60 protein-coding genes (2 of these 60 only partly in view) are annotated in these 53,911 nt (G+C 67.0%); 32 read left to right on the top strand and 28 right to left on the bottom strand.

All coding sequences use genetic code 11. From position 1 onward, the window contains the following. Positions 1–690 carry the 3' portion of an iron-containing alcohol dehydrogenase gene (locus tag EYB42_RS07555; RefSeq protein WP_135449275.1) on the top strand. It extends 438 nt beyond the left edge of the window, so only the last 690 of its 1,128 coding nucleotides appear in the window; its start codon lies off the left edge, out of view; its stop codon occupies positions 688–690. A 115-nt stretch (positions 691–805) separates the two neighbouring features. Continuing rightward, complete coding sequence (locus EYB42_RS17330) at positions 806–982, top strand: hypothetical protein (RefSeq protein ID WP_167850959.1); 177 nt, start codon at positions 806–808, stop codon at positions 980–982. Between the two features lie 158 nt (positions 983–1,140). On the opposite strand, the gene EYB42_RS07560 is transcribed toward EYB42_RS17330, so the two are convergent. Beyond that, complete coding sequence (locus EYB42_RS07560) at positions 1,141–1,911, bottom strand: alpha/beta fold hydrolase (protein WP_135449277.1); 771 nt, start codon at positions 1,909–1,911, stop codon at positions 1,141–1,143. A 95-nt stretch (positions 1,912–2,006) separates the two neighbouring features. On the opposite strand from EYB42_RS07560, the gene EYB42_RS07565 reads away from it, so the two are divergent. The 3 genes from EYB42_RS07565 to rpmB all read left to right on the top strand — a co-directional run bounded on the left by EYB42_RS07565 (position 2,007) and on the right by rpmB (position 3,912). Further along, complete coding sequence (locus tag EYB42_RS07565) at positions 2,007–2,378, top strand: hypothetical protein (RefSeq protein WP_135449279.1); 372 nt, start codon at positions 2,007–2,009, stop codon at positions 2,376–2,378. 138 nt (positions 2,379–2,516) lie between these two features. After that, on the top strand, positions 2,517–3,491 hold the full coding sequence (gene meaB / locus EYB42_RS07570) for a methylmalonyl Co-A mutase-associated GTPase MeaB (protein WP_135449281.1): 975 nt from the start codon (positions 2,517–2,519) through the stop codon (positions 3,489–3,491). Between the two features lie 133 nt (positions 3,492–3,624). Continuing rightward, entirely contained in the window at positions 3,625–3,912 is a 288-nt protein-coding gene (gene rpmB / locus EYB42_RS07575) for a 50S ribosomal protein L28 (protein WP_135449282.1), read from the top strand. 417 nt (positions 3,913–4,329) lie between these two features. Here rpmB and EYB42_RS07580 read toward each other — a convergent pair whose 3' ends face one another. Further along, positions 4,330–4,638, bottom strand: a complete 309-nt coding sequence (locus EYB42_RS07580) for a hypothetical protein (protein ID WP_135449284.1) — start codon at positions 4,636–4,638, stop codon at positions 4,330–4,332. Positions 4,639–4,993: 355 nt separating this feature from the next. Here EYB42_RS07580 and lepA point away from each other — a divergent pair, with 355 nt between their 5' ends. Further along, positions 4,994–6,793 carry a translation elongation factor 4 gene (lepA, locus tag EYB42_RS07585; protein WP_135449286.1) on the top strand — a complete coding sequence of 600 codons (1,800 nt, stop codon included), beginning with the start codon at positions 4,994–4,996 and terminating at the stop codon, positions 6,791–6,793. Positions 6,794–7,115: 322 nt separating this feature from the next. On the opposite strand, the gene EYB42_RS17815 is transcribed toward lepA, so the two are convergent. After that, positions 7,116–7,631 carry a BrnA antitoxin family protein gene (locus EYB42_RS17815; protein WP_135449288.1) on the bottom strand — a complete coding sequence of 172 codons (516 nt, stop codon included), beginning with the start codon at positions 7,629–7,631 and terminating at the stop codon, positions 7,116–7,118. Positions 7,632–7,761: 130 nt separating this feature from the next. Beyond that, entirely contained in the window at positions 7,762–9,753 is a 1,992-nt protein-coding gene (locus EYB42_RS07595) for an AsmA family protein (protein ID WP_135449290.1), read from the bottom strand. 164 nt (positions 9,754–9,917) lie between these two features. Here EYB42_RS07595 and rimO point away from each other — a divergent pair, with 164 nt between their 5' ends. The 3 genes from rimO to EYB42_RS07610 all read left to right on the top strand — a co-directional run bounded on the left by rimO (position 9,918) and on the right by EYB42_RS07610 (position 12,069). Next, on the top strand, positions 9,918–11,312 hold the full coding sequence (rimO, locus tag EYB42_RS07600; protein WP_135449292.1) for a 30S ribosomal protein S12 methylthiotransferase RimO: 1,395 nt from the start codon (positions 9,918–9,920) through the stop codon (positions 11,310–11,312). 64 nt (positions 11,313–11,376) lie between these two features. Beyond that, on the top strand, positions 11,377–11,619 hold the full coding sequence (locus EYB42_RS07605; RefSeq protein WP_135449294.1) for a CDGSH iron-sulfur domain-containing protein: 243 nt from the start codon (positions 11,377–11,379) through the stop codon (positions 11,617–11,619). Between the two features lie 84 nt (positions 11,620–11,703). Further along, positions 11,704–12,069 (top strand): thiol-disulfide oxidoreductase DCC family protein, encoded by a 366-nt coding sequence (locus tag EYB42_RS07610; protein WP_240784024.1) that lies wholly within the window; start codon positions 11,704–11,706, stop codon positions 12,067–12,069. Here EYB42_RS07610 and EYB42_RS07615 read toward each other — a convergent pair. The 6 genes from EYB42_RS07615 to EYB42_RS07640 all read right to left on the bottom strand — a co-directional run bounded on the left by EYB42_RS07615 (position 12,066) and on the right by EYB42_RS07640 (position 17,933). After that, a complete protein-coding gene (locus EYB42_RS07615) occupies positions 12,066–12,428 on the bottom strand; it encodes a diacylglycerol kinase (RefSeq protein WP_135449297.1) in 363 nt (120 codons plus the stop codon). The genes EYB42_RS07610 and EYB42_RS07615 overlap by 4 nt on opposite strands. A 59-nt stretch (positions 12,429–12,487) precedes the next feature. Next, positions 12,488–12,961 carry a DUF1993 family protein gene (locus EYB42_RS07620; protein ID WP_135449299.1) on the bottom strand — a complete coding sequence of 158 codons (474 nt, stop codon included), beginning with the start codon at positions 12,959–12,961 and terminating at the stop codon, positions 12,488–12,490. After that, positions 12,961–14,757, bottom strand: coding sequence for an aspartate--tRNA ligase (aspS, locus tag EYB42_RS07625; protein WP_135449420.1), 1,797 nt, complete (start codon positions 14,755–14,757; stop codon positions 12,961–12,963). Before aspS ends, EYB42_RS07620 begins: the two co-directional genes overlap by 1 nt. 148 nt (positions 14,758–14,905) lie before the next feature. Then, on the bottom strand, positions 14,906–15,514 hold the full coding sequence (locus EYB42_RS07630; RefSeq protein ID WP_394346487.1) for an aminotransferase class IV family protein: 609 nt from the start codon (positions 15,512–15,514) through the stop codon (positions 14,906–14,908). After that, the gene (locus EYB42_RS07635) at positions 15,472–16,608 is read right to left on the bottom strand and encodes an aminodeoxychorismate synthase component I (protein ID WP_135449303.1); all 1,137 of its coding nucleotides are present in this window, start codon (positions 16,606–16,608) and stop codon (positions 15,472–15,474) included. Before EYB42_RS07635 ends, EYB42_RS07630 begins: the two co-directional genes overlap by 43 nt. A gap of 95 nt (positions 16,609–16,703) precedes the next feature. Beyond that, positions 16,704–17,933 carry a urate hydroxylase PuuD gene (locus tag EYB42_RS07640; RefSeq protein ID WP_135449305.1) on the bottom strand — a complete coding sequence of 410 codons (1,230 nt, stop codon included), beginning with the start codon at positions 17,931–17,933 and terminating at the stop codon, positions 16,704–16,706. Between the two features lie 95 nt (positions 17,934–18,028). Here EYB42_RS07640 and EYB42_RS07645 point away from each other — a divergent pair, with 95 nt between their 5' ends. After that, positions 18,029–18,949: a LysR family transcriptional regulator gene (locus tag EYB42_RS07645; RefSeq protein WP_135449307.1), complete on the top strand. Its 921-nt coding sequence runs from the start codon at positions 18,029–18,031 to the stop codon at positions 18,947–18,949. Positions 18,950–18,952: 3 nt separating this feature from the next. Here EYB42_RS07645 and EYB42_RS07650 read toward each other — a convergent pair whose 3' ends face one another. From EYB42_RS07650 to uraH, 3 genes are all read right to left on the bottom strand, one after another. Continuing rightward, the gene (locus tag EYB42_RS07650; protein WP_167850960.1) at positions 18,953–19,945 is read right to left on the bottom strand and encodes a phosphatase PAP2 family protein; all 993 of its coding nucleotides are present in this window, start codon (positions 19,943–19,945) and stop codon (positions 18,953–18,955) included. A gap of 67 nt (positions 19,946–20,012) precedes the next feature. Continuing rightward, on the bottom strand, positions 20,013–21,395 hold the full coding sequence (locus EYB42_RS07655; protein ID WP_167850961.1) for a DUF2125 domain-containing protein: 1,383 nt from the start codon (positions 21,393–21,395) through the stop codon (positions 20,013–20,015). Positions 21,396–21,619: 224 nt separating this feature from the next. Next, on the bottom strand, positions 21,620–21,973 hold the full coding sequence (gene uraH, locus EYB42_RS07660) for a hydroxyisourate hydrolase (RefSeq protein ID WP_135449313.1): 354 nt from the start codon (positions 21,971–21,973) through the stop codon (positions 21,620–21,622). 138 nt (positions 21,974–22,111) lie between these two features. Here uraH and puuE point away from each other — a divergent pair, with 138 nt between their 5' ends. The 4 genes from puuE (at position 22,112) to EYB42_RS07680 (ending at position 26,355) form a co-directional block, all read left to right on the top strand. Beyond that, entirely contained in the window at positions 22,112–23,527 is a 1,416-nt protein-coding gene (puuE, locus tag EYB42_RS07665; RefSeq protein ID WP_135449315.1) for an allantoinase PuuE, read from the top strand. Beyond that, entirely contained in the window at positions 23,524–24,366 is an 843-nt protein-coding gene (locus EYB42_RS07670; protein WP_135449318.1) for a bifunctional allantoicase/(S)-ureidoglycine aminohydrolase, read from the top strand. Before puuE ends, EYB42_RS07670 begins: the two co-directional genes overlap by 4 nt. An 88-nt stretch (positions 24,367–24,454) precedes the next feature. Then, complete coding sequence (locus EYB42_RS07675) at positions 24,455–24,931, top strand: ureidoglycolate lyase (RefSeq protein WP_135449319.1); 477 nt, start codon at positions 24,455–24,457, stop codon at positions 24,929–24,931. Between the two features lie 83 nt (positions 24,932–25,014). Continuing rightward, a complete protein-coding gene (locus EYB42_RS07680; protein ID WP_394346488.1) occupies positions 25,015–26,355 on the top strand; it encodes a uracil-xanthine permease family protein in 1,341 nt (446 codons plus the stop codon). Between the two features lie 138 nt (positions 26,356–26,493). On the opposite strand, the gene EYB42_RS07685 is transcribed toward EYB42_RS07680, so the two are convergent. After that, positions 26,494–26,847: a cupin domain-containing protein gene (locus tag EYB42_RS07685; RefSeq protein WP_135449321.1), complete on the bottom strand. Its 354-nt coding sequence runs from the start codon at positions 26,845–26,847 to the stop codon at positions 26,494–26,496. Positions 26,848–26,993: 146 nt separating this feature from the next. Here EYB42_RS07685 and EYB42_RS07690 point away from each other — a divergent pair, with 146 nt between their 5' ends. Beyond that, entirely contained in the window at positions 26,994–27,566 is a 573-nt protein-coding gene (locus EYB42_RS07690; RefSeq protein ID WP_167850962.1) for a GNAT family N-acetyltransferase, read from the top strand. Between the two features lie 80 nt (positions 27,567–27,646). Here the strand turns inward: EYB42_RS07690 and EYB42_RS07695 are convergent, their stop codons facing one another. Beyond that, positions 27,647–28,501: an SH3 domain-containing protein gene (locus EYB42_RS07695; protein WP_135449325.1), complete on the bottom strand. Its 855-nt coding sequence runs from the start codon at positions 28,499–28,501 to the stop codon at positions 27,647–27,649. A 139-nt stretch (positions 28,502–28,640) separates the two neighbouring features. Here EYB42_RS07695 and EYB42_RS07700 point away from each other — a divergent pair, with 139 nt between their 5' ends. From EYB42_RS07700 to EYB42_RS07715, 4 genes are all read left to right on the top strand, one after another. Beyond that, positions 28,641–29,102, top strand: a complete 462-nt coding sequence (locus EYB42_RS07700; RefSeq protein ID WP_135449327.1) for a RidA family protein — start codon at positions 28,641–28,643, stop codon at positions 29,100–29,102. Continuing rightward, a complete protein-coding gene (locus EYB42_RS07705; protein ID WP_135449329.1) occupies positions 29,099–29,872 on the top strand; it encodes a glycerophosphodiester phosphodiesterase family protein in 774 nt (257 codons plus the stop codon). Before EYB42_RS07700 ends, EYB42_RS07705 begins: the two co-directional genes overlap by 4 nt. A 95-nt stretch (positions 29,873–29,967) precedes the next feature. After that, a complete protein-coding gene (locus tag EYB42_RS07710) occupies positions 29,968–31,125 on the top strand; it encodes a GNAT family N-acetyltransferase (RefSeq protein ID WP_135449331.1) in 1,158 nt (385 codons plus the stop codon). 76 nt (positions 31,126–31,201) lie between these two features. Continuing rightward, positions 31,202–31,567 (top strand): 4a-hydroxytetrahydrobiopterin dehydratase, encoded by a 366-nt coding sequence (locus tag EYB42_RS07715; protein WP_135449333.1) that lies wholly within the window; start codon positions 31,202–31,204, stop codon positions 31,565–31,567. A gap of 93 nt (positions 31,568–31,660) precedes the next feature. Here the strand turns inward: EYB42_RS07715 and EYB42_RS07720 are convergent, their stop codons facing one another. Then, complete coding sequence (locus tag EYB42_RS07720; protein WP_135449334.1) at positions 31,661–32,146, bottom strand: peroxiredoxin; 486 nt, start codon at positions 32,144–32,146, stop codon at positions 31,661–31,663. 88 nt (positions 32,147–32,234) lie between these two features. Here EYB42_RS07720 and EYB42_RS07725 point away from each other — a divergent pair, with 88 nt between their 5' ends. From EYB42_RS07725 to EYB42_RS07745, 5 genes are all read left to right on the top strand, one after another. After that, positions 32,235–33,437, top strand: a complete 1,203-nt coding sequence (locus tag EYB42_RS07725) for an NAD(P)/FAD-dependent oxidoreductase (protein WP_135449337.1) — start codon at positions 32,235–32,237, stop codon at positions 33,435–33,437. Next, positions 33,434–33,994 carry a 16S rRNA (guanine(966)-N(2))-methyltransferase RsmD gene (gene rsmD, locus EYB42_RS07730; protein ID WP_135449339.1) on the top strand — a complete coding sequence of 187 codons (561 nt, stop codon included), beginning with the start codon at positions 33,434–33,436 and terminating at the stop codon, positions 33,992–33,994. The genes EYB42_RS07725 and rsmD overlap by 4 nt, the downstream gene beginning before the upstream one ends. Next, entirely contained in the window at positions 33,991–34,647 is a 657-nt protein-coding gene (locus tag EYB42_RS07735) for an HAD family hydrolase (RefSeq protein ID WP_135449341.1), read from the top strand. The genes rsmD and EYB42_RS07735 overlap by 4 nt, the downstream gene beginning before the upstream one ends. 196 nt (positions 34,648–34,843) lie before the next feature. Next, the gene (locus EYB42_RS07740; protein ID WP_135449343.1) at positions 34,844–36,868 is read left to right on the top strand and encodes an NADPH-dependent 2,4-dienoyl-CoA reductase; all 2,025 of its coding nucleotides are present in this window, start codon (positions 34,844–34,846) and stop codon (positions 36,866–36,868) included. Positions 36,869–37,134: 266 nt separating this feature from the next. Continuing rightward, positions 37,135–38,040, top strand: coding sequence for a LysR family transcriptional regulator (locus EYB42_RS07745; RefSeq protein ID WP_135449345.1), 906 nt, complete (start codon positions 37,135–37,137; stop codon positions 38,038–38,040). 19 nt (positions 38,041–38,059) lie between these two features. Here EYB42_RS07745 and EYB42_RS07750 read toward each other — a convergent pair whose 3' ends face one another. The 3 genes from EYB42_RS07750 to EYB42_RS07760 all read right to left on the bottom strand — a co-directional run bounded on the left by EYB42_RS07750 (position 38,060) and on the right by EYB42_RS07760 (position 40,440). Next, the gene (locus tag EYB42_RS07750) at positions 38,060–38,941 is read right to left on the bottom strand and encodes an OmpA family protein (protein ID WP_240784026.1); all 882 of its coding nucleotides are present in this window, start codon (positions 38,939–38,941) and stop codon (positions 38,060–38,062) included. Between the two features lie 90 nt (positions 38,942–39,031). Further along, entirely contained in the window at positions 39,032–39,724 is a 693-nt protein-coding gene (locus tag EYB42_RS07755; RefSeq protein ID WP_135449349.1) for a GNAT family N-acetyltransferase, read from the bottom strand. Further along, a complete protein-coding gene (locus EYB42_RS07760; protein WP_135449351.1) occupies positions 39,721–40,440 on the bottom strand; it encodes a competence/damage-inducible protein A in 720 nt (239 codons plus the stop codon). The genes EYB42_RS07755 and EYB42_RS07760 overlap by 4 nt, the downstream gene beginning before the upstream one ends. A 114-nt stretch (positions 40,441–40,554) precedes the next feature. Here EYB42_RS07760 and map point away from each other — a divergent pair, with 114 nt between their 5' ends. Continuing rightward, the gene (map, locus tag EYB42_RS07765; RefSeq protein WP_135449352.1) at positions 40,555–41,364 is read left to right on the top strand and encodes a type I methionyl aminopeptidase; all 810 of its coding nucleotides are present in this window, start codon (positions 40,555–40,557) and stop codon (positions 41,362–41,364) included. Positions 41,365–41,450: 86 nt separating this feature from the next. On the opposite strand, the gene EYB42_RS07770 is transcribed toward map, so the two are convergent. From EYB42_RS07770 to EYB42_RS07785, 4 genes are all read right to left on the bottom strand, one after another. Next, positions 41,451–41,837 carry a hypothetical protein gene (locus tag EYB42_RS07770; RefSeq protein WP_135449354.1) on the bottom strand — a complete coding sequence of 129 codons (387 nt, stop codon included), beginning with the start codon at positions 41,835–41,837 and terminating at the stop codon, positions 41,451–41,453. Between the two features lie 8 nt (positions 41,838–41,845). Further along, complete coding sequence (locus EYB42_RS07775; protein WP_135449356.1) at positions 41,846–42,619, bottom strand: DUF6478 family protein; 774 nt, start codon at positions 42,617–42,619, stop codon at positions 41,846–41,848. A gap of 5 nt (positions 42,620–42,624) precedes the next feature. After that, positions 42,625–44,358: a dihydroxy-acid dehydratase gene (ilvD, locus tag EYB42_RS07780; RefSeq protein ID WP_135449358.1), complete on the bottom strand. Its 1,734-nt coding sequence runs from the start codon at positions 44,356–44,358 to the stop codon at positions 42,625–42,627. Positions 44,359–44,435: 77 nt separating this feature from the next. Further along, the gene (locus tag EYB42_RS07785) at positions 44,436–45,287 is read right to left on the bottom strand and encodes a zinc-ribbon domain-containing protein (protein WP_135449360.1); all 852 of its coding nucleotides are present in this window, start codon (positions 45,285–45,287) and stop codon (positions 44,436–44,438) included. A 188-nt stretch (positions 45,288–45,475) separates the two neighbouring features. Between EYB42_RS07785 and EYB42_RS07790 the strand changes: the two genes are divergently transcribed. The 3 genes from EYB42_RS07790 to EYB42_RS07800 are packed head-to-tail and all read left to right on the top strand — an operon-like array spanning position 45,476 to position 47,762. Then, positions 45,476–46,147 (top strand): cell division ATP-binding protein FtsE, encoded by a 672-nt coding sequence (locus EYB42_RS07790; protein ID WP_135449362.1) that lies wholly within the window; start codon positions 45,476–45,478, stop codon positions 46,145–46,147. Next, complete coding sequence (locus EYB42_RS07795; protein ID WP_135449364.1) at positions 46,144–47,040, top strand: cell division protein FtsX; 897 nt, start codon at positions 46,144–46,146, stop codon at positions 47,038–47,040. Before EYB42_RS07790 ends, EYB42_RS07795 begins: the two co-directional genes overlap by 4 nt. Then, on the top strand, positions 47,037–47,762 hold the full coding sequence (locus EYB42_RS07800; RefSeq protein WP_135449366.1) for a lysophospholipid acyltransferase family protein: 726 nt from the start codon (positions 47,037–47,039) through the stop codon (positions 47,760–47,762). The genes EYB42_RS07795 and EYB42_RS07800 overlap by 4 nt, the downstream gene beginning before the upstream one ends. A gap of 108 nt (positions 47,763–47,870) precedes the next feature. Here the strand turns inward: EYB42_RS07800 and EYB42_RS07805 are convergent, their stop codons facing one another. The 4 genes from EYB42_RS07805 to EYB42_RS07820 form a co-directional block, all read right to left on the bottom strand. After that, positions 47,871–48,356, bottom strand: a complete 486-nt coding sequence (locus tag EYB42_RS07805; protein WP_135449368.1) for a hypothetical protein — start codon at positions 48,354–48,356, stop codon at positions 47,871–47,873. Continuing rightward, the gene (locus EYB42_RS07810; protein WP_135449370.1) at positions 48,353–48,667 is read right to left on the bottom strand and encodes a DMT family transporter; all 315 of its coding nucleotides are present in this window, start codon (positions 48,665–48,667) and stop codon (positions 48,353–48,355) included. The genes EYB42_RS07805 and EYB42_RS07810 overlap by 4 nt, the downstream gene beginning before the upstream one ends. Continuing rightward, entirely contained in the window at positions 48,664–49,623 is a 960-nt protein-coding gene (locus EYB42_RS07815; RefSeq protein ID WP_135449372.1) for an acetyl-CoA carboxylase carboxyltransferase subunit alpha, read from the bottom strand. The genes EYB42_RS07810 and EYB42_RS07815 overlap by 4 nt, the downstream gene beginning before the upstream one ends. A 263-nt stretch (positions 49,624–49,886) precedes the next feature. Continuing rightward, a complete protein-coding gene (locus EYB42_RS07820; RefSeq protein ID WP_135449374.1) occupies positions 49,887–50,849 on the bottom strand; it encodes an L-malyl-CoA/beta-methylmalyl-CoA lyase in 963 nt (320 codons plus the stop codon). 185 nt (positions 50,850–51,034) lie between these two features. Here EYB42_RS07820 and dgcA point away from each other — a divergent pair, with 185 nt between their 5' ends. From dgcA to EYB42_RS07840, 4 genes are read left to right on the top strand one after another with little or no spacing between them, the layout of a single operon-like run. Then, positions 51,035–51,997, top strand: a complete 963-nt coding sequence (dgcA, locus tag EYB42_RS07825; RefSeq protein ID WP_135449422.1) for an N-acetyl-D-Glu racemase DgcA — start codon at positions 51,035–51,037, stop codon at positions 51,995–51,997. A 3-nt stretch (positions 51,998–52,000) separates the two neighbouring features. Continuing rightward, positions 52,001–52,864 (top strand): D-amino-acid transaminase, encoded by an 864-nt coding sequence (locus EYB42_RS07830; RefSeq protein WP_135449376.1) that lies wholly within the window; start codon positions 52,001–52,003, stop codon positions 52,862–52,864. A 45-nt stretch (positions 52,865–52,909) separates the two neighbouring features. Then, positions 52,910–53,566 (top strand): AzlC family ABC transporter permease, encoded by a 657-nt coding sequence (locus EYB42_RS07835; RefSeq protein WP_167850963.1) that lies wholly within the window; start codon positions 52,910–52,912, stop codon positions 53,564–53,566. After that, the gene (locus EYB42_RS07840; RefSeq protein WP_135449380.1) at positions 53,563–53,862 is read left to right on the top strand and encodes an AzlD domain-containing protein; all 300 of its coding nucleotides are present in this window, start codon (positions 53,563–53,565) and stop codon (positions 53,860–53,862) included. Before EYB42_RS07835 ends, EYB42_RS07840 begins: the two co-directional genes overlap by 4 nt. On the opposite strand, the gene trhA is transcribed toward EYB42_RS07840, so the two are convergent. Next, on the bottom strand, positions 53,859–53,911 hold the end of the coding sequence (gene trhA, locus EYB42_RS07845) for a PAQR family membrane homeostasis protein TrhA (RefSeq protein ID WP_240784028.1). The gene runs 619 nt beyond the window's last position; the window shows 53 of its 672 coding nt (coding positions 620–672); the start codon falls outside the window, past its right edge; the stop codon is at positions 53,859–53,861. The genes EYB42_RS07840 and trhA overlap by 4 nt on opposite strands.

Below are 53,911 nucleotides of genomic sequence, written 5' to 3' on the forward strand. Positions count from 1 at the left end.
GTCATCGGCTTGCCTGATCTGGGCCGCAAGGTCAGCCTCCGCGACGACCGGATGGTGGCGCGGCTGGCCATCGTCGATCCGGCGCTGACGGACGGTTGCCCGCGGACGGTGACTCTGGCCTCGGGCCTCGACGCCGTGACGCAGGTTATCGAGCCCTATGTCTCGCTCAAGGCCACACCCTACACCGATGCGTTGGCGCGGCCCGCCATCGCCACCGGGATGCAGGCGCTGATGCGCCTGATGCGGGGCGAAGAGGCCGAGGCGCGGGATCGCATGGCTTGGGTCAGCTTGTGCGGCGGGCTGGCGCTGGCCAATGCAGGGCTGGGCGCGGTGCACGGGCTGGCGGGCGTGATCGGCGGGATGACCGGCGCAGCCCATGGCGTGATCTGCGGCGCGCTGCTTGGCCCGGTCCTGGCCGCGAACCGGGCAGCGGCAACGGGCGCGGCCCGGGCGCGGCTGGACGAGGTCTGTTCCATCATTGCCACGCAACTTGGCTGCTCGGTCGAGGCCGCGCCCCTTGCGCTTCAGTCCTGGGCGCGGGGAGCCGGCTTGCCCGGCCTTGCCGAGCTGGGCCTCGCCGCAAGCGACCATGCCCGGGTTGCCGAGGCGGCCTGCTCGGCCTCGTCGATGAAGGGAAACCCAGTCCCGCTGTCGCCAGAGGCACTGTGCATGGTGCTGGCGACCGCCTGACGGCGATGTGCCGCACGAGGGGGCACCTCCTCGCGGAAACTTGATCGGGATCAAGGCATGCCTGACCGGGCCCCGCCAGTTTCGGCACAGGCATCAATCGCAGAAGGGTTCCGCAATGCGCCTGATGATGATCCTGTTTTCCATGATTGGCGTGGCGATGGCCGGGTCAGGGGTCATACTGGTCCTGTCCCTTGGCTACGTCACGCTATGGCCAATCGTCGGGGCAGCGGCGGCGGGGGCGATCCTCGCCTTGCCGGTCAGCTGGTTCGTCGCCCGGCTGATCCAGACCTGAGCCGGCCCTAGGCAAGGCGTAGCAGCGGCCAAAAGGTGCATTCCCCACTCCGTCAGGAACGGAGAGAGGGGGCAGCGGCCCGTCTCATTCTGCCCTGCTGCCCGCATCACGCGAGCTGGCGGGCGCCTGCTACGCTATGCAGGCGGTTCGGCGCAGTTCTAGGTGTCCAGGAAGACCCTGACGGTTTCCTCGAATTCACGCGGCTTCTCGGCGTGCAGCCAGTGCCCTGCGCCGGGGATCCTTGCAAAACGCGCCTTTGGGAACAGGGCCCGGATCGTCTCGCGGTGCTCGGGGCGGACATAGGGGCTTTCCGCCCCGGTCAGGAACAGCACGGGTCCGTCGAAGCGCCCCTGTGTGCCGGGCCAGCCGACGATCTTCGGCATCTCGGCTTCCAGAACTTCCAGGTTCAGCTTCCAGCGCGGCGGGTGCTGGCGCAGATCCAGCGATTGCAGGAAGAAGGCCCGCAGCGCCGGATCCCCCACCCCCGCCGCGGCAAGTGCGGCATCGGCCTCGGCGCGCGAGGTGATGCGTGTCAGATCCAGAGAGGCCATGGCGCGGGCATGGCGCGTCTGGTCATGTTCGTAGGCCACCGGGGCGATATCGGCGACGATCAGCCGCCGGATCAGCCCCGGCTGCGTCAGCGCCAGCTGCATTGCCGCTTTCCCCCCCATCGAATGCCCCAGCAGATCGACAGGTGCGCCAATGGCCCTTATGACTTCTGCCAGGTCGGCTGCCATCTCGGGATAGCCATGCACCGGAAAGCGCGGGCTGTCGCCGTGGTTGCGCATGTCCACTGCCACGACATCCCGGCGGTCGGCCAGCCGGCGCGCGATCACCCCCCAGTTCCGCCCCGAACCGTACAGGCCATGGGCAATCACCAGGGTCGGGGCAAGGGACGCAGCGGCCGGATGGCGGATCGTGGCAAGCATGGCGACTGTCTAGCCCTGTTGGTGCGGCGTGACCAGACCGGTTGAATAGCGCCTGCCTTGGCCTTAGCTTCACAACCGAACCAGGAGGGTCAGGCATGAGCGCGGTTGCGATCCAGCAGATGGCCGATCGGGTGGCGCAGCTTCTTGAAGAGCGCCTGGCCGTGAGCGGGCGCGATCTGGCGGCGAAACTGCGCCGCGGCGGGCGGCTGCTGCCCAGGCGAGTGCGCGAGGGGGCCGAACTTCTGGCTGTTTCGGCCGAACGGGCGCAGAACCCAAAGCTTCTGGGCCAGATCGACATGGGCGCGGTAGCTGAAGCCTATGACGCTTGCGTGCGCCACCTGACCGCCATCGACCCCGCCAGTCGCCGGAAGGAAACGATTGCCGGCATGGTGGGCTTTGTCGGCTACGGCATCCTGTTCCTGATCGTCGCGGTCATCGCCGTGCTGGTCTGGCGCGGATTTCTGTAGCCCCGCCGCTGAGGGTGGCAGAGCGGGCCCACCGGCGCATCCTGCGGCAAGGCAAGACCCTGTTGCCACAGCCATTCGACGCAAAAAAACTTCTGGCCGCCCCTCGCCAAGTCTGGTCCGATCCGGCACAAAGCCGGCATGGACACCGCAGACTGCGCCCGACTGATCCGTAACGGCGACCGCCGGGCGCTTGCCCGTGCGATCACGCTGGTCGAAAGCGCCCGCCCCGACCACAGGGCACAGGCGCTGGCGCTGCTGGGCGCGCTGCGCGAACCGAGGCGCGAGGCGCTGCGCATCGGGCTGTCCGGCACGCCGGGCGTCGGCAAGTCCACCTTCATCGAAACCTTCGGCCTGATGCTGACCGGGCAGGGCCTCAAGGTCGCCGTGCTGGCGGTCGATCCCTCCTCGGCGCGCTCCGGCGGCTCGATCCTCGGCGACAAGACGCGAATGGAACGGCTCTCGCGCGACCCGCGCGCCTTCATCCGCCCCTCGCCCAGCCAAAGCCAACTCGGCGGCGTCGCACGCCGCACGCGCGAGGCGGTGGCCTTGTGCGAGGCCGCGGGCTTCGACGTGGTGCTGATCGAGACGGTGGGCGTCGGCCAGTCGGAAACCGTGGTGGCGGAACTCTCCGACCTCTTCCTCCTCCTCCTCGCCCCGGCGGGCGGGGACGAGTTGCAGGGCGTGAAACGCGGGATCATGGAGATGGCCGACCTGATCCTGGTGAACAAGGCCGACGGCGACCTGAAACCCGCCGCGCTGCGCACCGTAGCGGACTATGCCGGGGCGCTGCAACTCCTGCGCCGCCGCCCGCAGGATCCACCGGGCTTCCCCAAGGCGCTGCCGGTCTCGGCTCTGGCCGACGACGGGCTGGACGCCGCCTGGGAGGCGATGCAGACGCTGGTGGCCTGGCGCAAGGAACACGGCCACTGGGACCGCACCCGCGCCGCCCAGGCCCGCCACTGGTTCGAGGAAGAGGTGCGCCAGGGCCTTCTGGCCGCGCTTTCGCGCGAGCCGCAAAAGGGTCTGATGGCCAGCCTCGGCGATCGGGTGGCCGAGGGCGCGCTTACCCCCGAGGTCGCGGCGGCAGAGATGCTTCGGCTGCTTGGGCGCTAAGCTCAGGACCGGCCGGATCGCGCGCCTTCCCGCTTGACCTTGGCGCGCGTTCCCCGTAAACGCCCCCAATCGCATTCGAGGGCCGGGGATTCCCCGCCTTCCCCCGCTTTTGACGAATCGAAGGAACACCGCAATGTCGCGCGTCTGCGAACTCACCGGCAAGGGACCGATGACGGGCAACACCGTCTCCCACGCCAACAACAAGTCCCGCCGCCGGTTCCTGCCGAACCTGAACGAGGTTACGCTGATCTCGGACGTGCTGGGGCAGTCGTTCAAGCTGCGTGTTTCGGCAGCCGGCCTGCGCTCGGTCGATCACCGGGGCGGTCTTGACGCTTATCTGGCCAAGGCCAGGGACGAGGATCTTTCGCCCGCCGCGCTGAAGATCAAGAAAGAGATCGCCAAGGCCCAGGCTGGCGCCTGAGCCATCGCAATCACGTAATAGGGCCCCGTCTTCCGGTCGAAGGCGGGGCCCTTTCGCATGGGCGGCTTCGCGCCCTCCGGAGACCAAAGGCGCACTTCCCGGTTGACTGTGCGGGAATCACGGCCGCCCCTTCCCGTCATGTCGCCTTGATAAGGAAGCAAGCAGCGTCCTTGTCCCGTCGGTGATCTTTGGTACACACCTGACCCGTGCCCAGAGGTGCAACCCGAACCATGCCGGCATCTGCGTTCCGGAAGCCCCTGACGCCGATTGCGCCGAAGGATCGGGAACGGCCCGATCCATGTCACGGACCCGATCCATGCGATCGGCACCGATATCCATGAACTGGGCACTCACGGCGATCGGCTTGCCTGCAAGCCGAAGAAGTGGCGCGCGCGGTCTTCCCGCCTGCCAGCGGGTTCAGCGGCCGCAATAGGCCTCGGCTGTCTGGCCGAAGGTCTTGTAACGCTCCCAGAAGGCATCGTCCGCCTTGGTCTGCGACACCCAAGTCGCATGGGCAAGATCGGGATCGCGGAAGAACTTCGCCGCCCGCCGTTGATCGGCACCCGACAATGTCATGTCCGCCGCCTGCTGGATGCAGCTGCAAAGGGCCCTGTTGCCGCCGCGGTCTGATGCCATGCAGGCCCGCTGGATCGGACCGGCCCATACGGCGGCGGACATCATCGAGACGCTGGTCGCCACCGCGACTGCAAGGATATGGATCTTCATATGCTCTGCCTCTGTTGCCGAGCCGAAAGACGGGCAAGCCCCCCTCCGCTCCGGTCGTTTTCCTATGGAAACTATGACCGCACCAAGACTTTTTTTCAACCTTGCCATGGGCTTGGCGAAAACCGGCCGATCGGCGCAATTCCTCGCGGACCCGAGCGGCCCCTGCCACAACATCCGGTGCCCCGGGGGCCGGAAGCATCCTGGCCCACACGAAAACGTGAGACACTCTGCCGCATCGGTCGGCATTTCCCCTTCCTGCCGGCACCTCAGCCGGCGCGCCCGCTGGGACGACAAGCCGAAACCGCATGAGGAGCCCCCCCTTTCGCGGCACCTCGGCTCAGGCTATACGCGCCCCATGATCGAGCTCGACCGCATCCGCAACTTCTCCATCGTGGCGCATATCGACCACGGCAAATCCACGCTGGCCGACCGCCTGATCCAGATGACGGGCACGGTGGCCGAACGCGACATGAAGGCCCAGCTGCTGGACTCGATGGACATCGAGCGCGAACGCGGCATCACGATCAAGGCCAACACCGTCCGCATCGAATACCCGGCCAAGGACGGCAAGACCTATATCCTGAACCTGATCGACACCCCCGGCCATGTGGATTTTGCCTACGAGGTCTCCCGCTCCATGCGCGCAGTCGAGGGATCGCTGCTGGTCGTGGACGCCTCCCAGGGCGTCGAGGCACAGACGCTGGCCAACGTCTATCAGGCGCTGGACGCGGGGCACGAGATCGTCCCCGTCCTGAACAAGATCGACCTGCCGGCGGCCGAACCCGAGCGGGTCAAACAGAACATCGAGGACGTGATCGGCCTCGACGCCAGTGACGCGATCCCGATCTCGGCCAAGACCGGTCTCGGCATCCCCGACGTGCTGGAAGCCATCGTCCACCGCCTGCCGCCGCCGAAGGGTGATGCCAACGCGCCCCTCAAGGCCATGCTGGTGGACAGCTGGTATGACGCCTACCTCGGCGTCGTCGTGATGATCCGCGTGGTGGACGGCGTGATCCGCAAGGGCGACCGCATCAAGATGATGCAGACCGGCGCGGTCTATGGCATCGACAAGCTGGCCGTGCTGAAACCACAGATGGTGGACATCGAGGAGCTTGGCCCCGGCGAAATCGGCGTCTTCACCGCCTCGATCAAGCAGGTCCGCGACACGCGCGTGGGCGACACGATCACGCACGAGAAGCGGCCCTGCGACGCGCCGCTTCCCGGCTTCAAACCCTCGGTCCCGGTCGTCTTCTGCGGTCTCTTTCCGGTGGACGCCAACGACTTCGAGGCGCTGCGCGACGCCATCGAGAAGCTGGCGCTGAACGACGCCTCCTTCACCTACGAGATGGAGACTTCGGCCGCCCTGGGCTTCGGCTTCCGCATGGGCTTCCTCGGCCTTCTCCACCTCGAGGTCGTCCGCGACCGGCTGGAACGCGAATACGACCTTGACCTCATCACCACCGCGCCTTCGGTGGTCTTCAAGCTGCACATGAAGGACGGCGAGGTCCGCGACCTCCACAACCCCGCCGACATGCCCGACCTGACCTACGTGGACCATATCGAGGAGCCGCGGATCAAGGCCACGATCATGGTGCCAGACGAATATCTGGGCGACATCCTGAAGCTTTGTCAGGACCGCCGCGGCATCCAGCTGAACCTGACCTATGCGGGCAACCGGGCGATGGTGGAATACGACCTGCCGCTCGCCGAAGTGGTCTTCGACTTCTACGACCGGCTGAAATCGGTAACCAAGGGCTACGCGAGCTTCGACTACCAGATCAGCGGCTACCGCGAGGACAATCTGGTGAAGATGTCGATCCTGGTGAACGACGAACCCGTGGATGCGCTGGCGATGATGGTCCACCGCGACCGGGCCGAAGCCCGCGGCCGGTCGATGGTCGAGAAGCTGAAGGACCTGATCCCGCGCCATATGTTCAAAATCCCGATCCAGGCGGCCATCGGCGGACGGGTGATCGCGCGCGAGACCATTTCAGCGATGCGCAAGGACGTGACGGCGAAGTGCTATGGCGGTGATGCGACCCGGAAGAAGAAGCTTCTGGAGAAGCAGAAGGCCGGCAAGAAGAAGATGCGCCAGTTCGGGAAGGTGGAGATCCCGCAGGAGGCGTTCATCTCGGCTTTGAAGATGGATGGGTGAGGCGCGGCCCCGGCTTCCGCCGGGGAGAAAACGCTCCAGTGGAGCGTTTCTGCGCCGAACGCCCGCGAACGCTTTCGCGGGCGGACCTCTTCAGGCTCCCAACCAGATTGAACGCTTGCTTTGCTTTCCATGGCCTGAAAACTTTTCCAAGCGTTTGGTGAAAATCCGCGCCAAGAACTCTGATTTCATCGCACATTCCCGCCTGAGCCTCCTTCGCCTCTACGCTGATCGCCTACCCGACGTTTTTCCCACGTCCTGGCCGGCGCCGTTCATGGTCTCGCGGGCGGTCTGGCCCAGATCGTAGGGTGCGATGTAGCGCACCCTACGACGTTCCTCCCCGACCGCGCCGCATCCGCCCCCCTCCGCTCATATTCCCGTAGATCGGGTTTAAGACCGCCAACCCCTCACCGCACCCAAGGCCGCAACGCCTCCGGCAGCGCCAGCCGATCCGCCTCGCCCCCCTTCCCCTCCTCCCCCTCGAACCCCGGCTTCGGCCCCTCATGGGCCCCCCGATTCTGATAGTGTGATATCGTCTCCGCCCCCCCCGGATCACCCCCGCCAGCCGGGCGTGCATGTAGCTGCGCAGGACATCATTGATCCGCGGCCCATAGTCCGGCCCCATCGACCGGAAGAACTTCAGCACATCCGCCTCCAGCCGCAGCGTCACCTTCTCCTTCCCGCTTGTCGGCCGCTTCTGCGCGATCTCGTGCCACTCCGCCGGGATGCGGCCCGTCATCTCGATGGAGTTGTGCAGGTCCCATTTCGGGTGCCGCATCACGTCCATCATGTAGGTCATCTGGGCGGCCTGGCGCGGGGTCAGTTTCCGAAGGTCGGGCATGGGCGGTCTCCTGTGCGGCCGCCATCCTGCGACGAAAAGGTTAACGCCCGCGAAAGCCAGCTACCTGCCAGACAGATGCCAGACGGAAGCTGGCAGGGGGGGCGAGCCGTTCGTTAACGCCCAAGGGCGTTCAGTTCCCGTTCAGGATCTCTTCCAGCGCGCGGCGTGCCTCGTCTTCCAGGGCTTCCTGCGCGCGGCGGATGGCGGCGTCTGCGGCCGATTCGCCCGGGGCGATCTCGACGCCCAGCTCCTGTTTCAGGCGGGCTTCCAGTTCGGCACGGGCGCGTTCTTCCGCGGCCTTTGCTGCCGCCCTGGCACGTTCCTCTGCCGCCTTTGCCTCGGCCTCCATCCGCTCGCGCGCGATGCTTTCCAGATCAAGCCGATAGCTCGGGTCGGACCAGGGCCCGGTGATCAAGAGGGGCACCATCACTCCGCCCGTCCCGTCCTCGGCTGCCAAGGCCGTGGGCCGGATGCGATAATCCAGCTCACGCGCGCCCAGCCCGATCTTGCCCGCGCCCGATGCGGTAAGGTAGGGCGCCACCAGCTTCAGGTCGCTGTTCGACAGGACACCGCCCTCGATGGTGAAGGTGCCGGCCAGAGCATCGAAGATCGTCCGCTGGCCTTCGCCCACATACCCCGCGTCCAGCGTCCGCAGCATCCCCGCAATATCAAGGCCCCGGAGTTCACCCTTGCCCAGTTCCAGCGCCCCCTCGCCCTTGAGCCCTGCCATGATCTCGGCGACAGAGTTGCCGACGCCCAGGAATTGCAGCTGCACATCCCCGGTCGCGATCAGCCGGTCCCACCCGGCAAGATCGGACAGAAGCGGCTGGATCTGCATCCCGGCAAGCGAGAGCCGGCCGCCGACCGACAATCCGCCGCGCCCGTTCACCACGAAATCGCCGGTCACCTGACCGCCGTACGCTACCATCTGCCGGATCTCGAACACGGCGCGGGACCGATCCACGGTGACGCGGCCGCGGGTCTCGCCCAGATTCAGGGCACCCAGATCCAGAGATGGTGCCGAAAACGCGACATCGGCATCCAGCAGGCCAAGGGCGCTGACATCGATCCTGTCCTCGGGCCAACCCGGCGTCTGCGCCCCCTCCGGCGCTGCGTCCCTGACGGCGCCGATCATGATCGGCCCGGCAGTCAGCGTGCCCGAGAGCTTTGGCCGTGCCTCGCCAGGCCGCAGGTCAAGGTCACCGGTGATACGGTTCCGGTCTGCCACGATCTCGGCCTCGCGCAGGAAGGCCGCGCCGGTGCCGTCCAGCGTCAGCTGGCCCGTGACCGTCAGCCGGTCCTGTCCCAGCCCCGGCCCGGGGCGCGACAGGTCGCTGCCGATCAGCTGCCCCAGGGCAGGAAGGTCTGCCAGGTTCGCCGTCAGCGCTCCATCTGCGGCCAGTGGGGCAAGACCGGCACGCCCCTCGAAACCGATCCTGGTGCTTCCTGCGGTCAGGCCCAGCGTGACCGGCACCACCCGCCCTGCGGCGAAGGCCGAGAAGACCCCGCCCTTCAGGTCCAGCCCCACCGCCTGACCGCCCGACAGTGCGCTGAGGGTCAATGTGAAGGGGCCGGCATAATCGGGGACGTTCAGCACCGCATCGACATCATCCAGTGCCACCAACCGGCCCGACTGCCGGTCGGCAAACCGCAGGCTGCCGTTGCGAACCGTGCCACGATCCAGGGTGAAGCCCGTCGCCGGGGCAGGCACCGCGCCGGCCCCGGCAGCCTCGCCGCCACCGAAGACCCAGTTCTCACGCCCGTCAGGCGCGCGCTCCAGGTTGATCTCGGGCCGCTCGGCCACCAGTCCGGTGATCCGAACCTCCCCCCCCAGCAGCGCCGAAAGGTTCACCTCGACCGCCAGGCTTTCAGCACGGAAAAGCGGCGCCGCGCCTTCGGCCCAGTCGGCATTGGCAATGCTGACCGGGCCGGTCGTCACCCCCAGCACCGGCCAGAGGCGCGGGCGGATCTCGCCCTCCAGCACCAGCTTGCGGCCCGTCATGCCCTCGAATTGCGCCGACAGCGCGGCGGCGACCCGTTCCGAAGGCACCATGGCCATGAGACCCAGCGCCAGCAGGACCAGAACCGCCAGCCCGGCTCCTATGCGGATGATCCAGCGCATGCCCGCCTCCTGGATTTTATGGTTTTGCTTCAAAGTTTATGCCCCACCGCACCCTGCTGCCAAGCCGGACCTCACCCCACGGCATCAAATGGCCGAGAGCCGTTCGCCCCCCCTGGCGCTCTGGCACCTTTCCACGGTAGCGCCTGCACCGTATAAGGCGGCCCATGTCACAAAACCCGCCCCTCCTTCGCCCCGACCTGGCCCGCGCCCAGGTGCCCGACACCCGCCGCACCAGATCTGACGGAACGGCCCAGCCGACCATCGGCATGGTCAGCCTCGGCTGCCCCAAGGCGCTGGTGGACAGCGAGCGTATCCTGACCCGGCTGCGCGCGGAAGGCTATGCGATCAGCCCCGATTATCAGGGCGCGGATGCGGTGATCGTGAACACCTGCGGCTTCCTCGACAGCGCCAAGGCGGAAAGCCTGGAGGCGATCGGCGAGGCCCTGCAGGAAAACGGCCGGGTGATCGTGACCGGCTGTCTGGGGGCGGAACCCGAGTATATCACCGGGGCGCATCCGAAGGTGCTGGCCGTGACCGGCCCGCATCAGTACGAGGCGGTGCTGGATGCCGTCCATGCCGCCGTGCCCCCCGCACCGGACCCGTTCATCGACCTCCTGCCCGCCTCGGGCGTGAAGCTGACGCCGCGCCATTACAGCTATCTGAAGATTTCCGAAGGCTGCAATCACAAGTGCCGCTTCTGCATCATCCCCGACATGCGCGGCCGTCTGGTCAGCCGCCCGGCCCATGCCGTGCTGCGCGAGGCGGAAAAGCTGGTCGAGGCAGGTGTGAAAGAGCTTCTGGTCATCAGCCAGGACACCTCGGCCTATGGGGTGGACCGCAAGCACGACCTGTCGCCGTGGAAGGGCGGCGAGGTCCGCGCGCACATCACCGACCTCGCGCGCGAGATGGGCAAGCTCGGCGCCTGGGTGCGGCTGCACTACGTTTATCCCTACCCCCATGTGCGTGACCTGATCCCGCTGATGGCGGAAGGGCTGGTGCTGCCCTACCTCGACATCCCCTTCCAGCACGCCCATCCCGACACGCTGAAACGCATGGCCCGCCCGGCGGCGGCGGCGCGGACGCTGGACGAGATCGCCGCGTGGCGCGCCATCTGCCCCGAGCTGACGCTGCGGTCCACCTTCATCGTCGGCTATCCGGGCGAGACCGAGGAAGAGTTCCAGACTCTGCTGGACTGGCTGGACGAGGCGCAGCTCGACCGGGTCGGCTGCTTCCAGTACGAGAACGTGAAGGGCGCGCGGTCGAACGACCTGCCGGACCATGTGGCCCCCGAAGTGAAGCAGGAGCGATTTGATCGCTTCATGGAAAAGGCGCAGGCAATTTCGGCGGCGAAACTTGCCGCGAAGGTTGGCAAAGTGCTATCTGTGATCGTGGACGAGGTGGACGACGAAGGCGCCACCTGCCGCACGATGGCCGACGCTCCCGAGATCGACGGCAACCTTTTCATCGACGAGGGCTTCGACGGCCTCGCCCCGGGCGACATCGTGACCGTCGAGGTGGACGAGGCCGGCGACTATGACCTCTGGGGCCGACTGGTATAGACCCATTGACAGGCGGGGGCCACGGCCCATCTTGCTGCCCAGCAAAACCCAGCAGGAGCGCCACATGCCCAGCACCCCGATTGTCGCCGCAACCACCCCCTTCAAGGTCGAGGTCGAGGAAGGCAAGTCCTACTTCTGGTGCGCCTGCGGCAGATCGGCGCGTCAGCCCTTCTGCGACGGCAGTCACAAGGATACGGGCATTTCGCCGTTAAAGTGGACGGCCGATGCCTCCCGTACGGTGTTCTTCTGCGGCTGCAAGCAATCGGCCAAGGCCCCGATGTGCGACGGGTCGCACAAGTCCCTCTGACCCCCGACCGGTCGCTTGGCCCGGATGCGTGACCCACTGTCGCAGGCTCTGGCCGGCGTACCCCGCAGGGCCATGTCCCAGCCCATGACCGATGAAACCCGTGTTCTCTACAATCAGGATTGCCCTATCTGCCGGTTCGAGATCGAGGCCTATCGCCGGCGCGCCGGGTCTCTGGGATTGCCGATCCGGTTCGAGGGTCTCGACCAGGCCGAGGACTGGGGCCTGACCCCCGACCAGGCTGCCGGGCAACTGCACGTCCGGCAGAATGGCCGCGTCCTGTCTGGGATTGAGGCATTCCGGGCACTCTGGTCGGCCCTGCCGGGCTGGCGCTGGCTTTCGCGGGTCTGTGGCTGGCCCGTGATCCGCCCCTTTTCTGAGGTGCTTTATGCGCGGATCGTCGCGCCGGCCCTTTACCACGCGCATCTGCGCCGGCAGCGACGGCGCCGCTAGCCCACCAGCACCACCCCCCAGGCCACCCCTGCCGCGATGGCCGCCAACGCCACGCAGGCCGAGCCGCAGTCCTTGGCCTTCTTGGCCTTGGGGTGCACCTCGGCCGAGACGAGATCCACAACCTCTTCGACGGCGGTGTTCACCAGTTCCGCCGCCAGCACCAGCAGCCCCAACGCCAGGACCAGCGCCCGCTCGCCCGGCGTCAGGTCGAGGGAAAACGCTGCCGCCGCGGAAAGCACATTGGCCAAAGTCCATTGCCGCAGCGTCTTTTCCGTTGACCAGGCGGCGCTGAAGCCTTGCCATGACCAGAGCACCGTATTCGACAGCCGCCGCAGTTCGCCGCGGATAAGATCGCGCATGAGATCCCCCTTCACCCCGGCGGCAGCCTAGGCCGCTGGCCCTGCAGGGCGCAACCGGATCAGCCCTGGAAAGCGAAGCCCGGCGGATAGCTGTGGAAGCCGTCGAAATCCGCCTTGCCCAGCGGCACCCCTGCCGCGCGCAAGGCCGCATAGCCCATCGTCAGATGAAAGAAGAAGTTTGGCAGACCGTAAAGATACAGGAATTCGGTCCCGGTCTGCTGCAATTCGGCAAAGCCTGCGGTGTGGCGGATGATCCTGTCCTCGGCTCCCGCGAACTCGGCGGGACTCATGGCGCCCAGCATGGCGCGGGCTACTGCCAGCCTTGGCCCCAGCGCCTGCGGCAGGTCGGGCACCTCGCGCCCGGCCAGGGGGCAGGCGATGCGCAAGCTGAAACCCGCGGCCGTGGCGAACTGCTGGCTGGCCGGGAAGGCATCGGCGATGCGCGCCTCCAGCGCCTCGGGCCCTGCCTTCTCGACCATCGCGGCCACGCGGGCCAGGTAGTGCCGGAAGACGGGGACCGAGGCGTGATACATCACGCCTCCTTCGGCAGGACGCGCAGGCGCAATTCACGCAGCTGTTCGTTGGTCGGCTCGGATGGCGCGCCCATCATCAGATCCTCGGCGCGCTGGTTCATCGGGAACATGATGACCTCGCGGATGTTCTGCGTATCGGCCAAAAGCATCACAAGCCGGTCAATCCCCGCCGCGCAACCACCATGCGGGGGCGCGCCATACTTGAAAGCCTTGACCATGCCGCCAAAGCGCTTTTCCACCTCGTCCCGGCCATAACCCGCGATTTCGAAGGCGCGATACATGATTTCGAGCTTGTGGTTGCGGATCCCACCCGAAATCACCTCGTAGCCGTTGCAGGCCAGGTCATACTGGAAGGCCAGCACCTTCAGCGGATCGCCGTTCAGCGCCTCGAGCCCGCCCTGAGGCATCGAGAAGGGGTTGTGGCTGAAGTCGATCTTCCCTTCGTCGGTCTTTTCATACATCGGGAAATCGACGATCCACGCAAAGCGGAAGCAGTCCTTCTCGGTCAGCCCCAGCTCCTCGCCGATCACGTTCCGCGCCTTGCCGGCGATGCCCTCGAAAGCCTCGGGCTTGCCGCCCAGGAAGAAGGCCGCATCGCCCTTCTCCAGCCCCAGTTGCAGCCGGATCGCCTCGGTCCGCTCCGGCCCGATATTCTTGGCCAGGGGGCCAGCAGCCTCCATGCCGCTGCCATCCTCGGCCTCGCGCCAGAAGATGTAGCCCATCCCCGGCAAGCCCTGCTGTTGCGCGAATGCGTTCATCCGGTCGCAGAACTTGCGGCCCACGGGCTCGCCCGACGGCCCCTTGGGCGCGGGGATCGCGCGGACCTCGTTGCCCTCCTGCTCCAGCAGTTTGGCGAAGATCGCAAAGCCCGAGCCGCGGAAATGCTCGCTCACGTCCTGCATGCGGATCGGGTTGCGCAGGTCGGGCTTGTCGCTGCCATACCACTTCAGCGCATCCCGATAGGCGATGCGCGGCCAGTCGGAATAGACCTTCCGGCCCTTGCCGAAGGTCTCGAACAGGCCCTGGATCACCGGCTGGACGGCCGCGAAGACGTCGTCCTGCGTGACGAAGCTCATCTCGATGTCCAGCTGGTAGAAGTCGGTCGGCGATCGGTCGGCGCGCGGGTCCTCGTCGCGAAAACAGGGGGCGATCTGGAAATAGCGGTCGAAACCAGCCACCTGGATCAGCTGCTTGAACTGCTGCGGCGCCTGCGGCAGGGCGTAGAACTTGCCCGGATGCAGGCGCGACGGCACCAGGAAGTCGCGCGCGCCTTCGGGCGATGAGGCGGTGATGATCGGTGTCTGGAACTCGGTGAAGCCCTGGTCCCACATCGCATTGCGCAGCCAGCGCACCACGTTCGACCGCAGCATCATGTTCTGGTGCATGCTGTCCCGGCGCAGGTCGAGGAAGCGGTAGGTCAGCCGCGTCTCCTCGGGGTATTCGGTGTCGCCGAAGACCGGCAGCGGCAGTTCTTCGGCCGGGCCCAGGACTTCGAGGTCGGTCACATAGACCTCGATCTCGCCGGTCGGGATCTTGGGGTTCACCAGGGCGGCGTCGCGCGCCTTGACCCGACCATCGACGCGGATCACCCATTCGGCCCGCACCTTTTCAAGTGCGGCGAACGCCGGGCTGTCGCCATCGCACAGGATCTGGGTAATCCCGTAATGGTCGCGCAGGTCGATGAACAGCACGCCGCCATGATCGCGCACCCGGTGGACCCAGCCCGACAGGCGGACGGTTTCGCCCACATGGGCCTTGTTCAGCGCGGCGCAGGTGTGGCTGCGATAGGCATGCATCGTCGTTCCCCTTTCCAGGGCCACCAATTCCATCGCGCCGATACACCCTGCCCCGCGCCGCAAGTCAACCCCGCCGCTCCGGCCCCGCTGCCTGCCATTTCCAAAAATACTCTTCGGGGGTCCGTAGCGCGATGTACCCCCTGCGGTCTCACCCGGGAAACCGGGCTGGAACAAGCCCCCGCAGCGCGTTGCCAACCCAGAGCCGCACCTTCGGCAGATCGTCTGCCAGCAGCACCTCCTCCGGGACGCCAAGCTCGGCGCGCAGCACCCCGGGCAGCAGGCCGCAGGCCACCGGCGGCGTGCGCATCCCCTGCCCGCGGTCGAAGAAGATGGTCGTGATCGTGCCCTCGCAGACCTCGCCGCGCTCGTTCAGGAACAGCACTTCATCCACGCCTTCGGGCAGGGCGGCGCGGGCCGCGTCATAGACCGCGCGCCGGGTCGATTTCACCCGCAGCCAGGGATCGTCCGACCGCAGCCGCGCCCTGGCCAGCCCCAGCCGCCAGTCCGGTTTCGCCGGCGGCAGAGCGGACACCTGCCATTCCACCCGCCCCGCCCGGTCAAGCGTCAGCCGCAAGCGCGCAGGATGATCCGGGCCAGAGGGCGCCACGTCCGGGCAATCCCAGCCCAGAAGCGCCGCCGACCGCTGCAGCCGCGCCAGATGCAGTGGCCAGCGCGGGGCACGCAGCCCGTCCCACAGCACAGTCTCGATCAGCTTCAGTCCGGGCGCACCGCCGCCTTCACGAAGCGCGCCTTCCACAGCGCCTCCTCCCATTCGCCTTCGGCGGTGGAGCCATGCGTCAGCCCCCCGCCCACGTTCATCACGATCCGGTCGCCCGTCACCGAGAGCGTGCGGATCGCCACCGAGAAATCCGCGTCGCCAGAGGGCGACATCCACCCCACCGCGCCGCAATAGACGCCGCGGGCATGGGGCTCGACCTCGCGGATGATCTCCATCGCGCGGATCTTCGGGGCGCCGGTCACGCTGCCGCACGGGAAAAGCGCCGTCATCAGGCCGGGCAGCGTCGCCGGCCCTTCCAGCACGCCTTCGACGGTCGAGGTCATCTGGTGGACGGTCGAATAACTCTCGATGGCGTAAAGCGCCGGGACCTTCACCGTCCCCACCTTCGACAGGCGGCTGATGTCGTTGCGCAGAAGGTCCACGATCATCAGGTTCTCGGCCCGGTCCTTCTCGGCCCCGCGCAATTCGGCGATGATCGCCGCATCCTCGGCCGCATCACGCCCCCTGGGCCGGGTGCCCTTCATCGGACGGGTGACGATCTTGCCCTGTCGGACCCGGAAGAACAGCTCAGGGCTGCGCGACACCACCACCGGCCCTACGCCCAGATCGACATAGGCCCCGTGCCCCACCGCGCCCGTGCGACGGAAGGCGCCATACAGCCCCAGCGCCGTTCCCGACATCAGCCGCGCCTGCATCGGGAAAGTCAGGTTCACCTGATAGCAATCCCCTGCCGCGATATAGTCGAACACCTTCCGCGCCGCGTTGCCATAGGCCCGGCGGCTGACCAGCGGCTCGGGCGCGGTCATGGCGGTCGCGCGCCCTTCCTCTGCCGCCTGCGCCAGAACCCGGTCGGCGGGCTCGGGTGCATCAAAGACGCCCAGCGCCAGCAGCGGGCCGGGGCGGCGGCGCGGCATCAGGCCTGCCAGCTTCGGCTCCAGCGCATAGCCTGCCTCATAGGCCACATAGCCCGCAATCCAGGCCCCCTTTGCCCGGGCGGCCTCGGCTTGGGCTAGGGCTCGGGCGACGTCGCCCGGCGCACGGGCCGCGATGACCTTGCGCGGCGCCCGAAACAGCGCCGGTTTGCCGCCAGGTCCATGTTCCAGAAGGATCACCGCGCGCGCCCCCAAGGTCTTCGCGCCCCAGATAGGCCGATCCCGCCCTGCGCGCCAGTGGCTTTCCCGACACCGGGGCCCGGCTTTCCGACCCGTCAGATCGGGTCGCCCGCCGTCGCGCGATACCAGCGCACGATGGCGGCGCGTTCGGCCGGTTCCATCCAGCTGACGTTGCCCGGCGGCATGGCATGGGTCACGCCGGCCTGAAGATAGATCCGCCGCGCCTCGTGTGCAATCTGGGCCTCGGTTTCCAGCACCACGCCCTTGGGCGGCCAGTGCAGCCCCTCCCAGGCCGGTTCGGCCGCGTGGCACATCGAACAGCGGCCCTGAACGATGCCCACCACCTCGTCGAAGCCTTCAGCCGAGGCCAGCTGCAGCGCCTCGCCCCGAAGTGCGGCCTCCTGGGGCGGAGTCTGCATCGGCGCGGTCGAAAGCCAGGCGATGACGAGGAACAGGATCACCGTCACCCCCCAGGTCCAGTGCGGATTGCCCTTGCGCGCGTGGCGGGTGTTGAACCAGTGCCGGATCGTCACACCCATCAGGAAGACCAGGCTGGCGATGACCCAGTTCCACTGGGTCGCAAAGACCAGCGGATAGTGATTGGACAGCATCAGGAAGATGACCGGCAGGGTCAGATAGTTGTTGTGGGTGGATCGCTGCTTGGCAATCTTGCCATATTTCGGGTCGGGCTTGCGGCCAGCCTTGAGGTCGGCCACCACGATCCGCTGGTTCGGCATGATGATGAAGAAGACATTGGCCGACATGATCGTTGCCGTGAATGCCCCCAGATGCAGCATCGCCGCACGGCCACTGAAGACCTGCGTGTAGAACCAGCTCATCCCCACGAGAACGACGAACAACGCCACCATCAGCACATTCTGGTCGGCGTTCACGAAAACCTTGCACAGGGTGTTGTAGGCCACCCAGCCGAAGGCCAGCGAGGCCATCGAGATGCCAACCGCCTGCCAGACCTGAAGCTCCATCACCGTGGGGTCGATCAGGAACATCTCGGCACCCAGATAGTAGACCAGAACCAGAAGCGCGAAGCCCGACAGCCAGGTGAAATAGCTTTCCCATTTGAACCAGATCAGGTGGTCCGGCATGGCGGCGGGGGCCACGAGGTATTTCTGGATGTGGTAGAATCCCCCGCCATGGACCTGCCATTCCTCGCCATCCGCGCCGCTGGCGAGGTTGCGGTCGCGATGCAGGCCAAGGTCAAGCGCGATGAAATAGAAGCTGGACCCGATCCAGGCGATGGCGGTGATGACATGCGTCCAGCGGACCGCGATTTCCACCCATTCCCACAGGACCACCCAGTCATACATCGCGGCCTCCCTTCGTTGTGCCGAAACGCTATCCCGGCGCGGACCTTTCTGTTAATCCATCGAAAGCCCGCATCACTTTCAAACCGTGCCGAACAATGTCCTATGTCAACAACATCCGCATGTTCGTCCGCGTCTATGAATTGGGCAGCATGTCGGCGGCGGCGCGCGACCAGCGCACCTCGCCCGCGGTCGCTTCGGCGCGGATCTCGGAACTGGAAAAGCACCTCGGCGTGCGCCTGTTCAGCCGCACCACGCGCAGCCTGCAACCCACCGAGAACGGCCGCATCTTCTATGACGGCGCCCGCCGCGTGCTGGAGGCGATCGACGAGGCCGAAGCCGCGGTGATGGACGTGACGCAGAACCCGCGCGGGACGATCTTTGTCGCGGCGCCCCTGGGCATCGGGCGGCGCTTCATCGCGCCCAGGGTGCCCGCCTTCAAGGACCTCTACCCCCAGATCGACGTGCGCCTGCGCCTGTCCGACCGGGGGATCGACGTGGTGGCCGAAGGCATCGACGTGGCCTTTCACCTTGGTCTTCTGGAGGATTCCACGCTCAAGGTCCGCACCATCGCCGACTGCCCCCGCGTCCTCTGCGCCGCCCCGGCCTATATCGCCCGGCGCGGGATGCCCGCCGATGGCGCGGCGCTGGTGACCGGGCGTCACGACTGCCTGAACCTGCGCTTTCCCGGCGCCAAGGAGTTCCAGTGGACGCTCGTCACCCCCGAAGGCCCGCGCCGGTTCGAGATCACCGGGCCGTTCGAGTCGGATGACGGCGACGTGCTGACCGGCTGGGCGCTCGACGGGCGGGGGATCGTGCTGAAGCCGCTGTTCGAGGTGGCCGATCACCTGCGGTCGGGCGCGCTGGTGCCCGTGGCCACCGCCACGCCGCCCCTGCCGATCCAGCTGTCCACGCTCAGCCAGCACCGGCGGCTGAAGGCCCCCAAGGTCCAGCTCTTCACCGATTTCATGGCGGCGCAGATCAAGGAGGACCTGCGCCGGGCCACCAGGGCCGACTAGGGGTCACTGCCGCTCGTCTCGAAGCGGCGCCGCGACCCTGACCGGCCCGAAGATCCCTACATTCTTCGGGTGCCGCGCCCAGGCCCAGGCGATTGCCAGTGCCACCACCGCCCCGGCCACGAGGTCGATGAAGTAATGGCCGCCATAGACCGGGGTCGAGGCGATCATCACCGCCGCGTAAAGCGCCGTCGGAATCACCAGCCAGCTTCGCCAGGTCGCGGCGACCATCAACAGCCTCGCCGCCGTATGGAAAGACGGGAAGGTGACCAGCCCCGGCAGGTTTCCCAGCACCAGTTCGACCGGCGCACCGCTGCGCAGGCGCTCCAGCGAGGTCAGGTGGTATAGCCCCGGCTCCAGCGGAAAGGCGGAAAGGTCGGCACCGGCGCCAAGATAATAGTCCACGGCGGCGCGGGCCGGAAACAGCGCCCCCGAGAGCGTGCAGAAGACGGCCGTGAAGGTGAAGGTCTCGAGAAAATAGATCGAACGACGGGGGTGCGAGAACAGGCACAGCAGCAGATAGGCCAACAGGCTGAGAAAGGTCAGCGAGGTATAGGACTGCGCCATAAGTCCGCGCCACAGCGGACTTGAGCCGACCCAGTCGAAATAGGCTGGCCAGTCGAGCCCCAGCGCCGCGTCCCAGCGGGCCAGAAGCTCATCGGCCAAAGGCAAGGCCAGGGCCATCGTGGTGTGGTTCAGAAGCCGGATGACGTCCCAGGCAAGGATCAGGAAGGCCAGGCCGGATGCAAGCAGGATCAGTCGCGAGGCGACCGGATGGTCATGGTCGAAACGCCACAGGACCAGGACGACAAGCCCGACCAGAACGGCGACAGCCGTCATGGTCGAAAGCGGCCCGCGTGGATCAAGAAAGGTCGGCCCGACCGCCAGCAGAACCGCCACGATCAGGCAAGAGACCAGCAGACACAGAAGCGCAGCACTGCCGGGCATCAGATGCCGTGCCGCGGCCCACTTGCGCACATGCTGCATGACAGGGTCCAAGAACGCCGTTCCTGCATGGGGATCGGCCGGCGCACGGAACCCCGCACGCCGACCGCAAGGGTCGCGCTTACTGGATGCGCTGGCCGTTGACGTAGAGCTCGAAGCCTTCCTTGGCCTCGATCTTCGAGGTCAGTTCGTCCGGGTTCGCGCCGGGAGACATGAAGGCCCCCATCATCATCCGCGCACCCATCGCGTCTTCATCGGCCATCAGGCCTGCCGCGATCAGCCCGTCGATCAGCGCGTTGGCCCCGGTGATCGAGACATTCGCCTCGCCGAGGGGCATCGGAATGCCCATCGAGTTGTCGAAGGTGAAGGCCCCGGTCCCGGCCAGCGCCGCGCCCGCGACCTTCAGGCCAAGCTCGGTGATGTTCAGCGTCTCCAGCGCCGGAACGGGCGGCTCGGTGCCCTTTTCGCTGGCCTCGATCATCCCGATGAAGTCGAGTTTGGTCTTGCCCGTGATATCGACAGCCAGATCCGCGGCATCCCGCTTCAGCGCACCGGCAGGGTCGATCAGCGCCCAGGCTTCCTCGTTCACGCTGAACTGGCTCAGCTTCATCACAAGCCCGTACTCGCCCGCCGTTTCGGTCGCGATCACCGGTGAGGTCAGGCCGAACCGGATCGGTCCCGAGGTCACCCTGACCGGGGTCGGCATGGCATCCGAGGTCACGTCCAGCTCAAGCCCGGCCCCGGAGGACTGGATGTCGAAGGTGTCCTTGTTGAACATGAGTGATGCATCGCCCCCACCGGCCTTGATGGCCATGTTCATCGGGAAGTCCGGGCTTTCCTGGCTCATCGAGCCATTCGAGTCGCCCTGCCTTGTGGTCACTGTCAGCGCCAGACCGTCCTGCAAGGCCGCGCCGAAGACGGAAGGCTCATTGGCCGCAGCCAGCGAAACCGATGCCGGCAGGGTCAGGCCCAGCGTCAGCTCGACCCCGTCGGTTTCGCTTTTCGTGGTCTGCTTCATCTGCATCATCGGGTCATCCACCGCCGTCTCGTAGGCCAGCTTGTCGGCCTTCAGCGTCAGTCCGAAGTTGCGGTTGGCACCCGGCCTGTCGGAATAGCTGCCGGCAAGACCAGCAAAGCCGAAGGTGCCCGCAGATTTCACGTCCTGCGCGGGTGTCTCGTCGAAGGAATAGCCCGGCGTGACGGTATCGTAGACGACATCCAGCTTGTCCGCGCCGAAATCGTAGACCAGGCCATTGCCGTCCTGGCGGGCAGTCAGCGCCAGGCCTTCATGGACCAGCTTGAAAGACCCGCTGCCGTGGTCGGACCATTCTGCCCCGATGTCGGCGCCAGGCACGATCGAAACCGATCCGTCCCCGGCCTCGGTCAGCACCATGTCGGAAATCGTGAACGCGGGGCCGCCGGGGGGTGCGATGGAAATTCCGTTCAGCGTAAGCTTGCCGCCATCCTTGTTCTCGGTGGCGGCCTTGACCTCCAGGCCGACCATGGCGGCTGCATCCTGCCAGGATTGCCAGACCTGATCCGCCGTCAATGCAGCGTGGGCGGTCCCACCCATGAGAAATGCAAATGCCGGGACAGCAAATGAAGTCGTTCTAAGAAACATGCGGTTCTCCTTTAACCGAAGCAGGCGACCCCATTACCAAACCCTGTCTGGGGTCGAACCGCAAGTGACCCTTTCACGACCACTTCCCGGGTATCGGTCGACAAGGGTCATGACCCCCGGTAGGTCGAATAGCCGAAGGGCGAAATCAGCAGCGGAACGTGATAGTGCTGGCCTGCATCCGCCACACCGACGCGGATCGGGATTTCGTCCAGGAACAGGACTCCTTCGCCCGCCTGCCCGCTGGCCCGCAGGTAGTCGCCTGCCGAGAAGACCAGCTCATAGCCGCCCGCCGTCAGATCGGCCCCCTCCAGCAGTGGGCCATCGGTGCGCCCGTCGGAATTGGTGACGACCTCCTTCAGCTTGTGGCGTTCCTGCCCGGACAGACGGTAAAGCGCGATCCTCACCCCGGCTGCGGGCGTTCCCCGCGCGGTATCCAGCACATGCGTCGACAGCCGTCCCATAACTTCCTCCGTTTGCGCCCATCACAGCATGAAAGCGGTGAGCCCGCGACCCTGCATTGCACGCAAATGACCTTTCGTGAAATGCTGAAAGTATCTGTTGCCACTCTGGCCTAATCTCGTTGCGACAGGAGGTGCCCCTTGAACCGCTACCCTCGAGATTTCCGCGGCTACGGACCTAACCCGCCCGATGCTGCATGGCCCGGTGGCGCGAAGATCGCCATCTCTCTGGTGCTGAATTACGAGGAAGGCGGCGAGAACTGCCTGCTGCACGGCGACGCCCAGTCCGAGGCCTTCCTGTCCGACATCGCAGGTGCCCAGCCCTGGCCGGGCCAGCGGCACTGGAACATGGAATCGCTTTACGACTACGGCGCGCGGGCCGGGTTCTGGCGGCTGCACCGGCTGTTCACCGGATTGCAGATCCCTGTCACAGTCTACGGCGTGACCTCGGCACTGGCGCGCAACCCCGAACAGGTGGCCGCGATGAAGGCCGCGGGGTGGGAAATCGCCAGCCATGGCCTGAAATGGGTCGATCACCGCGACATGCCCGAGGAGGTGGAGGCCGCCCAGATTGCCGAAAGCTTCCGTCTGCACGAGGAAGTCGTGGGCCACCCGCCGCAGGGCTGGTATACGGGCCGGTGCAGCATGAACACCGTCAGGCTTGCGGCCGAAACCCGGCGGCTGGCCTGGATTTCCGACAGCTATGACGACGACCTGCCCTACTGGCGCGAGTTCGGGGATCACGACCAACTGGTAATCCCCTACACGCTGGAAGCCAACGACATGCGCTTTGCCACCGCGCCGGGCTACATCACGGGCGAACAGTTCTTCCAGTATCTGAAGGACACATTCGATACGCTTTACGCCGAAGGCGCGGCGGGTGCGGCGAAGATGTTCTCGATCGGCCTGCACTGCCGTCTGATCGGCCGCCCCGGCAGGATTGCCGGACTGAGGCGCTTTCTCGACTACGCGCGCGGCCATTCCGGCGTCTGGTTCGCCCGCCGGATCGACATTGCCGACCACTGGCGGGCGACCCATCCGCACAGGCGGTTCGAGCGGCCCTCGCAAATGTCGCGTGAACGCTTCATCGAACGGTTCGGCAGCATCTTTGAACATTCCCCCTGGATCGCGGACCGCGCCTTCGACCTGGAACTCGGCCCAGCGCATGACAGCGCGGCGGGCCTGCACAACGCGCTGGCGCGCGTCTTCCGATCGGCCTCGCCCGAGGAACGGCTGGGCGTCCTGCGCGCCCACCCGGACCTTGCCGGGAAGCTCGCCGCCGCGAAACGCCTGACGCCGGAGTCAAGTGCCGAACAGGCCAGCGCCGCCCTCGACGCACTGACCGACGACGAGCGCAGCCGCTTCCAGCGGCTGAACGAGGCGTATGTGGCCAAGCACGGCTTCCCCTTCATCATCGCCGTGCGCGACAACACCAAGGCCAGCATATTGCAGGCCTTCGAAACCCGCATCGGCAACGACACCGCCACCGAATTCGTCACCGCCTGCGCCCAGGTGGAACGCATCGCCGAACTGCGCCTGAAGGACCAGCTTCCATGACCGGCTATTTCGCCCCCCCCGGCGGCCTGCCGCCGCAAAGCCAGCTGATGACCCAGCGCGCGGTCTTCACCGAGGCCTATGCCTTCATCCCGCGCGGCTGCTTTTCCGACATCGTGACCAGCTTCCTTCCAGGCTGGGAGCGCACCCGCCTGTGGCTCATCGCGCGGCCCATGACGGGCTTTGCCGAGACCTTCAGCCAGTATGTGATGGAGGTTGCACCCGGGGGCGGTTCGGACGCGCCCGACCGCGAGACCGGCGCGGAGCACTGGCTGTTCTTCACGGAAGGCCTGGCCACCCTGACCATCGGCGGGACCGGATACGAGATGGAGGCAGGCAGCTACGCCTACATCCCTGCCGCCACGGCCTGGACGCTGCTTGCCGAAGGCAGCGGCCCGGCCCGCTTCCACTGGCTGCGCAAGCTTTACGAACCCGTCCCCGGCCTGCCAGCGCCCGACCCAATCGTGATCAACGAACGCGACGTGCCGATCCGCTGGATGCCCGATACCGCGGACCGCTGGGGCACCACACGCTTCGTCGAACCCGACGACCTGCGCCATGACGCGCATGTCAACATCGTCACCTTCCAGCCGGGCGGCACGATCCCCTTCGAGGAGACGCATGTCATGGAGCACGGCCTCTACGTCCTGGAAGGCAAGGCGGTCTACAAGCTGAACCGCGACTGGGTCGAGGTCGAGGCCGGCGATTTCATGTGGCTGCGCGCCTACTGCCCGCAGGCCTGCTATGCCGCCGGCCCGGGGCGCTTCCGCTATCTCCTCTACAAGGACGTGAACCGCCACGCGAAACTGCGCGGGCCCGGCGCCTTCGGGGCCCTGCGGTGAAGACGGCACGTCGTTGCCTTCGGCTTTCCTCGCGGGCGATCCCGCGCCCCCCGGCGAGGCGAAGCCCAAATCGTACGAGGAGCCTGGGATGAGCGTCATCCGCACCGAACCCCTGACCGCCGCAGCCTTCGCCCCCTTTGGCGATGTGCTGGAGCCCTCGGGCGACTTCCGCCTGATCAACAACGGTCTCTGCCGCCGCCACCACGACCGCGCGAAGCTCGACTTCGGCGCGGACGGCCGGGCAGGCATTTCGATCTTCGACGCCGAACCCAGGGCGATGCCTTACGTCTTCGACCTGATCGAACGCCATCCCGACGGGTCGCAGGCCTTCCTGCCGATGACCCAACACCCCTTCCTCGTCATCGTCGCGCCCGATCCCCAGGCAGAACCGCGCGCCTTCCTCACGAACGGCGCGCAGGGCATCAACCTGCACCGGGGCACCTGGCACGGCGTGCTGACGCCCCTTCACGCCCCCGGCCTTTTTGCCGTGATCGACCGGATCGGACCGACCCCGAACCTGGAGGAATACCGTTACACCCAACCCTGGATGGTGGTTGCCCCGTGATTCGGCCCGTCTGACCGGATCGCACCCCAGGGCAGGGCGAAGACGGCACGAACATGAATGCCCCGAGGGAAAGGACAGACCGAATGACCGCTGCCGCAATCGGAACGCCAGAGCAGCTGCGCGACCCCGACTATCTGCCGCCGCTTGCACAGGCCGTGCCGCTGGGCATCCAGCATGTGCTGGCGATGTTTGTTTCGAACGTGACCCCCGCGATCATCGTCTGCGGCGCGGCTGGCATCGGCTTCGGGTCCGATCAGGCGGCGCTGGGATTCCCGGACATGACCTACATGATCCAGATGTCGATGCTGTTTGCCGGCGTCGCCACCCTGTTGCAGACCATCGGCATCGGGCCAGTCGGCGCGCGCCTTCCCATCGTGCAGGGCACCTCTTTCGCCTTCGTGCCGGTGATGGTTCCCGCCGTCGCCGGTCTGGGCACGGCGGGGCTTGCGGGCCTGATGACGGGCGTCGTGCTGGGCGGCCTGTTCCATTTCTGCCTAGGCTTCATCGTCGGACGCATCCGCCATGCCCTGCCGCCGCTTGTCACCGGCCTGATCGTGCTGATGATCGGCCTCGCACTGGTGAAGGTCGGCATTCAGTATGCCGCAGGCGGTGTCCCGGCGATGGAGGCCGGCATGCACGCCATCGCCGAAGCCAGGGCCGCCGGAACCGAGGTTGACTGGTCAACCATCAGCTTTGGCCGCTTCGACCAGTGGCTGCCCGCAGTGGTGGTGATCCTTGTGACGCTGGCGCTCAAGTTCTTCACACGGGGTTTCCTGGCCGTGGCAGCCGTGCTTGTCGGCATCCTGGTGGGCTATGTCGTGGCGCTGGCCATGGGCCAGGTCAGCTTTGCCGCGGTCGAGCGTGCCGGTGTCTTCGCCCTGCCGAACCCCTTTCGCTGGGGCTTCGAGCTGAACGCGGCCATCGTCATCGGCATGTGTTTCATGGCCGTGGTCTCGGCAATCGAGACGGTGGGCGATGTCTCGGGCATAACCAGGGGCGGCGCAGGACGCGAGGCGACCGACCGCGAGATACAGGGCGCGACCTTTGCCGATGGTGCGGGTTCGACACTTGCCGGGGTGTTTGGTGCGCTGCCGAACACCTCGTTCAGCCAGAATGTCGGCCTTGTCGCCATGACGGGGGTGATGAGCCGCCACGTCGTCACCATCGGCGCACTGTTCCTGATCCTGTGCGGCCTGGTGCCGAAGATCGGCGCCGCAATCAACACCGTGCCGATCAACGTTCTTGGCGGCGGCGTGGTGGTCATGTTCGGCATGGTCTGCGCAGCCGGCGTCAAGATGCTGTCCGAGGTTCGCTGGAACCGCAGGAACATGGTGATCTTCGGCACCGCCCTTTCGGTCAGCCTGGGCCTGCAACAGGTGCCCGAGGCACTGCAACACATGGCCGCACGGCGCAGATCCTGCTGAGTTCGGGCCTTCTGCCCGCGGCGGCAATCGCCATCGGGCTGAACCTTGCGCTGCCAGAAGATCCGGGCGACTGATCCCCGCCCCCGCGCGCCCTGCGGCACCTTCCCCGGGGTCCGGCGCGGGCACCGGGCTGCGGGACTATTTCAGCTTGATGCAGAAATGCTTCCGCACCGGCGCCTCGATGGTCCAGGTTCCCTTGAAACCCGGTTCCACCACGAAGGCATCGCCCGGCCGCATCGTGACCGGCTGGCCCCCGTCCGGGGTGATGGTGATCTGCCCCTCGATCAGGTGCACGAATTCGTAGAACCTGTAGGTGGCATGCCAGGTGCCGACCGTCGCTTCCCAGGTGCCGCTGATCACGCTGCCATCGGCCGAAGTGTGCTGCACCCAGGTCTTCATGCTGGGCGCGCCCTCGGTCTTCACCCAGCCTTCCAGATCGGTCGTCATCGGCTCGGGGCCGGGGGCGGGCAGGCGGAATACGGTGTCGGTCATGGGTTTCTCCCTGTCAGTGACCCTTGGTAGGATCGCAAGATCGGGCAGGCAAGTGCGGCATGCGCCATTTCCCGGCGGTTTTCGCCTTGCGGTGCTGGCGGCGGTCTGCTTCATCCGGGGCATCAGGGATGACGGAAGAGGGTTCCATGCTGATCCGCGAAGCCAAGGCGTCCGACGCCGAGCATCTGGTGCGCTTCATCAACATGGCGGCCGACGACCTGCCCCTGCATTTCTGGAAGAAGTCCGCCGGTCCGGGGGCAGATCCAATCGCCTTCGGCCGCGAACGTGCCGCGCGCGACAGTGGTAATTTTTCCTACCGGAACGCCTGGCTGGCCGAGGTCGAGGGCGAGGTCGCGGCCTGCCTTCTGGGCTATCCCGCCGCCGACGAACCCGAACCGATCGATCCCGGCACCCCGGCGATCTTCGTGCCGCTGCTGGAGCTCGAGGCGCTGGCGCCCGGCTCGTGGTATCTGAACGTGCTGGCCACCTATCCGCAGTTCCGCGGCAGGGGGCTTGCTTCTGCGCTGCTCGCCCGGGCCGAAGACATCGCCCGCGAGGCCGGGCGCAGCACGATAAGCCTGATTGCCGAGGACACGCACCTTGACGCCCTCCGCCTGTACCGCGCCAAGGGCTATAACGAAGTAGCCCGCCGGCCCGTGGTTCGCGAGGACTGGCAGGTCGATGCGACAGAGTGGATCCTTTTCACGCGACCGCTCTGACCTCGCCTTTCCATCCGCGCAACACGCGAGGAGTGGCCAAGTCAGAGACGATCGCGCCGGGCCCGAGGCCCGGCGTCGGCCTACTTCTCGCGCAGGTAACGGGCGTTCACCCAGCCGGTGACCTCTACCCCGCTGGTGGTGCGGATACGGCACCAGCGGGTCTGGCCCGATTGCTCGCAGCCCAGGTTGCGCACCCGCACCCCTTCGGACAGCCGCGCGATGACCTCGGCCTGGGTCGATGGCCGTGTCCTCACGTTCAGCGTGTCACCCGCCGGAAGACCCCGCACCACATAGAAGTCGGGCCCGGCGCCACCGCCGCCACCGGGTGCAGCCGATTCGCGCAGGAAGCGGGCGTTCACCCAGCCTGTCACGTCCATGCCTATGGTCGAACGGATCCTGCACCAGCGCGACGCGCCGCTGTTCCTGCACCCGAGGTTCCGCACGATCTCGCCATTCCGCAGGGTCGCCAGCACCTCCGAACCCGGCCGCGGCTCAAGGCGAACGCCCAGACGTTCGTTGTTGCCCAGCCCCCTGACCACCCAATAGTCCGGCCCACCGGCCAGATCATCATCCGTGGGAGGGGCAGCGCCCTCTACCAGGAAGCGGCCAGAGACATAGCCGGACAGCTTGCCGTCCAGGGTCGAGACCTCGCACCACCGTGCGCTGCCGCCGCCAATGCAAAGGCCCTTGTTCACCCGCGTTCCATATCCCAGGGAACCGACGACGGGAAACAGCACCGAGGGCCCGGCGCGCAGGTTGACCCTTGCATTGGTCGCGATGTTGCCAATGGTCACGATTCCAGGGCCGGTCACCGGCTCGGCGCGTTCCGAGACCTGGGCCTGTGCCCGGTCTGCAAGCATCGGCTGCAAGGCAATTAGCGCCCCGAATATGAGTGAGGATAACCAGGTGAAACGGCGGCGGCGCAGATCAGGCATCGGCAACTCCTCGGCTCATGCTGTACTCTCACTAGCCCTTATACCACAGCGCAAGCACGCAAGCACCGCCGTCGTGCCCGCCCCTTGCCCCACCCCCCGCCAGGGGCTAACGTCCGCCCGAACCGAAGGGATTACTCCCATGCACCCGATCGAACAGCGCCTCGCCGAACTTGGCGTAACCCTGCCCGACGCCCCCGCGCCTGCCGCGAACTATGTGCCCTTCGTGCAGACCGGGAACCTTGTCCACATCTCCGGCCAGATCAGCCAGAACGAGAACGGCCTGATCAAGGGGCGCCTGGGTGAGGATCTTTCGTTCGAACAGGGGGCCGAGGCCGCCAGACGCTGCGCCATCTCGCTGCTTGCGCAGTTGAAAAAGGCCTTGGGCGGCGACTGGAACCGGCTGTCGCGCGCGGTGAAGCTGGTGGGCTTCGTCAACTCCACCCCCGATTTCACCGACCAGCCCAAGGTGATCAATGGCGCCTCGGACTTCCTTGTCGCGGTTCTGGGCGATGCCGGCCGCCATGCCCGATCGGCCGTTTCGGCCGCATCCCTGCCCCTTGGGGTCGCGGTCGAAATCGAAGCGATCTTCGAGCTGAAATGACCCGCGTCCCCCTGCCGGACGGCTTCCTTCGCCTGCCCATCGCGCACCGCGCGCTGCACGACACTGCCGCAGGGCGGATCGAGAACTCGCCCGCTGCCGTAGCGGCGGCGGTGGCAGCAGGCTACGGGATCGAGATCGACCTGCAACTGTCGAAGGACGGGGAGGCGATGGTCTTCCACGATGAAACCCTCGACCGCCTGACGGACGAGACCGGGCCGGTCAATGCGCGCACGGCTGCCGAACTCGGGCATGTCCGATTGAAGGGCTCGACCGATACGATCCCCACATTGGCGCAGGTTCTGGCACAGATCGACGGCCGGGTGCCCCTGCTGATCGAGATCAAGGACCAGTCCCTGACCATGGGGCCGACCGACGGACGGCTGGAGGCCGCCACAGCCGATGCGCTGAAGGGGTATGCCGGCCCGGTTGCGCTGATGTCCTTCAACCCCGCCTCGGTCGCCCACATGTCGCGCCTGGCCCCACACCTGCCGCGCGGGCTGACCACCTCGGCCTACGATCCCGACGACTGGGCGCCACTGCCGGCCGACACCTGCGCCCGGCTGCGCGAAATTCCCGATTATGACGCGACCGGATCAAGTTTCATCAGTCACGAGGCACACGATCTGAACCGACCGCGCGTGTCCGAGTTGAAAGCACAGGGCGCGGTGATCCTGTGCTGGACGATCCGTTCGCCGGAGGACGAGGCAAAGGCCCGAACCATTGCCGACAATGTGACCTTCGAGGGATACGCGGCACCGCTGCCCGCTTGACGCGGCGCCGCCCCGACACAGTTGCTCCTTACGAAATACTCTGCGGGGGTCCGGGGGTGCAAACCGCCGGGCCTGCACCAGCTGCGAAAGCTCCGATGGCCGACCTGACCCTTCTCGACAGCCTGACCGGGATCGCCGCCCCCGACTGGGACGCGCTGGCAGCCCCGGAACAGGCGACCGGCCGCCCGATCGACCCCTTTACCACCCACCGCTTCCTTTCGGCGCTGGAAAGTTCCGGCTCGACGGGCCCCGGCACGGGCTGGCAGGCACGGCCCCTGGTCCTGCGCGAGGGCGCAAGGCTCCTTGCCGCCGCGCCGATTTACGTCAAGACCCACAGCCAGGGAGAATACATCTTCGATCACGGCTGGGCCGACGCACTGGAACGGGCGGGTGGCCGTTACTATCCGAAACTGCAGATCGCCGTTCCCTTCACCCCGGCCACCGGGCGTCGCTTCCTTGGGCCGGATGAATACCGTGAGACGCTTCTTCGCGCCGCCATCGGCATCACCGCCCAGAACGGGCTGTCCTCGCTCCACGCAACCTTCTGCACTGCAGAAGAGGCCAACGCCCTGGAAGGCATCGAGGGAACCTTGCACCGCATCACCCAGCAATTTCACTGGGAGAACCGGGGTTACGCCAGCTTCGAAGATTTCCTGTCGGACCTTGCCAGCCGCAAGCGCAAGATGATCCGCAAGGAACGCGAAACCGCCCGCGCCTCGGGCCTGACGATCCGCGCGCTGACCGGCGACCAGATCGAGCCGCGGCATTGGGATGCCTTCTGGGCCTTCTACCAGGACACCGGCAGCCGGAAATGGGGCCGGCCCTACCTGACGCGCGCGGCCTTCACCGCCTTTCACGATACCATGCGCGACGACATGCTGCTGATCCTTGCCTGCAACGGCGACCGGCCCGTGGCAGGTGCGCTCAACTTCATCGGCCGCGATACGCTTTTCGGCCGTTACTGGGGCTGCATCGAGGATCACCCCTGCCTGCATTTCGAATTGTGCTATTATCAGGCGATCGACTGGGCCATCGCCCATCGCCTGAGCCGGGTCGAGGCCGGGGCCCAGGGTGAACACAAGCTTGCGCGCGGCTATCTGCCGGTCGAGACCCATTCGCTTCACTGGATCGCCGATCCCGGCTTCCGCGCCGCCGTCGCGCGCTACCTGCAGGCGGAACGGCGCGCTGTGGGGCAGGAAATCGAGGTGCTGACCGCCTATGGCCCCTTCCGCCGCTGCGAGGCGCGGGATTAGGGTCAGGCAGCCTCTCCTTCACCCATCAGGGGCCGGGCAGCCACCCGGCTCCGCCGTTGCGAGAAAGGACAAGACCATGGCCGACCTCCTGTCACCGGAAGACCGTGCGACACAGCTGCCGCCCCTCGCAGAAACCGGCTGGGCCGCCGTGCCGGGGCGCGACGCAATCCGCAAGATCTGGAAATTCCGCAGCTTTTCCGAAGCCTGGGGCTTCATGTCGCGCGCGGCGCTGGCGGCGGAAAGGCTGAACCATCACCCGGAATGGCGAAATGTCTACAACGTCGTCGATGTCACGCTGACCACGCATGACTGCCGGGGCCTGTCCCGCCTTGACATCGACCTCGCCCGCGTCATGGACCGTTTCGCCCCCGAGGCGGAAATCCAGCGCGACCACGGCGAACCCGTAACCAGCCTGTGCCAGGCCCGAACGCGCCAGGCCTGAGAGTGATGGCCGCTCTTCGAAGACTTCGTCCCCTCGCAGGCCGGACGCTGACACGGGGACGAAGTCGAACAAGAACGAAGGCAAACGTCGCCGCTAGAGCTGCGCCAACAGATGTTCGCCCGCGGAAATTTCGCACCCTGTCCCGGGCTCCGGGTTGAAGCGGGTCACGACGCCATCCTCGACCAGTGCCGAATAGCGCCTGGACCGCGCGAAGAACCCCAGGTGCGGCACGTCGAAAGCCATGCCGATGGCCTTCGTGAAGCTGGAATCCGCGTCCGCCAGCATGGTGATTCCCGCCGCCGTCGCCCCCGTCGCCTCGCCCCAGGCCTTCATCACGAAGGGATCATTCACGGAAATGCAGATGATCTCGTCCACGCCCTTGTCGGCAAAGGCCTTCGCAGCGCGGATGAAGCTTGGGACATGCGCGGTCGAACATGTGCCGGTATAGGCCCCCGGCAGACCGAAGATCACCACCTTGCGGCCCTTCAGCCGCTCGGACAGCTTCACCGACTCCGCCCCGCCATCGCCCATCTGCAGAAGCGTGGCTTCGGGCAACCTGGAGCCCACTGCAATCGTCATTCTGATGTCCTTTCGTCAAGCTGCGCGTTGCGCCCGTTGCCCGGTGGGTTATAGGGTCCGCCGCAGGACGTTCCAGAGGGGTAGCGCAATGCGGATCGTGATCGTTGGCGCCGGACAGGCCGGGGCAGCCCTGGCCGCGAAACTGCGGGCGCAGGGCCACGCGGGCGAGATCGTGATGCTGGGCGACGAACCCGCGCCGCCCTATCAGCGACCGCCTCTTTCCAAGGCCTATCTGCTGGGTGAAATCGGCGAGGACCGTCTGTGGCTGCGCGCGCCCGAATTCTGGGCCGAGAACCGGATCGACCTGCGCCTCGGCCAGCCGGTGACTGCCATCGACGCTGCGGCGCGCACGGTCACGGTCGCAGGCGAAGCTCTCTCCTACGACCAGCTTGCGCTGACCACCGGCGCCACGCCACGCCGCCTTCCCATGGCGATCGGCGGCGGACTGGACGGCGTCTTCACCGTGCGCACCCTGGCCGATGTCGATGCCATGCGGCCCGAATTCCACGCCGGCCGCAAGGTCATCATCGTCGGCGGCGGCTATATCGGGCTTGAGGCGGCAGCGGTGGCCTCGAAGCTCGGGCTTCAGGTTACCGTGCTGGAAATGGCCCCCCGGATCCTGCAGCGGGTGGCCGCGCCCGAGACCAGCGCCCATATCCGTGCCCTGCACCAGTCGCACGGGGTGACCATCCTCGAATCGACGGGCCTTGACCGGCTGGAGGGCACCTCGCGCGTCACCGGCGCCCGGTTGGCTGACGGCCGCGTGCTGCCGGCCGATTTCGTGATCGTCGGCGTCGGCATCACCCCCAACACCCAGCTGGCCGAGGCGGCAGGCCTGGCCATCGAAAATGGCATCGCCACCGACGCCCTTGGCCGCACCTCCGACCCCGCGATCTGGGCAGCGGGGGATTGCGCCTCGTTCCCATGGGGCAGCGGCAGGCTGCGGCTGGAATCGGTCGGCAACGCCATAGACATGGCGGAAGCTGTCGCCGCGAACATGCTGGGCGCGAACGAACCCTACCTCGCGAAACCGTGGTTCTGGTCGGACCAGTATGACCTGAAGCTTCAGATCGCGGGCCTGAACACCGGCTACGATCACATCGTCACCCGGCGGGGCGAAGGCGATGCGGTCAGCTTCTGGTATTACCGTGGCGCAACGCTTCTGGCGGTGGATGCGATGAACGACGCCCGCGCCTACATGGTCGGCAAGCGGCTGATCGAAGCCGGCAAATCCCCCGCGCCCGAGGTGATCACGGCGACCCCCGACCTGAAGGCGCTGCTGAAGGGATGAGGATCATCGGCGGCACCCGGCGCGGCCTGAAACTGGCCGATGTCGGCGAAGGCGACCCGGCCGCACACCTGCGCCCGACCTCGGACCGGGTGCGCGAGGCGATCTTCAACCTGCTGATCAACGCCCATGGCAATCCGGTGTCGGGCGCGCGGGTGCTGGATCTCTTCGCCGGCACCGGCGCCCTGGGGCTTGAGGCTCTCAGCCGCGGCGCCGCAGAGGTGACCTTCGTCGATGACGGCACCCGGGCGCAGGCGCTTTTGAAAGCCAATGTCGCAAAGATGCGCGCCGAAGGTGAAACCCGCATCCTGCGCCTGAACGCCACCCGCCTGCCGCCAAATCCCGGCGCGCCCTTCACGCTGGTCTTCCTTGATCCCCCCTATGGCAAGGGGCTGGGCGAGGCGGCGCTTGCCTCGGCGCTGGCAGGCGGCTGGCTGGCACCCGGTGCCGTGATTGTCTGGGAAGAGGGCACCATCCCGGCTGCACCCGCCGGTTTTGCGCCCTTCGACCAGCGGCGCTATGGCGATACTGTTGTGACGCTGTTGAAGGCTACCGCATGAACCGCCCCGCTGCCGTGCTGTTCGACTGCGACGGGGTGATCGCCGACAGCGAAGGCCTGACCTTCGACCTGATGATCGCAGACTTTGCCGCGCACGGCCTGGTGCTGACCCGTCATCAGCTGGAATCCGACTACATCGGCGGCACGATCGAGACGGTGGCCACCCGCGCCCGCGCCGCCGGGGCACGGCTGCCCGACGATTGGGTGCAGGCTTTCTACGCCCGGATGTATGCGGTGCTACGCCGGGGCACCCCTCTCACCCCCGGCATCCTCGACATCTTCGACAGGCTCGACGCGGGAGGCATTCCCTATGCCGTCGGCTCGAACGGCCCGCCTGAAAAGATGCGGATCAGCCTGGGCCAGCACGGGCTGATCCCACGGTTCCGCGCCGTGCTGTCGGGTCAGGCGATCGGTCGCCCGAAACCCGCCCCCGATGTCTATCTCGCCGCAGCCGCCGCCTGTGGCGCCCCGCCTGCCGCCTGCGTGGTGATCGAGGACAGCCCCTCGGGTGCCATGGCCGCACTGGCCGCCGGCATCCCCTGCCTGGGCTTCGCCCCCCATGGACCCGACACCCCGCCGGCGCGCGGATTGATCGGCCTTGGCCTGCCCCTCTTCCACCGCATGGCCGACCTGCCCGCCCTTCTTGACCTCTGATCCTTCCTCTCTGCCCAAATATCCCTGGGGGATCGGGGGGCAGCGCCCCCCGTGAACCCGTCAAGATACAGGGTTGCCCTCGCCAACAGGATCCGCGGCAGCTCCATCCGCACGGTTCCACTGCCGCCCGTGACGCGGCGTTGCGGGTGACAAGGCCTGCGCGCCCGGCCATTCTGCCAACAAACAAGAGGCCGCCATGTCCAGCTACCCCAACCTTCTGTCCCCCATCACCCTGGGCACCATCACCTTGCGCAACCGCAGCCTGATGGGCTCGATGCATACGGGGCTAGAGGAAACCGGTGACTGGGGCCGCATCGCAGCCTTCTACGCCGCGCGGGCGAAAGGCGGGGCGGGCCTGATCGTCACCGGCGGCATGGCCCCGAACCGCGAGGGCGGGGTCTTTCCGGGTGCGGCTGGCCTGTTCACGGATCGGGACATCGCCAACCACCGCCGGGTGACGGATGCCGTCCATGCCGAGGGCGGGCACATCGTCATGCAGATCCTGCACGCCGGGCGCTATGCCTATGGCAAGGACTGCGTGGCGCCTTCGGCGATCAAGTCCCCCATCTCTCCCTTCCCCCCGCGCGAACTGGACGAAGCGGGAATCGAGAAGCAGATCGCCGACATCGCAACGGCCGCCGCCCGTGCCATCGCGGCGGGCTATGACGGGGTAGAGGTCATGGGATCCGAGGGCTATTTCCTGAACCAGTTCCTCGTCGCCCACACCAACCGCCGCAGCGACCGCTGGGGCGGAACCTATGCCAACCGGATGCGCCTGCCGGTCGAAGTCGTGCGCAGGGTGCGCATAGCCCTGGGGCCCGAGGCGATCCTGATCTACCGGATCTCGCTGATCGATCTGATTCCCGACGGCTCGACCTGGGACGAGGTGGTGCAACTGGCAAAGGCGATCGAGGGGGCGGGGGCAACTGTCCTGAACACCGGCATCGGCTGGCACGAGGCACGGGTGCCCACCATCGCCACCTCGGTTCCACGCGCGGCCTTTGCCCACCTCACCGCACGCCTCCGCCCCGAGGTCGGCATTCCCGTCATCACCTCGAACCGGATCAACACGCCCGATCTGGCCGAACGTCTGCTGGCCGAGGGCATGGCCGACATGGTGTCCATGGCCCGGCCGTGGCTTGCCGATGCAGAGTTCGTCGCCAAGGCCGCCAGCGGTCGCGCGGCGGAAATCGCACCCTGCATCGCCTGCAATCAGGCCTGCCTCGACCACACCTTCTCGGGTCGGCTGACCTCTTGCCTCGTCAATCCTCGTGCCTGCCACGAGACAGAGCTGACCTATCCCCCCGCCCCCGTGGCGAAACGCATTGCCGTGGTTGGCGCCGGCCCGGCCGGAATGATGGCCGCCATCGTCGCGGCCGGACGGGGCCACGATGTCACCCTGTTCGAGCGGTCGCCCGAAGTCGGGGGCCAGCTGAACCTTGCAAGGCGCGTGCCGGGGAAGGAGGAATTCCACGGCCTCGTCGCCTGGTTCGCGACTATGCTTCGCCAGCCCGGGATCACCCTGCGCCTCGGCGCCCAGGCCACGGCCGACGATCTGTCCGGCTTCGACGAGGTGGTGGTCGCAACCGGCGTCATTCCGCGCGATCCCGGGATTCCCGTGGAACCGGGCGCGCGCGTCTTCAGCTACATCGACATCCTGAACGGTGCCGATCCGGGCCGCCGCGTGGCCATCATCGGCGCGGGTGGCATCGGCTTCGACGTGGCCGAAACGCTTGTGCAGGAAGGCCCCAGCCCCACGCTGGACCCCGCGCTCTGGCGGCGGGAATGGGGCGTGGCCGCACCATGGGACGCACGGGGCGGGCTGGATCCGGACGGCCCGCACCCGCACCCTGCCGCGCGCGAGGTGCATCTGCTGCAGCGCAAGGCGGAAAAGCCTGGCCGGCAGCTTGGCAAGACCACCGGCTGGATCCACCGCGCCAGCCTCGCCATGAAACGGGTCAGGATGCGCGGCGGAGTGAACTACGAAAGGATCACCCCCGAAGGCCTGTGGATCAGCCAAGGTGCGGACCGCACGCGACAGGAACTGCTCGAGGTCGATGCCGTGGTGCTTTGCGCCGGGCAGGAACCCGAACGCGGGCTCAGTGCAGAACTGCACCGGCGCGGCCTTCGCCACCACCTGATCGGCGGGGCGGATGTGGCCGCCGAGCTGGACGCAAAGCGCGCGATCGATCAGGCCGCGCGCCTGGCCGCGCGCCTGTAGCGCGGGCGGGGCGATGCCCCCCGCGGCCTCACCTGTTGCCGGGGCTTTCCAGTCGATCCTGGCGTTCGGCCTGCATGCCTTTCGCACCGGTTCGGTTGCGCCGGCACACCGTCGCGTCGCGCGAGAAGAGGGGCCGGGTTTCTCTGCCATCAACGATCCCTGACATTACCCCGGATAGGTCGCGCCTTTGCCGCCATGCTGCCCGATTTGGCAGCGACACATTTCTGTAAAGAAAACCGGCGTGTCTGCTGCCAAGAGGGCAAGAAATGGATCGACTGACCGAGATGGAGGCCTTTGCCACTGTCGTGGACCAGGGCGGCTTCACCGATGCAGCCAAGAAGATGGGAATTTCGAAATCTGCGGTTTCGAAGCATGTCTCTGCGCTTGAGGCGCGTCTTGGCGCCAGGCTTCTGAACCGGACGACCCGCCGCGTCAGTCCGACCGAGATCGGCCTGGCCTACTATGACCGCGCCCGGCGTGTGCTGAACGATGCGGGCGAGGCGGACGCCCTTGTCACCTCGATGCAATCTGCACCTTCGGGCCTCTTGCGGGTATCGGTCGCCACCGACTTCGGGGTGAACCTGTTGTCGCCGATCCTCGGGGATTTTCTGCTGGAATACCCCGACATCACGGTGAACATGGTTCTGAACAACCGCTATGTCGAACTGATCAGCGAAGGCTTCGACATGGCGATCCGCGTCGGCGATCTGGAAGACAGCAGCCTGCGCGCGCGCAAGCTGACCGAAACGACGAAGCGAATGATCGGTGCACCGTCCTATTTCAAGAAATACGGTCGGCCGCAGAAGATCGACGATCTGAACGACCACAAGCTCTTGCACTATTCGAACCAGGCCAATGGCAATGTCTGGAAGATCACCGCTCCCTCCGGCGAAAAACGGCAGGTCCGTTCGGTCGGCTGGCTTACGGTGAACGACGGGCAAAGCCTGCTGAACGCGGCAATCTCGGGCCTGGGTATCGCCTATCTTCCCAGCTTCCTTTATGCCGACGCCATGCGGCAGGGATTGGTAGAGGAAGCGATCCCCGGCCTTCCGGTGGAAACCCTTGGCATCTATGCCGTCTATCCCCCCGGCAGGTTCACCCAGCCCAAGGTTCGGGCTTTCATCGACTTTCTGGCCAAACGCTACATGGACAAGGGCCCCGACAACTGGTGAAGGCCGGAACCTGGCCGGCTCAGCGCGTCGAGGTGACAATCACCTCTACCCTGCGGTTCTTTTGCCGGCCCTCCTCGGTCTGGTTCGTGGCCCGCGGTGCCAGGAACCCCACGCCTTCGGCCGAGATCCTCGCCCGATCGACCCCATAGCGTTCGATCAGCGCCTGAGCCACCGCCTTTGCCCGGCGCTCTGACAGGGCGATGTTCGCAGCCAGACTGCCGGACGCATCAGTATGGCCGACCAGCGCGACCGTCGCCGTGGGATTTGCCTTCAGCCATGCCGCCACGGCGGCCAGAGACGCATAATCCCCCTCGGTCAGACTGGCCGAGCCGCTGGCGAAAACCAGATCTTCCAGCGCCGCCGAACCGGTCGAATCGAGGGCGGCGGCGATGCTGTCGTCAGCGGGTGCAGGGTCAACCCCGCGCGGCGACTCGATGTCTAGATCGACCACCGGCCCGGTCCCTTCGGGTGCCACCGTCGACACCAGAGGTGCCGCCGAGACCCTTGTGATCTGGACATAGGCCGTCAGCGCAGATCGGCTGACCAGGACCGTCACAGCCTCGCCCTCTTTCTCGGCCGCCAGAAAGCGGAAATCGCCCAGATCGACATGCATGTCCGGTTCCGGCAGGACTTCGGTGCCGTAGCGGAAGTCGAAGCCGCCGCAGGCCCGCGTCGCGCATTCCATCAGCACCGTGAAACCGGCCGCCTCGATCTGCGCGCGCAGCGGGGCAAGGACGGCCAGCGTGGTCATGCCCGGGGCTTCCAGCTGATAGGCGCGCTGTTCGACCGCGCCTTCGACCATCCGCACCGGCAATTGCCGGCCATCGAACGGGGCAAGGGGCAGGGCATAGCTGCCCGGCACTTCGGAGCGGTTTGCCTCGGCCAAGACGGGGGCCGGCAATTCCAGCGTCAAAGCCTGCGCGGGAAGCGTGAGGCAAGACAGAAGCCATGAAAGAAGGTGTCGCACTACTGCCCGCGCCGCATTCCGCGATCATTTCATCCGGTAATGATACTGTCCCACAACTTCCATCCCAAGGCGAGCGTAGAGCGCGCGGGCGGCAGTGTTCCGCTCTGTCACCACCAGCGACAGCCGTTCGGCACCCAGCGCCGCAGCCCAGTTGGCCGCGGCATGCACCAGCGTTCCACCCACGCCCCTGCCCCGCCGGTCGGGCCTGACCTCCAGTGCATGCAGCATGGCTTCGGTGCCATGCAGGGCGGCGAAGGCCACGCCGGCGGGCCTGTCCTCGTGCCGCGCCAGAATCGCCACCTTGGCCCCCCGGACGCGTTCCATCACCGCCAGCCGGGCCGCGCCAATGCCGCCCTCGGCCCACAGCGAGGCAGCGATTGCGAGCGGCGGCCAATGCGGAAAGGCGGCCAGCGGGGGCAGGTCTGCCGCAAGTGCCGCAATCGGCGCGGAACACACCACGACCGGATCGACAATCCGCCAGCCCCGCGCCGCCAGCGCCGCATCCAGCGCGGCATCGGAAGGGCGGATCATCACCAGCGGCTCTGCCATCGCCCCAAGCCGGTCAAGATCGGCCGCGTCCCAGTCGCCTTCACAGCTTGCAGCGGATACCCGCTTGCCGCCTCCCGCACCGTCGCGGAAGTCGAACGCCCCCTCGCGCCAGCGCCGCGCCGGGGGCCATGTCGCCTCCATCACCGCGGACAATGGGTCGTGCGTCATCCGAAAAGCTGCGTCAGCCGGACCATGGCCGCATCGACCCGCGCCGGATCGGTGCCCCGTATCACCAGGTTCGTGCCATGCGCCCCGTTCTGAATGAAGGGATAGGATCCCATCGAGAGGTCGGGAAACTCGGCCGCCAACGCGCCGAAGGCCCCGGCAATCTCGCCCTCGCCGCGGTTCACCCGCAAGGACTGCGACAGAAGCGGCGGCCCGCCGGTCAGCCTTGGCAGAACGCTGGCCACCATCGCCTGAAAGATGTTCGGCACGCCTGCCATGACATGCACGTTGCCGATCGTGAACCCCGGCGCGGTGGACACGGGATTGTCGATCAGCGCTGCCCCGTCCGGGATGCGCGCCATCCGCTGCCGCGCCTCGTTGAACGGCAACCCCGCCCGGTCGTAATGCGCCTGCAACAGGGCCATGGCATCTGCGCGGTGGCCGATCTTCACCCCCATCGCCTCGGCGACCGCATCTGCGGTGATATCGTCATGTGTCGGGCCGATACCCCCGCTGGTGAAGACATGGTCATATTTCGCCGAAAGGGCGCGCACCGCCGCCACGATCTCGTCGTGTACGTCGCCCACCACGCGCGCCTCGCGCAGGGCGATGCCGATGCGGGTCAGTTCGCCGGCCAGATAGTGCAAATTCGAATCGCGTGTGCGGCCGGACAGGATTTCGTCGCCGATCACAAGCATCGCCGCGGTTGGATTGGTCATCGTTTCCCCCTTGCTCGGATCGGGTATAGCCCCGCCTCATGCGGTTTCAAACCCCGCCCTCTGGCCAATTCCGCCGAAGGCTCTTATGTAGACCCCAGAGAAGAGAGAGACGCCTTGGACGAACAGCGCGCCCGCATCACGAAGGACGGTATCCGCATTTACGAGGATGCGGATTTCGTCGGTATGCGCGCGGCAGGCCGGGTCGCGGCCGAGATCCTGGATGCCGTGGCGCCGCTGGTGGTGCCAGGCACGACGACCGGGGCGATCGACGATTTCATCACCGAGGAGATCCGCCGCCGCGGCGTCACCTCGGCCACCATCGGCTACAAGGGCTATCGGCACGCGTCCTGCATCAGCGTCAACCATGTGGTCTGCCACGGAATTCCGGGACCCAAGGTGCTGATGGATGGTGACATCCTGAACGTGGATGTGACGGTCATCGTGGATGGATGGTATGGCGATACCAGCCGGATGTATGTGGCCGGCAGTCTGTCGCGCAAGGCGGAACGCCTGATCGAGGTAACGCACGAGGGCCTGATGCGCGGCATCGCTGCGGTGAAACCGGGAAACACCTTCGGCGACATCGGCCATGCCATCCAGGCTTACGTTGAATCGCAGCGCATGTCGGTGGTCCGCGATTTCTGCGGGCACGGCCTGGGCCGCGTGTTCCACGCCCCGCCGAACGTGCTGCACTACGGCCGTCCCGGCACCGGCCCGGTGCTGGAAGAGGGGATGTTCTTCACCATCGAGCCGATGGTGAACCTGGGCCGGCCTGAAACCAAGGTGCTTGCCGACGACTGGACTGCCGTCACCCGCGACAAGTCGCTTTCGGCGCAGTTCGAACATTCGGTGGGTGTCACGGCCACGGGCTGCGAGATCTTCACCCTGTCGCCGGCCGGCAAGTTCCACCCGACCTGGGGCTGATCCCAAGCACACCCCCCAAAGTTCAACTGCGTCTCCTCGTCGGTGCGCCGCGCAAGGCGTCAATGCGTCCTCGAAAGCGGGCGCAACTACGGCGGCCCTATCTGGGCGGCCGTTTCCGCGCAATGCCGACGGAAGGCCCGCTTCAACAGGTCCAGCTCGGCCCGCAGCAGGGCGATCTCGGCACGCAGGTCATCTTCCAGCGGCACCCCGGCGACCACGCTGACCTGCGCAAGCACCAGGTCGCCCATTCCGATCAGGACCGTATGCACCCCTTCGGTCAGCAGGGCGACGGGCAGCGGCACCCGCACCGTGAACTGACCCGCCCTGCCAGGCACGGGTAACACGTCCACGCCTGCAAGAACCCGGCCCTGGTGGGTGGCCTCGATGACCGGCGCATCCGGGGCACCGGACAGCACGCCCTCCCACAGGCCATGGGCAAACCGGGTCTGGGTCAGGGTCGGCGTGACGGTCATCGGCGTCTCTAGAATTCTGCACGGGGGCGACGGCTCAGCACCAGATCGCGCAGGATGATGCGGGCGTTGGCCACATCATTGAAGATCAGGTCCAGCCAGGCGCCCTCGATCGGGGCGTCGTCAAGCTCGCCGGCGGCCAGGTCGAACTCCACCATCGCCTCTCGCCCCTCATCCGGCAGCGCGCGGACCATCTGCGTCACATTGTGGCCCTGGCTGCAATTCAGCCGGGCAAAGCCGCGCAGGGGCCGGTCGCTGTCGATCACCGCATCAACCCGCACCAGATGCCGCGCCTTCAAACCCGTGATCCCGGACGCAGGCAGGCGCAGGTCCAGCGACAGGAAGCTGCCGCGGAACCCGAACACCTCGACCGCAAGGCCATGGGGCGCCCGGTCGGCAGCGTCGTGATTGCGCAATTGCCGGACTGCGACCTCGCCCAGGGGGCAATCATGATGCAGGGTCAGATCGTTGCTGACCTTGGTGCGGGGGTCGGCAGCCACGGAGCCGGGCCCGGGCAGCGGGCCGCGCCAGGCATCGGCCCGCCAGGCCCAGTCGGTGCCCAGCGGTGGACGCGGCACGCCCGCCCCTGGGGCCGGCAGCGCCAGTCGCTGGTCCGCCGCATGGATCACCCGGTCGATCTGCCGTCGCAGAGCCCGTCCTTCGGCGCGCAGCGCACGCAGCTCGAAGGGCTCGGTCTCGGCCGCCGCGTCGGCGGCCCGCGCCCATCGTGCCTGCACACTGCGCAGGTGCCAATGGTCCAGGATCTGCGCCAGCCGCCCGGCCATCGATCCTATTGGTCCATGTAGACGTGGCTTTCCGCCTTCGCCCCCGGATGCGTGACTGCCCCCCAGCGCGCACCGCCGACCAGACGGGCGAACTTGTGCACGGCACCGCTGGTATAGGCCGTCTTGCGCGGCCCCTTCCATTCGGCCTTGCGCTTCGCCAGTTCTTCATCCGACAGGGCCACCGACAACTCGCCGGTCAGCGCGTTCAGCGTGATCATGTCGCCGTTCTTCAGCAGCGCGATCGGCCCGCCATGCGCGGCCTCGGGGCCGACGTGGCCGACGCAGAAGCCCCGCGTCGCGCCCGAAAAGCGGCCGTCGGTGATCAGCGCCACCTTCTTGCCCATGCCCTGACCGGACAGCGCCGCCGTGGTCGCCAGCATCTCGCGCATGCCGGGGCCGCCCGCCGGGCCTTCGTTGCGGATGACGATGACCTCGCCCTCCTTGTATTCGCGTTTCTTGACCGCCTCGAATGCCTCCTCCTCGCATTCGAAGACGCGAGCCGGGCCGGTAAAGACCTGCTCGGCCTCCGTCATGCCGGCGACCTTCACGATGGCCCCGTCGGGCGCGAGATTGCCGCGCAGCCCGACCACGCCGCCCGTCTTCGTGATCGGCGCGCTGATCGGATGGATGACCTTGCCGTCCGGCTCGCCGCGGATCTCCTCCAGGCTTTCGCCCAGGGTCTTGCCGCTGGCGGTGATGCAGTCCAGGTGCAACAGTCCCGCCTTGGCCAGTTCCTTCATGACCACCGGCACACCGCCAACCTCGTAGAGGTCTTTCGCCACATACTGCCCGCCCGGACGCAGGTTCACGAAATAAGGCGTGTCGCGCATGATGTCGGCCACGTCGAACAGGTCGAAGTCGATCCCAGCCTCGTGCGCGATGGCCGGCAGGTGCAGCGCGGCATTGGTCGAGCCGCCGGTGCAGGCCACCACGCGGGCGGCGTTCTCCAGGCTCTTGCGGGTCACGATGTCGCGGGCGCGGATGTTCTTCTCGATCAGGTTCATCACCGCCACGCCCGAGGCCTCGCAGAACTGGTCGCGGCTTTCATAGGGTGCAGGCGCGCCCGAGGAGTTCAAGAGCGCCAGCCCGATCGCCTCCGAGACGCAGGCCATGGTGTTCGCCGTGTATTGCGCCCCGCAGGCACCGGCCGAAGGGCAGGCCACCCGCTCCATGATCTCGAGCTCGGCCTCGGACATGGCGCCGGCCTGCACCTTGCCCACGCCCTCGAACAGGTCCTGCACGGTGATGTCGCGGCCCTGATAGCGGCCGGGCAGGATCGACCCGCCGTAGATGAAGACCGACGGCACGTTCAGCCGCACCATGGCCATCATCATCCCCGGCAGGCTCTTGTCGCAGCCCGCAAGACCCACCAGCGCGTCATAGCAATGCCCGCGCATCGTCAGCTCGACCGAATCCGCGATCACCTCGCGGCTGGCAAGGCTCGAACGCATCCCCTCGTGCCCCATGGCCACGCCATCGGTCACGGTGATCGTGGTGAACTCGCGCGGGGTGCCGCCGCCCTTCTTCACGCCCTGTTTCACCACCTGCGCCTGCCGGTTCAGCGCGATGTTGCAGGGGGCGGCCTCGTTCCAGCAGGTCGCCACGCCCACCCAGGGCTGGTGGATCTCTTCCTCGGTGATCCCCATGGCGTAGAAATAGCTGCGGTGCGGCGCGCGCGCCGGGCCTTCGGTCACATGGCGGCTGGGAAGCTTCGACTTGTCGAAACGGGCTTTGGTCATGGCGGTTCCTCGCGGATCATGGGCTGGCCGCAAGGGATAAAGGCCAGCCCGCGCAGGGGCAAGCCGAATTGGCTGCATCAGTTGCCGTTGATCGCCACGGTAGCCGACCGCATCAGGCTGTCGAGGTGCAGACGAAGGCTGTCGATGGCAGCCACATAGCTTGCCAGCGGGCCATCAAGCGCCGGCACCAGGCTGCGCAGATAAGGGGCCGCCATGTACAGGATCGAGGCAAGGAACGCCAGGGTCATCACCAGCAGAAATCCGCTACGAAAGCCTCGGACGGGTTCGGGCGGAGGAGGGGTGACAGCCGCTTCCTCGGGCTCCTCGACCGGGAACTCTTCGGGCCGGAGGGTTGAGTTGATCTCTTCGACATCGGGGAAAAGATCGCGCCGGGCGGCAGGCTTCGTTTCGGCATCGCTTTCCTGCTGCGCAGCGGAAGCAGGCACCACGGTCGGGGCGGGCGCGGGTGCGACGGGGACGGGCGAGACCGGGATGGGCGGGGCGGCGTCCAATCCCAGATCGGGCTGGGTCTCCAGCGGGACTGCCTCGGCGCGACGGGCCTTGGCCTCGCGCTCGGCCTCCTCGCGCAGAATCGCAAGCACGGATTCATCCACGACATAGGCGGGCCCGGCCTTTGCCGGCGCGGTGTCGGCCTCGGGTTCCGCGGCCTCCTCGTCGGCCGCGGCTAGCGCAGCGGGCGGGAGCTCGGGCAACGGTTCGGCAGGCGGCGCTGCTGCGGGGGCAGGGGTCCGTGCGGCCGGGGCCGGGCTGGCCGGGCCGTCCTCGGCCGGGGCCGACCCTGCGGGACGAGGGCGCATCTGGAACCAGGCATGGCCGCAGTTCGCGCACTGCACGTCGCGCCCCGTGTCCGGTATGGCGTCGTCGGGCACCTCGTACTTGGCCTCACAGTTCGGGCAAACCAACCGCATTCGTATCCCTCAAAGCCTTGATCCGGCTCCACCTATGGGTTTGTAACGCTTGATTCCTGTCGTTCCAAGGCTTTGTCGCTCGGTCTTGTGCAATCCTTTGCCCCTGTGCGATGGAAAGCGCAGTCCGGCGGGCACCGTCACAGGCCTGCCGCCTTCGAAACGCCGCCTGCCCTGCCCGGAGGAGCATCGTGATCGCCTTTGAGAATGTGGCCTACAGCTATGGCGGGGGCGATCTTCTGTCCGACGTGACATTGCGCCTGGCGCCGGGGTCGTTCCATTTTCTGACCGGTCCCTCGGGCGCGGGCAAATCGACCTTCCTGAAACTGGCCTATGCCGAACTGCTGCCGACCGCCGGTCGCGTCACGCTGTTCGACCGCGACGTGACCACGCTTTCGCGCGATGACGTGGCACGCACCCGCCGGCGGATCGGGATCGTGCATCAGGACTGCAAGTTCCTTGATCATCTGTCCGTCGCCGCAAACATGGCGCTGCCCTTCACCGTGTCCGACCGGGAAAGCGACCCGCAGGATCTGGATGAGCTTCTGGCCTGGGTGGGGCTTCGGCACCTGGCCGACGCACTGCCGCCCCAACTGTCGGGCGGCGAACGTCAGCGCGCCGCGCTGGCCCGCGCCGTCATCGTCGATCCCGACGTGATTCTTGCGGACGAGCCCACCGGAAACGTGGATTGGGAGATGTCGCTGCGAATCCTGACCCTGCTGGTCGAGCTGAACAAGATGGGCAAGACCATCGTGGTGGCCACCCACGACCTGAACCTGATCCGCCAGGCCAAGGCGCAGGTGCAGGCGCGTGTGCTGCGCATCGCAAAGCACCGCGTCCAGCTTGCGGGGGCCGACCTGTGAGGTTTCCCAGGGCCAAACCCGCCAGCCCCGCGACCCGCGCGCTTCAGGTCGTGCCGCCTTCGGGTCCCACCGCATGGCTGGCCACCTTCACCGCCGGCGCCATGACCTTTCTGTGCGTCTTTGCACTGGCGCTGTCGCTTGCCTCGGGGCGCCTGGCCGACCGCTGGTCAGAGGCGCTGGCCCGCACGGCCACCATCCGCCTGTCGGCCCCGGCAGAGCAGATGGAGATCCAGACCGCCGCGATCCTTTCGGTGCTTGCCACCACCCCCGGCATAGCAAGCTACCGCGCGCTGGATGAAGCCGAGACCCGCGCCCTGCTGGAGCCCTGGTTCGGCCCAGGCCTGCCCGTCGAGGCCCTGCCGATCCCCCGGCTGATCGAGGTGGTCGAAGGCGATCCGGGCTACGATTCCCAGGGCCTGCGGCAGCGTCTTGCCGCCGAGGCGCCTGGCGCGCTGCTGGACGACCACACCCGCTGGCGCCGCCCGCTGGCCGAGGCGGCCGAGCGGCTGCGCATCCTTGGTGTCCTCTCCATCGCGCTGATCGGCGCGGCGATGGCCGCGATGATCACCCTTGCCGCCCGCGCCGCGCTGGCCACCAATGCCGAGGTGATCCGCGTCCTTCGTCTGGTCGGCGCACGGGACAGCTACATCGCCCGCGCCTTCGTCCGCCGATTCACGCTGCGCACGCTTGCCGGGTCGGCCGTCGGCACCGCAGCGGGGATGGCCGGGGTAGCCGCCCTTCCCGCCGCCGACGCCGCCGGCGGCTTTCTGACCGGCCTCGGCTTCACGGGCGCCGGCTGGCTCTGGCCGCTGGTCTTGCCTCTGCTTGCCGCGCTGGTCGCCTTCCTTGCCACCCGCCGCGCCGCGTTTCAGAAACTGCGAGAGCTGACATGACCCCGATCCGCTGGATTCTGTCGCTGGTTTTCATCATTCAGATGTATGTGGTCATGGCGATCATGGCCTTGGCCTTCGCCCCTTGGGCAATGGTGTCTCGCCGGGGCGCAAGGATCGGTGTGCGCACCTATTGCCGGTGGGTCATCATCTCGTTGCGGGTCCTGACCGGATTGCGCTGCGAGGTGCTCGGAACCCCGCCCAGGGGCGAGGCGCTGGTCGCCGCCAAGCATCAGAGCTTTCTCGACATCATCCTGATCATCAGCGCCGTCCCGGCCGCCAAGTTCATCATGAAGCGCGAACTGCTTTATGCCCCGTTCCTTGGCCAGTATGCCCTGCGCATCGGCTGCGTGCCGGTGGACCGCGGCAAACGGGGCGCGGCGATTGCGAAGATGAAGGCCGATGTGGCGAAGGGGGCTGCCGAACCCGGCCAACTGATCATCTATCCGCAAGGCACCCGCGTCGCGCCTGGGGCGAAAATGCCCTACAAGGTCGGAACAGGCCTGCTTTACCAGCAGCTTGGCCAGCCTTGCCATCCTGTCGCAACCAATGTCGGCCTGTTCTGGCCCAAACGCGGCATCCTGCGCAAACCCGGCCTTGCCGTGGTCGAGTTCCTGCCCCCCATCGCGCCCGGCCTGCCCATCCCCGAATTCATGGCGCGGCTGGAAGAGGACATCGAAACCCACTCGAACCGCCTGATGGCCGAGGCGGGGTTCGGCGGCTGACAGGGACAAGGCGCCCCGCCACGGGCAGCAAGAACATCGGGGGCCGCCCTGCGGCACCCGCACCCATCGCTTCAAGGCATGGTCAGCCCACCGTGCGAGGGCCCTGCCTCAGCTCAGCGGGCAATCGGCGACCTCAAGATCCAGCGCAAGGCGGGCATTCGGCCCGTATCCCAGGCCGGATACGTTGATGTAAAGCGCGCCGCCCTCGGCCCAGACCTCGGTCACGCGCATCGTGGTTCCCTCGGGGGCGATGGCGACGCGATCGAACAGGGCGCAGTCCGTGACAAAGCGCAGCACATAACCGTTGAACCGGGCCTCATAGAACCTGCCGATCCCGCGCGGGTAGGACAGTTCGATCCGGGTCGGCCCGATCTCGACGGTGACCGGCACCACGTCCAGCCCGCCGGTCAGGCCTTCGGGTTCCAGCCCGAACTCGACCCCCTGCCCGACCATGACGGTCCGCCCACGGGCCTGAAGAAAGGGCTGCTCGCGGTCGTCCCAGGTTTCCACCGTGAAGGTGACAAGCCGCCCTTCCAGCGTTCCGGCCTGCACTTGCGCGGCCAGCAGCGCGGCAAGTGCCACCCACCGCATCATGCAAATTTCAGCGCCACGATTCCGGCGAGGATCAGAAGAATGCCGAAGACCCGCACAGCGTTGACCGCCTCGCCGAACAGGAACACCGCCGCAATCGCCGTGCCGATGGCGCCGATACCCACCCAGACGGCATAGGCCGTGCCGACCGGCAGGGCCTTCATCGCCAGCGACAGCAGATAGAATGATCCAAGCGCCATCACGACGGTGGCAACTGTCGGCCAGGGTTTCGTGAAACCCTCGGAATACTTCAGCCCCAGCGCCCAGCCCATTTCCAGACCGCCGGCCAGCACCAGGATCAGCCAGGGGCTCAAGCCGCCAGCCCCTTGGAGCCCATGTCCAGGAACTTCTGCCGCCGGTCGCGGATAAGCGTTTCGGGCTTCTTGCCGGACAGATCCTTCAGCATGGCTTCGATCGCCTTGCCCACGGCCTCGATGGTTTCCTTCGGGGCCCGTTGCGCACCGCCGACCGGTTCCTTCACGATCCGGTCGATGATGCCCAGCTTCTGCAGATCCTGCGCTGTCAGACGCAGGGCCTCGGCCGCTTCGCGCATCTTCTCGGCGTCCTTCCACAAGATGCTGGCGCAGCCCTCGGGCGAAATCACCGAATAGACGCTATGTTCCAGCATCGCGACCCGGTTCGCCGTTGCCAGCGCCACCGCCCCGCCGCTGCCGCCCTCTCCGATCACCACGCTGACCAGGGGCACGCCGATCGACAGACACTTCTCGGTGCAGCGTGCAATCGCCTCGGCCTGGCCGCGTTCCTCGGCCCCCTTGCCGGGATAGGCGCCGGGTGTGTCAACCAGCGTGATCACCGGCAGGCGAAACCGGTGGGCAAGGTCCATCAGCCGGATCGCCTTGCGATAGCCCTCGGGCCGGGCCATGCCGAAGTTGCGCTCGATGCGCGACTTGGTGTCGTTGCCCTTCTCGTGCCCGATCACCATCACCGGCTGGTCCTGGAACCGCGCGATTCCGCCCATCACCGCCAGGTCGTCGGCAAAGGCGCGGTCTCCGGCAAGGGTGGTGAATTCGGTGAACAGACCCTCGATGTAATCCTTGCAATGCGGCCGGTCGGGGTGCCGCGCGACCAGGCACTTCTGCCAGGGCGTCAGGTTCCTGTAGAGATCGCGCAGCGCCGCCTCGGCCTTGCGGTCCAGCGCCTCGGCCTCCTTGGTCAGATCCATGCCGCCGCCCGACCTGGCCAGGGCGCGCAGTTCTTCGGCCTTGCCTTCGATCTCGGCGAGCGGCTTCTCGAATTCCAGGTAGTTCATCGCACATCCTTCCCGCGGGCCGCCCCTATATGCCCCCGGGCCCGGCCTGATGCAACTCGGCTTGCCAAAGCCGGATGCATGGATGCGTCACGGCACCGAAAACAGCAGCGCCCCGGACCGCCGGTCCGGGGCGTGCATCCTCCCTTTCGCCGCGCGGGGCCTCCCCTCCCCGGGTGCGCGGCTCAGGCATCCTTTGCAGACTGCCCGATGTGCGGGCTTCCTAACGGGAAGGCTGCCCGTTCCGCGGGCGGTTTGTCAACGATTCATGACGCCCCGGCAATCATTTCGGCCTGCCGCACGATCACCTCGGCCTGGCGCATGCTGGCGATGTCCACCAGCCGGCCCTTGTAGGTTGCGGCACCTTGGCCCGCGGCCTTGGCGGCCTCCATCGCGGCCAGGATCTCGCGCGCTTCGCGCACGGCGGCTTCCGAAGGGGTGAAGACCTCGTTCGCCAGCGCCACCTGCTTCGGATGGATCGCCCATTTCCCCACCATGCCCAACGTAGCCGACCGCCGCGCCTGAGCGCGGAAGCCCTCATCGTCGCTGAAATCCCCGAAGGGGCCGTCCACGGGCAGAATGCCATGCGTCCGGCAGGCCGCCACGATTGCCGCCTGCGCCCAATGCCAGGGGTCGGCCCAGTATTTCCGCCCCTCGCGCAGCATGTAGTAGTTTTCCTGCGTGCCGCCGATGCCGGTCGTCTGCATCCCCATGCTGGCCGCGAAATCCGCCGCCCCCAGGCTCATCGCCTGCAGGCGGGGGCTACTGGCCGCGATCTCCTCGACATGCGCGATCCCCGCGGCCGTCTCGATGATGACCTCCAGGCTGATCCGCTTCTGCCGCCCCGCCGCCGCCTCGCAGGCAGTGACCAGGGCATCCATCGCATAGACATCCGCCGCGCAGCCCACCTTGGGGATCATGATCTGGTCCAGCCGCTCGCCCGCCTGTTCCAGAAGGTCCACGACATCACGATACCAGTAGGGCGTATCCAGCCCGTTGATCCGCACGCTCAGGGTCTTGCGCCCCCAGTCCACCCCGGAAATCGCCCGGATGATGTTCGCCCGCGCCTGCGCCTTGTCGGCCGGGGCGACCGAATCCTCGAGATCAAGGTTGATCACATCCGCCGCGCTGGCCGCCATCTTGGCGAACAGTTCGGGTCGCGAACCCGGGCCGAAAAGTTGGCACCGATTGGGGCGGGCGGGGGCGGGGGGTTGCAGGCGGAAACTCATGAGGCGGGCCTTCGGGCAATCATGTTTCTCAGGATGCTGCATCTGCGATATATTCTTGCGCGCCAGACCGCAAGCCCGATTTCGCAAACGCAGCAAACCCGCCGCTCATCTGGCCTGACGGCTTTCTTCGCTTGCGTGTGGCGCGTGGCCAGCGAAGAAAGCCGTCAGTGTTGATGAGCGACCCGATGATCACCGTCACCGAAGACCGTTTCCGCCTGGCGCAGGCCTTTACCATCAGCCGGGGGTCGAAGACCGAGGCGCAGGTGCTGACCGTGCGCGTCTCCCGTGACGGGCAGACCGGCCGGGGCGAATGCGTCCCCTATGCCCGCTATGGCGAGACGATGGCCAGCGTCCGGGCACGGATCGAGGGACTGCCCCCCGACATCACCCGGCAGGCCCTGCAATCCGCCCTGCCCCCCGGCGCCGCGCGCAATGCCGTCGACTGTGCGCTCTGGGATCTGCAGGCGAAGCAGGCGGGCCGCCGGATCTGGGACATCGCTGGTCTGCCCGCCCCCGGCCCCGTCGTCACCGCCTATACCCTGTCGCTCGCCCCGCCCGAGGCCATGCGCGCCGCCGCCGCCGCCAACGCTCATCGCCCGATCCTGAAGATCAAGCTGGGCACCCCCGATGACATGCCGCGGCTGGAGGCCGTCCGGCAGGGCGCGCCCCGCGCCACGATCATCGTCGATGCCAACGAAGGCTGGACGCCCGAGGTCTACGCCGACCTTGCGCCGCATCTTCTCCGCCTTGGTGTGGCGCTGGTGGAACAGCCGCTGCCTGCCGGGCAGGATGACATGCTGGCCGGCATCGAAAGGCCTGTCCCGGTCTGCGCGGACGAGTCCTGCCACGACCGCGCCAGCCTGGCTGCGCTAAAGGGGAAATATGACGCGGTGAACCTGAAGCTGGACAAGACCGGCGGGCTGACCGAAGCACTGCTGACCCGCGACCTTGCCCGCCAGATGGGCTTTCGGGTCATGATCGGCTGCATGGTTGGCTCCTCCCTCGCCATGGCCCCGGCGGTGCTGCTGGCACAGGGCGCGGAATGGACAGACCTTGACGGCCCCCTGCTTCTGGCCGAAGACCGCGAAGCGCCCCTGCACTATGACGCGGCAGGGGCCCACCCGCCCGATGCCAGCCTTTGGGGATAGACCATGACCCGCACCGTCTATGTGAACGGCACCTACCTGCCCGAAACCGAGGCGAAGGTTTCGATCTTCGACCGCGGATTCCTGATGGCCGACGGGGTTTATGAGGTGACAAGTGTGCTGGACGGCAAGCTGATCGACTTCGACGGCCACATGAATCGGCTGGAACGCAGCCTGCGCGAACTGGAGATGACCTGCCCGCTGAGCGCGGACGAACTGCTGGCGATGCACCGCGAACTGGTCGCGCGGAACGGGATCGACCAGGGGATGATCTACCTTCAGGTCACGCGCGGCAATCCGGGCGACCGCAGCTTCCTGTTCCCCGATGCCTCGGTGCCCGGCACGGTCGTGGCCTTCACCCAGAACACCCCGCACCTCGCCGACGCGCCCGCCGCCAAGACCGGGTTCAGGGTCATCACCATCCCCGACCTGCGCTGGTCGCGCGTCGATATCAAGACCGTGCAACTGCTTTATCCCTCGATGGGAAAGATGGCCGCCAAGAAGGCCGGCGTCGATGACAGCTGGTTCACCGACGAGGCGGGCATGGTGACCGAGGGCACCTCGAACAACGCCTACATCGTCAAGGGTAACCGGATCATCACCCGCCAGCTTGGCAGCGACATCCTGCACGGCATCACCCGCGCCGCCGTGCTGCGCCTTGCGACCGAGGCGCAGTTCGAGATCGAGGAACGCCCCTTCAGCCCCGCCGAGGCTCAGCAGGCGGACGAGGCCTTTGCCACCGCCGCCTCGATCTTCGTGATGCCCGTGGTCGAGGTAGATGGAATGCCCGTGGGCACCGGGAAGCCGGGCCCTGTCGCAACCCGCCTGCGCGAGATCTATCTGGAAGAGATGCGCAAGGCCGCGCTCTGACCCGTGGCCGCCGCGCCGTTCACGCTTGCAGGGTTCCGGCGCGGATTGCGCGACGGACTTCCCCTTGGCCTGTCGATCTTTGCCTACGGGTTGGGCTTCGGTCTGGTGGCCGCGCAGGCAGGGTTCGGCATCGCAAGAGCCGTGACCACAAGCGCGGCGATCTACTCCGGCTCGGCGCAGCTTGCAGCGGTGAACCTGTTGCAGAGCGGGCAGGCGACGCTATGGGCGCTGTTTGCCACCATCCTGGTTGTCAACGCCCGCTACATTCTGTTCGGCGCGGCGTTGCAGCCCTGGCTCTGGCAGGCCGGGCCGCTGCGGGCCTATGGCAGCCTGCTGCTCTTGGGTGATGCCAACTGGATGCAGACGATGCGCGCGATCCGGGCGGGGGAAGAAGACCGGGCCTATCTGGCCGGCACCGGCACGCCCATGCTGGCGGGCTGGCTTTCGGGTACCGCCCTTGGGGCCGGAACGGTCGGCCTTCTGCCGCGCCCCGAGGTTATGGGGCTTGATCTGATGCTGGCGGCCTTCGCCGCAGCGATGGCGGCGGCGATGGTGCGGGCACGCGCCGACCTGGTGCCGATTGCGGCAGGCGCCGGCGCGGCGCTGGCGGTTGCACCAAGCCTCGGCCCCGGGGCGGCGATCATCGGGGCGGGACTGGCGGGCGGCGCTGTCGCCGCACTGATGCACCGGAATGCGGCATGAGTCATGATTTCCCCACCCTGCTTCTGGTCATGGCGGCGGCTGCCTTCTTCTGCCGCGCGGCGGGCTTCACGCTGATGCGGCTTGTCCCGGTTTCGGCCCGGATCGAGGCGGCGCTGCGAGCCACGCCGCTTGCCGTGATGTCGGGTATTGCGGCACTGGCCGTGCAGTCGGGCGGTCTGGCCGAGGGGGTGGCTCTGGCGGCAGTGGTGGGGCTGACGGTCTTGATCGGAAGCGATGTGGCCGCAGCCCTGCTGGGCGTTGTTCTGGTGGCCCTTCTGCGGTGGGCAGGGCTTTAGGCCGTCTGCACCAGATGCAAGGTGACAGCCGCGTAAAAAACCGCGCTCG

This window comes from Tabrizicola caldifontis (assembly GCF_004762095.1).
Classification (GTDB): Bacteria; Pseudomonadota; Alphaproteobacteria; order Rhodobacterales; family Rhodobacteraceae; genus Tabrizicola; species Tabrizicola caldifontis.

Excerpts from the sequence above, each read along its gene's own strand:
- EYB42_RS07685 (WP_135449321.1), bottom strand. The coding sequence starts at position 26,847 with ATGACCGACACCGTATTCCGCCTGCCCGCCCCCGGCCCCGAGCCGATG.
- rsmD (WP_135449339.1), top strand. The coding sequence starts at position 33,434 with ATGAGGATCATCGGCGGCACCCGGCGCGGCCTGAAACTGGCCGATGTC.
- EYB42_RS07830 (WP_135449376.1), top strand. The coding sequence starts at position 52,001 with ATGACCCGCACCGTCTATGTGAACGGCACCTACCTGCCCGAAACCGAG.
- EYB42_RS07655 (WP_167850961.1), bottom strand. The coding sequence starts at position 21,395 with ATGGTCGGCCTGGAGGTCAAGGCCGCCACCGAGAACAAGGATGGCGGC.
- EYB42_RS07755 (WP_135449349.1), bottom strand. The coding sequence starts at position 39,724 with ATGACGCACGACCCATTGTCCGCGGTGATGGAGGCGACATGGCCCCCG.
- EYB42_RS07770 (WP_135449354.1), bottom strand. The coding sequence starts at position 41,837 with ATGACCGTCACGCCGACCCTGACCCAGACCCGGTTTGCCCATGGCCTG.
- EYB42_RS07695 (WP_135449325.1), bottom strand. The coding sequence starts at position 28,501 with ATGCCTGATCTGCGCCGCCGCCGTTTCACCTGGTTATCCTCACTCATA.
- EYB42_RS07670 (WP_135449318.1), top strand. The coding sequence starts at position 23,524 with ATGACCGGCTATTTCGCCCCCCCCGGCGGCCTGCCGCCGCAAAGCCAG.
- EYB42_RS07745 (WP_135449345.1), top strand. The coding sequence starts at position 37,135 with ATGGATCGACTGACCGAGATGGAGGCCTTTGCCACTGTCGTGGACCAG.
- EYB42_RS07645 (WP_135449307.1), top strand. The coding sequence starts at position 18,029 with ATGTCCTATGTCAACAACATCCGCATGTTCGTCCGCGTCTATGAATTG.
- EYB42_RS07815 (WP_135449372.1), bottom strand. The coding sequence starts at position 49,623 with ATGAACTACCTGGAATTCGAGAAGCCGCTCGCCGAGATCGAAGGCAAG.
- EYB42_RS07710 (WP_135449331.1), top strand. The coding sequence starts at position 29,968 with ATGGCCGACCTGACCCTTCTCGACAGCCTGACCGGGATCGCCGCCCCC.
- EYB42_RS07675 (WP_135449319.1), top strand. The coding sequence starts at position 24,455 with ATGAGCGTCATCCGCACCGAACCCCTGACCGCCGCAGCCTTCGCCCCC.
- EYB42_RS17330 (WP_167850959.1), top strand. The coding sequence starts at position 806 with ATGCGCCTGATGATGATCCTGTTTTCCATGATTGGCGTGGCGATGGCC.
- EYB42_RS07680 (WP_394346488.1), top strand. The coding sequence starts at position 25,015 with ATGACCGCTGCCGCAATCGGAACGCCAGAGCAGCTGCGCGACCCCGAC.
- EYB42_RS07805 (WP_135449368.1), bottom strand. The coding sequence starts at position 48,356 with ATGATGCGGTGGGTGGCACTTGCCGCGCTGCTGGCCGCGCAAGTGCAG.
- lepA (WP_135449286.1), top strand. The coding sequence starts at position 4,994 with ATGATCGAGCTCGACCGCATCCGCAACTTCTCCATCGTGGCGCATATC.
- rpmB (WP_135449282.1), top strand. The coding sequence starts at position 3,625 with ATGTCGCGCGTCTGCGAACTCACCGGCAAGGGACCGATGACGGGCAAC.
- EYB42_RS07785 (WP_135449360.1), bottom strand. The coding sequence starts at position 45,287 with ATGCGGTTGGTTTGCCCGAACTGTGAGGCCAAGTACGAGGTGCCCGAC.
- EYB42_RS07705 (WP_135449329.1), top strand. The coding sequence starts at position 29,099 with ATGACCCGCGTCCCCCTGCCGGACGGCTTCCTTCGCCTGCCCATCGCG.
- rimO (WP_135449292.1), top strand. The coding sequence starts at position 9,918 with ATGTCACAAAACCCGCCCCTCCTTCGCCCCGACCTGGCCCGCGCCCAG.
- EYB42_RS07640 (WP_135449305.1), bottom strand. The coding sequence starts at position 17,933 with ATGTATGACTGGGTGGTCCTGTGGGAATGGGTGGAAATCGCGGTCCGC.
- EYB42_RS07700 (WP_135449327.1), top strand. The coding sequence starts at position 28,641 with ATGCACCCGATCGAACAGCGCCTCGCCGAACTTGGCGTAACCCTGCCC.
- EYB42_RS07800 (WP_135449366.1), top strand. The coding sequence starts at position 47,037 with ATGACCCCGATCCGCTGGATTCTGTCGCTGGTTTTCATCATTCAGATG.
- ilvD (WP_135449358.1), bottom strand. The coding sequence starts at position 44,358 with ATGACCAAAGCCCGTTTCGACAAGTCGAAGCTTCCCAGCCGCCATGTG.
- EYB42_RS07560 (WP_135449277.1), bottom strand. The coding sequence starts at position 1,911 with ATGCTTGCCACGATCCGCCATCCGGCCGCTGCGTCCCTTGCCCCGACC.
- EYB42_RS07610 (WP_240784024.1), top strand. The coding sequence starts at position 11,704 with ATGACCGATGAAACCCGTGTTCTCTACAATCAGGATTGCCCTATCTGC.
- EYB42_RS07580 (WP_135449284.1), bottom strand. The coding sequence starts at position 4,638 with ATGAAGATCCATATCCTTGCAGTCGCGGTGGCGACCAGCGTCTCGATG.
- EYB42_RS07595 (WP_135449290.1), bottom strand. The coding sequence starts at position 9,753 with ATGCGCTGGATCATCCGCATAGGAGCCGGGCTGGCGGTTCTGGTCCTG.
- EYB42_RS07715 (WP_135449333.1), top strand. The coding sequence starts at position 31,202 with ATGGCCGACCTCCTGTCACCGGAAGACCGTGCGACACAGCTGCCGCCC.
- EYB42_RS07775 (WP_135449356.1), bottom strand. The coding sequence starts at position 42,619 with ATGGCCGGGCGGCTGGCGCAGATCCTGGACCATTGGCACCTGCGCAGT.
- EYB42_RS07740 (WP_135449343.1), top strand. The coding sequence starts at position 34,844 with ATGTCCAGCTACCCCAACCTTCTGTCCCCCATCACCCTGGGCACCATC.
- EYB42_RS07615 (WP_135449297.1), bottom strand. The coding sequence starts at position 12,428 with ATGCGCGATCTTATCCGCGGCGAACTGCGGCGGCTGTCGAATACGGTG.
- EYB42_RS07720 (WP_135449334.1), bottom strand. The coding sequence starts at position 32,146 with ATGACGATTGCAGTGGGCTCCAGGTTGCCCGAAGCCACGCTTCTGCAG.
- EYB42_RS07690 (WP_167850962.1), top strand. The coding sequence starts at position 26,994 with ATGCTGATCCGCGAAGCCAAGGCGTCCGACGCCGAGCATCTGGTGCGC.
- EYB42_RS07605 (WP_135449294.1), top strand. The coding sequence starts at position 11,377 with ATGCCCAGCACCCCGATTGTCGCCGCAACCACCCCCTTCAAGGTCGAG.
- uraH (WP_135449313.1), bottom strand. The coding sequence starts at position 21,973 with ATGGGACGGCTGTCGACGCATGTGCTGGATACCGCGCGGGGAACGCCC.
- aspS (WP_135449420.1), bottom strand. The coding sequence starts at position 14,757 with ATGCATGCCTATCGCAGCCACACCTGCGCCGCGCTGAACAAGGCCCAT.
- EYB42_RS07725 (WP_135449337.1), top strand. The coding sequence starts at position 32,235 with ATGCGGATCGTGATCGTTGGCGCCGGACAGGCCGGGGCAGCCCTGGCC.
- EYB42_RS07760 (WP_135449351.1), bottom strand. The coding sequence starts at position 40,440 with ATGACCAATCCAACCGCGGCGATGCTTGTGATCGGCGACGAAATCCTG.
- meaB (WP_135449281.1), top strand. The coding sequence starts at position 2,517 with ATGGACACCGCAGACTGCGCCCGACTGATCCGTAACGGCGACCGCCGG.
- EYB42_RS07820 (WP_135449374.1), bottom strand. The coding sequence starts at position 50,849 with ATGAGTTTCCGCCTGCAACCCCCCGCCCCCGCCCGCCCCAATCGGTGC.
- EYB42_RS17815 (WP_135449288.1), bottom strand. The coding sequence starts at position 7,631 with ATGCCCGACCTTCGGAAACTGACCCCGCGCCAGGCCGCCCAGATGACC.
- EYB42_RS07565 (WP_135449279.1), top strand. The coding sequence starts at position 2,007 with ATGAGCGCGGTTGCGATCCAGCAGATGGCCGATCGGGTGGCGCAGCTT.
- EYB42_RS07735 (WP_135449341.1), top strand. The coding sequence starts at position 33,991 with ATGAACCGCCCCGCTGCCGTGCTGTTCGACTGCGACGGGGTGATCGCC.
- EYB42_RS07840 (WP_135449380.1), top strand. The coding sequence starts at position 53,563 with ATGAGTCATGATTTCCCCACCCTGCTTCTGGTCATGGCGGCGGCTGCC.
- EYB42_RS07620 (WP_135449299.1), bottom strand. The coding sequence starts at position 12,961 with ATGTATCACGCCTCGGTCCCCGTCTTCCGGCACTACCTGGCCCGCGTG.
- dgcA (WP_135449422.1), top strand. The coding sequence starts at position 51,035 with ATGATCACCGTCACCGAAGACCGTTTCCGCCTGGCGCAGGCCTTTACC.